Consider the following 55,567-nt stretch of genomic DNA (forward strand, 5'->3'; position numbering starts at 1 on the left):
CAAGGGTCTGCCCGGAGGGGGAGAAGCCCGCGGCACGGAGCTCGGAGTAGTGGGAGTGGAAGATGTGCCACCAGCGCTCCCGTGCGGACCGGAGTGCGGCAGACCGCCGTCGCGAGAGAGCAGGACACGCTCGTTCGGCCAGGCCGGGGCAACGACCTCCAGCTTCCAACCGTCTCCGCCGGCGGTGTGCAGTCCTCCTCCGAAAAGCCCGGCGACGCGCACCCTGCTTCCGGCGACCGGTCCCAGTCCAGGACACCGCAGAGCGGGATCCGCGTCGGGGCTGTCGTCCTCTGGGCCAGGGTCACGGTCCCGTGCGATCTTCTCCCCCGTGACGGCGTCGAAGAGACCGTGACCGTCGTGCGAGACGACCATTACCAAGTCTTCGCCGGTGTCGGGGTGCGAGGCGAATCCGATACCGAGAAGTCCGCCGACCGGGGCGTACGCGATGCGCCGCCAGGGCTCGGGGGCCTGTACCACCGGGGCGGCGAGGAGCCTTTGCTTCATCGCCTGCTGGTAGGCGGAGAGCCCCGACTCAGGGTTTGGCTGCTTGATCGGAGGTTCGTCCTTCGTCCACTTCGTCACGCAACCATGATCCATGCTGCGCCAGACTCATCAGGACGGATCAGGGCTCTGCCAACGCTGGTTGATGACCCATGTCAAGCCGCGTTCACAGGCCTCTCGTGCCCTGTTGTACTGCGACGTCCGCAATGCAGGAAATCGGCGCCGGATCGTCGAGGAAGATGGACACATGGTTGATCACTCTCGCGGGATGTCCTGCATGCCCCTCGTGGGCGAAGAGTGGGCGTATGCCCTTTGTGGTGGCCTGACGATCCCCGAAGACTTCACCTTCGGAAGCACCACTGTCGTCATCGGCGATGCCGGGACACTGATCATCGTGGAAGCCGGGGACAGCCTCGATAGGAGTTGCGTGTGGAACGCTGGCGAGGTCCGCCTCCTTGGTCCTGCGCCAACACCGGTCAGGAAACGGCTCGTGGATGAACCCTGGGAGCGGGGCACAGACGACCCGAAGTTGCCTGTTCATCTGACGGTGCGGATCTCGGAAGGCCTCCTGTATCTAGGCACCGGATCCGTGACTCGGGCGGGAACGGTACTCCGTCCGGGCTGCGACGAACACGTTCTCACCGACTGCCTCCTTCGGCTCCACTCGCCCTTGACCAGGTCCAGCCTGGACTTGGTCCGTCCGCTCCTTCCTCCGGAGGATCTCCCGGACCTGGAGTGGCTGAGACACGTGAACGGCAATCGAGCCAGTGCGCTCGAACAGTTCATCACCGGTTGGTATCCCGCGGCTCCTGAGACCGCAGGACCACCGTCGGTGGAGGCCTCCGCCCTGGATCTGCCAGACGGACTGCGGCACTTCTACCGGCTGGCGCAGCACCGCCCACGCTGCCTGGGAGTGCAGAACCGCGTCCTCCCCGTCACCAAGCTCAAGACCGATCCCAAGGGAGAGATGCTCGTCTTCGGCGAAGAGAACCAGGGAGGGTTCTTCTGGTCACTGCTGTGGACGCTCGACGGCCCCGAAGTCGATCCGACGGTCTGGTTCCGTGAGTACGACGAGCCTCCAATCGCCGAGCTGGAACCCCTCAGTGGCTTCCTCATCCAGTTCTCGCTCTTTGAGGCTTCCATGGGAGCCGACTACGTGGCACTGTCCTGTCGACTCACCGCGCAGCAGGTCGACCGACTGACCGTGGCACTTCTCCCCGTGCCTCTGCGGCCGTTCTGGCCCGGGGCCCCTACACGCTTCTACGTGGCTCCGGGACTCGTCCTGCATGTCTCGGACGAAGGAGGCGACGATGCCTTCAGCGTGTGGGCCGGCGCCACCCACCGCAGTGCTCTCGCTCCATTGGCCGAAGTGCCGGTCGAGTGGGACCGATTCGACGGCTGACATCACGACACCGCACTGTCGGCTTCGCCGCATGACACGGGCATGGGTCTGTGAACGCGGCCAATCACCCACGTCAAGCCGCGTTCGCAGACCTTTTGACGATGGCCCACTGACCTGGGGTCACTCAAAGTGCCTCGTCAGTGGGCGATTGCTGAATACGGGCGTCAGGCATCAGCGGCGTAGTAGGCGGCGTATCGGGCCGAGTGCCTTGCGGTGGTGAAATCCTCGAAGTCACCGGCCGCTTCGCAGCGGATCAGTCGTTGCAGTGCAGCTTCGGCTTGGGGGATGCGCCGACTCGACAGGTACGCCTTGGTCTTGGCCAGTCCGCTGCCGCACAGCAACTGAATGTCGATCGAGCAGTCGGTGTCCATGCTGGCGGTTTTGGCCTGCCAGATGAGTAGCACGTCTTCGAGGACCGAGGCGTTGAACAGCTGTACGCAGCACAGCTTCATCAACTCCGTGTCACCGTCTCCCTGCGCACGCTTCTCCAACTGGGTTTGTGCGATGAGCAGACCTCGCACTTCGTCGAGGTTCGCTCCGGCAGGGTGCAGGCCGTAGCGGAGCAGGCTCTCGTCTTCGTCCATCGCCATGCTTTCTGTGGGAGCGGAAAACACATTGTTCCAGGTCACGTCATGCCGATGTCCGTCGAATCGGACGCGCGGTCCGGTTCGGTCAGGCTTCGGCGCTGCTGGCGTGGCGTCTGTCCGTCCTGCGTGTCCACAGTGAGATGTCGCTGCTCGTCGCCACGGCGAGGGTCTGCCCGGAGGGCGAGAATCCAGCGGTACGGAGCTCGGAGTAGTTGGAGTGGAAGATGTGCCACCAGTGCTCCCCGTGCGGGCCGGAGTGCGGCAGACCGCCGTCGCGAGAGAGCAGGACACGCTCGTTCGGCCAGGCCGGGGCAAGGACCTCCAGCTTCCAGCCGTCTCCGCTGGTGGTGTGCAGTCCTCCGCCAAAAAGTCCGGCGATGCGCACCCTGCTTCCGGCGACCGGTCCCAACCCAGGACACCACATAGCGGGGTCCGCGGCGCGGCTGCTGTCCTTGGGGTCCGCGTCACGATCCCGCGCGCTCTTCTCGCCGGTGACGGCGTCGAAGAGACCGTGCCCGTCGTGGGAGACGACGACCACCAGATCGTGGCCGGTGTCGGGGTCCGTCGCGAAGCCGATCCCGAGCAGTCCGCCGACAGGGACGCCGTACTGGTACTCGAAGACGGGCCGCCAGGGGGCGGGCGCGGGCACCACCGGGGCCGCGAGAATCCGGTTCCGCAACGCCCGCTGGTAGTACGGGAGTTCGGGCTCATGATCGGACTGACCGACCGGGGGCGTCTCCTTCGTCCACTTCATCACGGGACCATGATCCTCGCCTCGAAAGGCCGGCCCCAAAAGTGCCCCTGGTCCACCGCACAGGCGCAGCCCGCGTCCACCGTGATCGGGATGGACGCCTGCCTTGCTTGGTGGGCTGTACCTTGTGCCCGGCGGACGGCTACCGCCAGCAGTATCTTGACCGCGACATCAACGACCATGACGGGACCGGCGTCTCCTGTCCGATCGGTGTCGTTCCGACCAAGGGGGAGTGTCGCCATGGGCCCTGATCTCCTGGCGGCTTTGTGGAAGGAACGGCATCCGTCAGGCCCTCCCGTCGCTCACACGTTCCGCACCAGGTACGCCGATCGCTGGGTGCGCTTTCACAGCCTTCCCGGCTCGAAGCGTTACCCGGAGTCCGAGGACGAGTACGCGATCGTGCTGGACCGGTACAACACGATCCTCGACGAGTTGTTCGCGGACACCGACGTGTTCGTGGTGACCATGGACTGGTCGAACACACCAACTGGGCCTGCGGGCTACCCGACTCCACGACCGATGCTGCACCCCGACGGCGTCCGCTGGTGGACCGAGTCAGACCAGGACGACCCCGACCCGGAGTTCCACACCCACACGCGTCTGTATGCCGACCAGCGCCGGTGGAACCGCGGATGCATTGACGAACTGTTGCGAGCCGTCGCGGACGAGGCGCTCGTCGAAGTCTTCGTTGCCGACACAGAACTGCGGCGCATCCACCATCCCTACGACGGCGGCGCAGACGTCATCCTTGCCACGCCCGCAGAGCGTGACGGTGTGCGTGACCAACACACGGCCTGGCTTTCCAGCCACCCAGCCGGCCTCTGAGAGCCGCGCGGGCCCCTTTCCCCGGCCGAACTGCGCAGGAGTCTGTGAACGCTGCTTGATGACCCACGTCATCCTGTCCCGCTTCCACGCGGCGGGGAACCTTCCTTCGCGGACGGCGGCCAGGCCGATTTCCGGGGAGTAGGCCTGATAGACGGTGATCGTGGATTCCGAGTGGACCGCACGGATCCCGCGTTGCGGTTCTTCCATGGCGTACAGCCTGAGGTCGGCCGGGTCGGGCGGCCACTGATTTTCGGCGGCTCGGTGGCCCTGCGGCTTGAAAGTCCTGTGGAGGGACCACTTCGATGGGGTTGTGAACAGAGCAGCGCTGGACGGTAACAGGAAGGTCGCCGGGCGGGTCTCACTCGGCGATGTTCTCGCGCAACTCGGCAGGCACAGGCCGGTCTTCCACTCAGAAGCAGATCTTCAGCACAGCTTCGCGCGGGCTCTGTGGGAACTCTCGCCGGATGTGCACTCCAGGCTTGAGGTGCCGCAGCGGTCGGAGGGCAAGGCCGAGTACCTGGACCTCCTGTGCATCGGCCCCTCGAGTCGCACCGCGATCGAGTTCAAGTACTTCACCCGGAGATGGACGGGCACGGTGGGTACTCCTGCCGAGGACTACGCCCTGAAAGGGCACGCCGCCACGGACCTCGCTCGTCTGCACTACGTGCGGGACATAGCCAGGCTGGAGCGCTTCTGCCGCCGGTCGGACCAGAACGGTCTTGCCGTCATGCTGACCAACGACGCCTCCCTGTGGACACCGCCCGGCGCCGGCCGCGGGCTGACTCGGGACAAGGACTTCAGAATCCATCAGGGGCGGGAACTTGCCGGCACGCTGCTGTGGGCCGAGGGTGCCTACGAGGCCAACACGTGCACGTTGAGGGGCGCATACCGCCTCCATTGGAAGCCGTACTCCGAACTGGACGGACTGGGCGGAGAGTTCAGGTATCTCGCCGTATCCGTCAGCCCGCCGTCGAACGCGACTGACGACGGTCCGTCGCATGTGTAGCGGCGACGACCTGAACTGCTGCGCCGGGCGTTCGCACTCACTACCGTCCTGGCATGACGTCGATTGACGAGTGGCCAGATTTTCCCGAAGGGCTCGACCCCGAAAGCGTGTCGTTTCGGGAAGCTCGGTGCACGTGGCATGGCAGGACGTGCGCAGAGCCACCCGTCAAGGTCGTGCGCACCCGAGATGGAGCGCGGTGGGCGGCATGCGAACGGGCTGTACGCAGTATCGCTGCCGAACAAGCCAGAAAGCCTGACCGGTGAGCCGCCGCAGTCTCGCGGTTGCGGATCATTCCGGAGCAGTCCAGACCGTACATACCCCGCCGTACTCGGATCAGCTCCAGGTGTCCCCTGAAGCCGAACTCACCGATACCGCGATCACCGCACACGGACACGGGTCATCGATCACTCACCCGCGGGAGCCGACGTAAGTCCCGTCGGGCAAGACGCTCCCCAGCGCGTCTCAAACGGGTCACTTAGCTTGACCCCCGTCCCGCCGATCCCGCAGTACCCCGCCGGGTTCTTTTCCAGATACTGCTGGTGGTATCCCTCTGCCGGATAGAGCGGGCGGGGCTGCGCCGGGAGGATTTCCGTTGTGATCGTGCCGTGGCCCGCGTCGGTGAGGACGCGTTGGTAGGCCTTGCGGGAGGCCTCGGCGGTCGTTGCCTGTTCGGGGGTGTGGGTATGGATCGCCGAGCGGTACTGGGTGCCCACGTCGTTGCCCTGGCGGAAGCCCTGGGTGGGGTCGTGGGACTCCCAGAAGGTCTTCAGAAGGCGTTCGTACGAGATGAGAGCGGGGTCGAAGACCACGCGGACCACCTCCGTGTGGCCGGTCAGGCCGGAGCAGACCTCCTCGTAGGTGGGGTGCTCGGTGTAACCGCCCTGGTAGCCGACCAGGGTGGTCCACACCCCGGCCGGAAGCCGCCAGAACGTGCGCTCGGCGCCCCAGAAGCAGCCCAGGCCGAAGTCGGCCACCTCCAGGCCCTCGGGGTAGGGGCCCAGGAGCGGGGTGCCGAGGACGGTGTGCCGGTCGGGGACCGTGAAGATCGGCTCCGGGCGGCCCTGGAGAGCCTGCTCGCGGGTGGGGAGCTGGGGCGTACGGCTGTACAGGAACATGCGGTCTCCAAACGCGGGCCCGGGGGTTCGCTGCCGTCAACATGCCGTGATCGGACGGCATTCCGCCCCCGCCCGTCAGTGCGGCAGCGTCGCCGGGCTGCCGCCGTTCGCCTCGTAGCCCGCCACCGCCAGCGCGCGGTAGACCGCGAACTCGGCCGCGGGGTCGGCGGACAGGGTCCAGGGGAGTGCCCCGACGTGCCCGTCGATGTGTATGAGCTGGTTCATCGCCTCGCCCCAGCGCTCGGCGCGCACGAGGAAGAAGACCAGCAGGTGCCGCACGTGCGCCAGCATCGGGTCGTCGGGCCGGGCCGAGTGGACCGCGTGCAGGGCGCCGTGGATGGCCTTGGTCACGACCTCGCTCTGGTAGAAGCCGCGAACCAGGTTCACCTCGGGCAGGTGCTCGAAGACCGCGAACAGCGGCATGGCGGCGAGCAGGGAACCCCGCGGGGCGCGGGCGGCCGCGGCCTCCGCGAAGGAGTACGCCAGCTCACGCGAGCCGTGCCACTTCTCGCACCAGTAGTGCAGGGCCGCCAGATGCGCACCCATGTGGGACGGGGCGCGGTCCAGGATCTTCAGCCACAGCTGGTCGAACTCCGGTTCCGAGTAGCCGAGCCCGCGGGCCACCGACAGCTCGACGATGTACGGCACCGGGTCGCCGGGGGCGAGCAGCGCCGCGTCCCCGCAGGCCGCCAGCGCCTCCTCCATGATGATCCGGAACTCGTCCGTGCCTGGGCTCGACGTCCGCCACGCCTGCTGCACCAGGAACTCGGCGTGCACGGCCGCACCGCCGGCGTCCTTCGGCTGTTCGGCCCGCCACACCCGCAGCCACTGCCCGCCCGGCACCTCGCCGACCCCGCCCGGCCGCTCCTTCAGCTCAAGGGACGCGGCGCCCGCGAAGGCCTGCACGCGCTGCCAGCGCAGCTCGCCCTCCGCTTCCGTGCCCGCGAGCAGCTGGGAGGCCGCCCGGTAGTCCTGCGTGCGCTGCACCAGGTCCAGCACGTCCAGCAGGTCGTGGTCGGGGCCGGGCATGCGGACGTCCAACTCCTCCTCGCGTACGAAGCCGTAGTCCGCGGGGTCCGCGGCGTCCGGGTGGCCGGCCGGGACCTGCTCGATCATGCCCCGCCTGCGCCGCATGACCGGGAGCAGCACGAAGCCCAGCATGGCGACCGCGATCAGGACCCAGAGAAGTTCCATGCCTCAAGCGTTCCAGACGCCTCGGACAATTGGCCAACCGGTCCGCGGACCTGTGGACAACCACCGCGACCGGGGCATCCGTCCGGCCGCGGCCTCCATCCCGCCGGGACCGCAGCACTGCACGCCGGCCTCCGTCCCGCCGACACCGCGACCTCCGTCCCGACGCCGCCCTGGCACCGCCTCCCCCGCATCCCTCACCGCGGGAAAACCCGCCCGTCCCGCCTCCCGAGCCTCGCCGTCCGGCACCTGTCCCGCGAGCGCACTACGCTCGGTGCCCATGAGCGACAGGCATATCAGTCAGCACTTCGAGACCCTCGCGATCCACGCGGGCAACACCGCCGACCCCCTCACCGGCGCCGTCGTCCCGCCGATCTACCAGGTCTCCACCTACAAGCAGGACGGCGTCGGCGGTCTGCGCGGCGGCTACGAGTACAGCCGCAGCGCCAATCCGACCAGGACCGCTCTGGAGGAGAACCTCGCGGCCCTCGAGGGTGGCCGCCGCGGTCTCGCGTTCGCGTCCGGACTGGCGGCCGAGGACTGCCTGTTGCGTACGCTGCTCAGCCCCGGCGACCACGTGGTCATCCCGAACGACGCGTACGGCGGCACGTTCCGCCTGTTCGCGAAGGTCGTCGCCCGCTGGGGCGTGGAGTGGTCGGTCGCGGACACCAGCGACCCCTCCGCCGTACGGGCCGCGATCACCCCGAAGACGAAGGCCGTGTGGGTGGAGACCCCCTCCAACCCGCTGCTCGGCGTCACCGACATCGCGGCCGTCGCCCAGGTCGCCCGGGACGCGGGCGCCAGGCTCGTCGTGGACAACACCTTCGCCACGCCGTACCTGCAGCAGCCGCTGGCGCTCGGCGCGGACGTCGTCGTGCACTCCCTGACCAAGTACATGGGCGGCCACTCGGACGTGGTCGGCGGCGCCCTGATCGTCTCCGACGAGACGCTCGGCGAGGAGCTCGCCTACCACCAGAACGCGATGGGCGCGGTCGCCGGGCCCTTCGACTCCTGGCTGGTGCTGCGCGGCACCAAGACGCTGTCCGTGCGTATGGACCGGCACAGCGAGAACGCCACCAAGGTCGCCGAGATGCTCACCCGGCACGCGCGCGTGACGCGTGTGCTCTACCCCGGGCTGGAGGACCACCCCGGTCACGAGGTCGCGGCCAAGCAGATGCGGGCCTTCGGCGGCATGGTGTCGTTCCGCGTCGAGGGCGGGGAGGAGGCGGCCGTGGAGGTCTGCAACCGCGCCAAGATCTTCACGCTCGGCGAGTCCCTGGGCGGCGTCGAGTCGCTGATCGAGCACCCGGGGCGGATGACGCACGCGTCGGCGGCCGGCTCGGCCCTGGAGGTGCCCGCCGACCTCGTGCGGCTCTCCGTGGGCATCGAGAACGTCGACGACCTCCTCGAGGACCTGCAGCAGGCGCTCGGCTGACCGCCCGTTCACCAGCCCGTGTAAGGGGGAGTCGTCTGCGACGGCGGCTCCACCCACGGGCGGGCCGTGAGCGCCCACACCACGAACGCCACGGTCGCGGCGCACAGCAGCAGCCACATCAGACGCCGGACGATCCTCCTGCGGCGCAGCATGCGGGCGCCGCGCCGCATGACGTCGTCGTACAGCTCCGGCGGCACGGGCGGCGGTTCCTGCTCCATGAGCCGGCGCGCGGTGGCCTCACGCTCGGGCCGGTTCACCCCGCACCTCCCCGTATCGGCGCCCGCCGCGTCGCCGCGCGTGTCCGCAGACGCCCGCGCCTCATGACGGCGCCACCTTGGCGCCGATCACCGGCGAGGGCCGCCCGCGCGCGGGATGCAGCAGGGAGGTCGTGGCGCGGTCGCAGATGGAGCGCACCCGGTCGACCGGGAGACCGAGCAGCGCCGCCGTCTGCTCCTCGGCGACCCCCTCGTACAGCCTGAGGACCAGGATCAGGCGCTCCTGGGGTGCCAGTCCGGCCAGGGCGCTGTCGGGGTGCGGGCGGCTCCGGCCGAAACCGCCGTACTGGTGCCACGCGGCACGCGCGAAGCGGGTGGCCAGATACTGGCGGGCGCGGTCGTACGGGTCCTCCCCGCGCAGCCGGTCCCAGCACGCGTACGTGTGCGCGAGGGCGTGTGTCAGCAGCCGCCGCGCCCGCGGGTTGTCCTCCGGCAGCTCCGCCGTGAGCAGTGTGGCGGCATGCAACAGCCGCCCTGCCGCGCCCGTGACGAACGCCTCGAACTCCCGGGCCCGGCGGGCTCCTTGGGACACCTGCCGTTGCCGCACCGCGCCTCCCACCCTGACGCGCCCCTGTGAGACCCGGGCCCGGCCGCGTACGGCATACGAAACCGTGTACGACGAGGGCCCCGATCTCATATGAGGCCAAGGGCGGCCTTTCGGTCAAGAGCCGCGCGCCGCGGATGCGCGCGAATGGGGCCGCGGGAAAACGCGAGAGGGGCCGCGCGGGGACACGAGAGGCACAGTCACGGCCGCTACGGCATCCTTGCGACTACGACGGCTGCGACGCCTCCGGCCCCGGTACCCCCTGTACGGCCATCCGGGTGGAGAGGGCGGTGTTGAAGCGCGTGAGGAGCGTGCAGAACGCCTCGCGCTCCTCCGGTGCCCAGTCGTGTGTCAGCTCGGCCATCAACTGACGCCTGGAGGACCGCACTTCCTCCAGCCGCGACTGCCCACGCGGGGACAGCTGGAGCACCACCGCGCGGCCGTCCTCGGGGTGCGAGGTGCGCTTGACGAGACCGGTGTCGACGAGCGGAGCCACCTGCCGGGTGACCGTCGAGGAGTCGATGCCCATGCTGGCCGCGAGCGCCTTGACGCCCATGGGGCCCTCGTCGTCGAGGCGGTTGAGCAGCAGGTATGCGGCGCGGTCCATGGAGTTGCGCACCTGCCCGACCCCACCGAGCCGGGTCTGTTCGGCACGGCGCGCGAAGACCGCCACCTCGTGCTGCAGCGTGTCGAGGAGACCGGTGTCACCGACGGTCGTCATGTCCATCGACATTTCAGGTGTTGTGGGCATGGCCGGAGGCTCGCTTCATGAAGGTGGTCTGTGAATGGGGGACAGAGTACGCGGCCGGGAGGCGGGCCGTACCGACGCTGCGCAAACCAGTCTCGGACGTTGGTCACACCGGTCGTGCGCGCCTGTGAACTGCGATGCTTGAGTCATGAGCTACAGCACGGCCGACTCCTTGCGGTCCGTCACCCTCGACGACGTCCGGGGCGCCCAGAAGATGCTGTCGGGCGTGGCGCGGATGACGGCGATGGAGGGCAGCAGGCACCTGTCCCGGCTGGTGGGCGCGCCGGTGCACCTGAAGTGCGAGAACCTCCAGCGGACGGGGTCGTTCAAGCTGCGCGGCGCGTACGTCCGCATCGCCGGCCTGCTGCCGGAGGAGCGGGCCGCCGGGGTCGTCGCGGCGAGCGCCGGCAACCACGCGCAGGGCGTGGCCCTCGCGTCCTCGCTGCTGGGGGTGCGGGCGACGGTGTTCATGCCGAAGGGTGCACCGCTGCCGAAGATCAGCGCGACGCGTGAGTACGGCGCCGAGGTGCGGCTGCACGGGCAGGTGGTGGACGAGACGCTGGCCGCCGCCCAGGCGTACGCGGCCGAGACGGGCGCGGTGTTCATCCACCCCTTCGACCACCCCGACATCATCGCGGGGCAGGGCACGGTCGGCCTGGAGATCCTGGAGCAGTGCCCGGAGGTACGGACGATCGTCGTCGGCATCGGCGGCGGAGGCCTGACGGCCGGTGTCGCGGTGGCGGTGAAGGCCCTGCGGCCCGACGTGCGGATCGTCGGTGTGCAGGCGGAGGGCGCGGCGGCGTATCCGCCCTCGCTCGCGGCCGGGCACCCGGTGTCGATAGAGCATCCGGCGACGATGGCCGACGGCATCAAGGTCGGGCGGCCCGGTGACGTGCCGTTCGGGATCATCGACGAGCTGGTGGACGAGGTGCGCACGGTCACCGAGGACGAGCTGGCCGCCGCGCTGCTGCTCTGCCTGGAGCGGGCCAAGATGGTCGTCGAGCCGGCCGGCGCGAGCCCGGTCGCGGCGCTGCTGGGCGATCCGCGCGCCTTCGAGGGCCCGGTCGTGGCGGTGCTCTCCGGCGGCAACGTCGACCCGGTGCTGCTGCAGCGCGTGCTGCGGCACGGCATGGCCGCGCAGGGCCGCTACCTGGCCGTACGGCTGCGGCTGACGGACCGGCCGGGGGCGCTCGCGACGATTCTCGGGGTGTTGTCAGTGGTCGACGCTAACGTCCTCGATGTGAGCCACGTACGGACCGACCCACGGCTCGGGCTCACGGAGGCGGAGGTCGAGCTGCACCTGGAGACGAAGGGGCCGGAGCACTGCGCCGAGGTCGGCCGCGCCCTCCGCGAGGCGGGCTACACGATCATCGACTGAGACGCGCGGATTCGCACAGCCACAAGAAAAACCCCAGTTCAGGGGCCCTTTGTCACTCGTTCGGGAAAATCCGTTGAGGGACGCGATACATCGCGTTATGGTGTGTCTCGTGACCGCTCGCCTGCCCGCCCCGGCATCCGTCGGGCGGGGCAAAGCGCACAAATCTAGGCTTTCCGAAGAATCCCCGACGACGTGGAGACTCATATGCCAGGCGCCATCTACGCCGAAGGTCTGGTGAAGACCTTCGGTGACGTAAAGGCTCTGGACGGCGTCGACCTCGATGTCCCCGAGGGCACCGTCCTTGGCCTGCTCGGGCCGAACGGCGCGGGCAAGACGACCACTGTCCGCTGTCTGACCACCCTTCTGCAACCGGATAGTGGCAGGGCCGTCGTCGCGGGCCTCGACGTGCTCAAGCATCCGAACGAGGTGCGCCGCTCGATCGGCCTGTCCGGCCAGTTCGCCGCGGTCGACGAGTACCTGACCGGCCGGGAGAACCTGCAGATGGTCGGGCAGCTCTACCAGATGAAGGCCAAGGCCGCGAAGGCCCGGGCCGAGGAGCTGCTGGCCCAGTTCGACCTCGCGGACGCCGCCGACCGCACCGCCAAGACCTATTCGGGAGGCATGCGCCGCCGGCTCGACCTCGCCGCCGCCCTGGTCGTCTCCCCGCCCGTGATGTTCATGGACGAGCCGACGACCGGCCTCGACCCGCGCAACCGCCAGATGCTGTGGGAGGTCATCAAACAGCTCGTCTCCGGCGGTACGACCCTGCTGCTGACCACGCAGTACCTGGAGGAGGCCGACCACCTCGCCCACGACATCGCCGTCGTCGACCACGGCCGCGTCATCGCCCGCGGCACCTCCGACCAGCTCAAGGCCCGCACCGGCGGCGAGCGCGTCGAGGTCGTGGTGCACGAACGCGAGCACATCCCCACCGCCCGCGAGGTCCTGGGCGGCTTCGGCAAGGGCGACGTCAGCGTCGAGGAGCACACCCGCAAGCTCACCGTTTCCGTCACCGGCGGCGCCAAGCTGCTGGCCGAGATCATCCGCGAACTGGACGTCCGCGGCATCGAGATGGACGACATCGGCCTGCGCCGCCCGACCCTCGACGACGTGTTCCTCTCCCTGACCGGCCATGTGGCCGAGGTGAAGGCGGAGGAGAACGGCGCGACGGCGGACGCCCCCGCCAAGGACCGCAAGCAGAAGAAGGAGGCCGCCAAGTGAGCGCCGTGACCGACGCCGTGCGGGTCGCGCCGACCGGGAACCCCGTCAGCCAGTCGTTCCGGGATTCGATGGTCGTCGCCAAGCGGAACCTGATCCGCATGTCCCGGATCCCCGAGATGATCATCTACGGGCTCATCCAGCCCATCATGTTCGTGGTGCTCTTCACCTACGTCTTCGGCGGCTCCATGCAGATCGGCGGCAGCACCAGCGCCACCGACTACAAGAACTTCCTCATGGCCGGCATCTTCGCGCAGACCGTCACGTTCGCCACCGCCAGCTCCGGCGCCGGCATCGCCGACGACATGCACAAGGGGCTCATCGACCGCTTCCGCTCCCTGCCCATGGCACGCGGCGCGGTGCTGACCGGGCGCACGCTCGCCGACCTCGTCCAGACCGCGCTGACCCTGGTCGTCCTCGCCGTGGTCGCGGTCCTGGTCGGCTGGCGGGTCGGGTCGAACGGCTCCACCAACGCCGCCAAGGTCCTGGCCGCCTTCGGCCTGCTGCTCCTGCTCGGCTACGCGTTCACCTGGATCGGCGCCCTGATCGGCATGTCGGTGCGCACCCCCGAGGCCGCGACCTCCAGCGGACTGATCTGGCTGTTCCCGGTGACGTTCATCTCCAACGCCTTCGTGGACACCAGCCACATGACCCCGTGGCTGCGCCACATCGCCGAGTGGAACCCGTTCAGCGCCACCGTGCAGGCCTGCCGGGTGCTCTTCGCCAACCCCGGCCAGTCGCAATCGGGCGCCTGGCCGATGCAGCACCCGGTGTGGGCCTCGCTGATCTACTCGGCACTGATCATCGTCGTCTTCCGGACCCTGGCGGTACGCAAGTACCGCTCGGCGACGGCGTGAGCGGCCCGCGCGACGACTGATCCCGCGGTACTGGTACGACGACGCCCCCGGCGCCATGAGGGCGCCGGGGGCGGGTCGAGGGCAGGGTGTGGGTGGCCGCGAGCGGCCCGTAGACCGCCGGGTCAGCCGTTGTAGGGCTCGGCCTTGAGGATCTTCACGGAGGCCTTCCTGCCGTTGGGCAGTTCGTACTCCGCGTCCTCGCCGACCTTGTGGCCGATCACGCCGGAGCCCAGCGGGGACTGCGGCGAGTAGGTCTCGATGTCGGCGCTCGCGTACTCGCGCGAGGCGAGCAGGAAGGTCAGCGTGTCGTCCTCGTCGCCGTCGAAGGCGATCGTCACGACCATGCCGGGCGCCACGGCACCGTCCGTCGACTCCGGCGCCTCACCGACCTTGGCGTTCTCCAGGAGCTGGGTCAGCTGGCGCACACGGAGCTCCTGCTTGCCCTGCTCTTCCTTGGCCGCGTGGTACCCGCCGTTCTCACGCAGGTCGCCCTCCTCGCGCGCGGCCGCGATCTTGGCGGCGATCTCCGTGCGCGCGGGACCAGACAGGTACTCCAGCTCGGCCTTGAGCTGGTTGTACGCCTCCTGGGTCAGCCAGGTGACGTTCTCGCTGGTCTGGGTCACAGGTGCTCCTCGTAGGTACTGGGAATACAAAGCATCGCCCTACCCAGAAGAATGTTCCTTCACGGAAGGGCGAAACCACGAGCCTAACAATTCAGTGGCCGAAGGGGGAGGACATAAGCCATCAGAATTACGTCGGCGCAGGTCAGCCCCAACGCATCCGGGTGATTCAGTCGGCGTGACAGCCCAGCAGCTCGGCCGTGGTGCCCGGAGCCGTCGTACGGAGCGTGACGACCTTGTCGATCCGGGTGGCGCCGCCGTCGAACCGGAAGTCGGCCCGGCCCACCTCGGAGCCGTCCGCCGCCTGGGAGCGGACCGTGCAGTAGCCGGAGGCGTCGGCGTCCTTGCGGACCTCCAGATGCACCGAGACGGAGCTCCGGTGCGGCTCGAACGTGATCACCTCGCCGCTGATCTTGTTCTGGCCGACGTAGTGGTAGGCGAAATAGCCGACCAGGATGAGCAGAAGGGTCCCGAGGACGGCACCGGCGATCTTGAGCTTGTGGTCGGCACGGGCGTCCGAGGAGCGGCCGTAGCGGCCCTCGGGCAGCTGAGTGCTCGCCGTACCCATGATCGTCCTCTCGGTGCGGGGCTCCCGGAGCCGGACCCCGGAATTATTCGCCCCCCGATTCGGTCACTATAGAAGCCGCCGATCGCACCCGAAGACACCGGGGGCGCCGACTTACGAGGATTGAGTCTTGACTGACCAGCTGCGACTGATGGCCGTGCACGCCCACCCCGACGACGAGTCGAGCAAGGGCGCGGCCACCATGGCGAAGTACGTGTCCGAGGGGGTGGACGTGCTGGTCGTGACCTGCACCGGTGGGGAGCGCGGTTCCATCCTCAATCCGAAGCTGCAGGGCGACAAGTACATCGAGGACCACATCCACGAGGTACGCAAGAAGGAGATGGACGAGGCCCGCGAGATCCTCGGCATCAGGCAGGAATGGCTCGGCTTCGTCGACTCCGGCCTCCCGGAGGGCGACCCGCTGCCGCCGCTGCCCGAGGGCTGCTTCGCCCTGGAGGACGTCGACAAGGCGGCGGGCGAGCTGGTGAAGCAGATCCGCTCCTTCCGTCCGCAGGTGATCACCACCTACGACGAGAACGGCGGCTACCCCCACCCCGACCACATCATGACCCACAAGATCTCGATGGTGGCGTTCGAGGGCGCGGCGGACACCGAGAAGTACCCGGAGGCCGAGTTCGGCCCGGCGTACCAGCCGCAGAAGCTGTACTACAACCAGGGCTTCAACCGCCCCCGCACCGAGGCGCTGCACAACGCGCTGCTGGAGCGCGGCCTGGAGTCGCCGTACGGGGACTGGCTCAAGCGCTGGAAGGAGTTCGAGCGCGTCGAGCGCACGCTGACCACGCACGTTCCGTGCGCCGACTTCTTCGAGATCCGTGACAAGGCCCTGATCGCGCACGCCACGCAGATCGACCCCGACGGCGGCTGGTTCAAGGTCCCCATGGAGATCCAGAAGGAGGTCTGGCCGACGGAGGAGTACGAGCTGGCGAAGTCGCTCGTGGACACCTCCCTCCCCGAGGACGACCTCTTCGCGGGCATCCGCGACAATGCCTGACATGAGCGCAAGCGTGAGCCTGGCAGTGACGCACCTCGTCCCCCTCGCCAAGGAGGTGGACGAGAACAAGGTCACCCCCGGCGTCCTCGGTTTCATCGTCTTCGCGGTGATGGCCCTGGCGGTGTGGGGGCTGATGAAGTCCATGAACAAGCACATGGGCAAGGTCAAGTTCGAGGACCCGGCGGACTCCGAGGAGAAGGCCTCCGCAAAGGCCTCCGGCAAGTCCTCCGAGAGCTGACCGCCCGGCGGTGACGGGGCTGACGCGCGACGCGGCGACGGCGCTGACGCCCGACGGCGGGGCTGACGGTCGTCAGTCCTGCCGCACGGCCACCGGCACCCCCATCACCTCCCGCGCGTGCCGGCTCGGCACCATGCCCAGGCGCCAGGCCTGCCAGCCCGTGTCCAGGTCCACGCCGCGTTCCAGAAGGAGCTGGTAGGCACCGACGTAGTCGTCCAGCTTCTCGTCCCGCAGAGGGTGTCTGGTGCGGGACAGCTGGGTGAGCTCCTCCTGGGCGACCGCGGTGCCGATCTCCACGCCGCCGGCAGCGGCGTAGGGCAGCAGGGTGCAGCGCAGGAAGCGGGCCCAGTCCTCGCCGCGCAGGTCGCCGTAGGACGTGAACAGGTCGATCGCCTCGTCGCACAGGGCAAGTGCCTGTGGGGTACGGGCGTTGCCCGCGTCCACGACCGCCAGTTCCAGGCAGGTCCAGGCCTCGCCGTGGGCGACGCCGATGCGCTGGAAGTCGGCGCGGGCGTCGACCAGGAGCTGTCTGGCGAAGCCGGAGTTGCGCAGCGAACCGGTCTGGGCGGCGCGCTGGTCGCGGGTGACCCGCGCCGAATGGTGGCGGGCGCAGGCCAGCCCGTAGACGTCCCGCATCCGGGAGAACATCGTGCGGGAGCGTTCCAGTTCGCGGACGGCCAGGTCGAGGTTGCCCGTCTCCTCCAGCGCCTGGCCCAGGTAGTAGATCGTCCAGGCCTCGCCGCGGGCGTCCTCGTTCTCGCGGTGGCGGGAGGCTGCCCGGCGCAGGCCGTCCACGGCCGGTGACGGGTCGCCGGCGACGAGACGGGCGCGGGCCAGCTGGGTCAGGGCCCAGGCCTCACCGCGGGCGTCGCGGGTGCGGCCGTAGCGGTCGAGGGCCGCGCGCAGCTCGGACTCCGCGCGCGGGAGGTCACCCATGCGCAGAGCGAGCTGGCCGAGCTGGAAGTGCGCCCAGGCCTCGCCGTGCACCGACTCGCCCTCGCGGTGCAGGACCAGGGAACGGGTGAGCAGGTCCAGGGACTCGGCCACCCCGCCGCGGTCGCGCTCCACCGCCGCCAGGGCGTGCATCGTCCAGGCGCGGTCCGTGGCCAGTTCGGGTGCGGACTGGAGGTTCAGGGCCTCGCGGAGCTTGGCCGCCGCCTCGGTCAGGTTGCCCTGGTGGTGCAGGGTGATGCCGAGGGAGCACAGGGCGCGGGCGGCGCCCGCGTCGTGATGCGCCTCCAGGTAGAGGTCGACCACGGACGACAGGGTCGTGCGCGCCTTGTCCAGCTCGCCGAGCTGACGGGCCGCGATGCCCGTGCGCCACTGCACCGAGCGGACCAGCAGACCCTGGTCGACGGCCTGGGCCAGTTCGCTGATCTCGCCCAGGCGGTAGAGGTCGCCGCGCAGCAGGCAGTAGTCGCACAGGGCGCCGAGCAGGTTGAGTACCGCCGCCTGGTTCACGCCCTCCGCGTGCCGCAGGGTCGAGGTGATGAAGCTCGACTCGTCGTCCAGCCAGCGCAGCGCCTCCTCCAGGGAGGTGAAGCCGTGCGGGCTGAAGCGGTCCGAGCGGGTCGACATGTTGCCGTCGACCAGACGCAGCACGGAGTCCGCGAGTTCGGCGTAGTTCGCGATCAGCCGTTCCTGCGCCGCCGTGCGCTCGGCGGGCTCCTCCTCGTCGAGCAGACGGGCCTGCGCGAAGGCCCGCACCAGGTCGTGCAGGCGGTAGCGGCTGCCGCGGACGTGGTCGATCAGGCCCGCGCGGGACAGGGCGGTCAGCCGGCGGGTCGCCTCGGTCTCGTCGGTGGCGAGGAGGGCGGCGGCGGCCGCGGCACCGAGGGAGGCGCGGCCGGCCAGGGCGAGGCGGCGCAGCAGCCGGCGGGCGGTGTCCGACTGGTCGGTGTAGCGCAGCCACAGGGCGCGCTCGGTCGGCTCGACCGGGCCGTACGCCCCGAGGTCCGTGGCCAGCGTGCGCGGGGAGCGCGGGCCCAGCGAGGAGCCGGCGATGCGCAGGGCCAGCGGCAGCCCGCCGCACAACTCCCGGATGCGCTCGGCGGACTGGGCGTCGTAGGGCTCGGTCCTTTCCTGTGCCGCGGCGTCCAGGAGTTCCTCGGCGCCCGCCGCGTCCAGGGCCTCGACCGGCAGGTCGTGCACCCACGCCTGGATGTCGGAGGGGAGGGCGAGGGGCTCGCGGGTGGTGACCAGGACCAGGCTGTCGGAGCGTTCGGGGACCAGCGCGCGGACCTGTTCGGGGTCGGAGGCGTCGTCCAGGACGATCGTGACCGCAAGGCCTTTGAGGTGCTGGTGGTACAGCTCGCTCAGCCGTTTGACCTGCTGGTCGGGGGAGGACCGCTCGCGGAACAGGAGCTGTTCGCGGGGTGCTCCGAGACGGTTGAGGAGATGGAGCAGGGCATCGCGGGTGGACAGCGGGGTCTCCTCCGGGCTGCCGCCGCGCAGGTCGACGACACAGGCGCCGCGGAAGTAGTCCTTGAGATCGTGCGTGGCGCGCACGGCGAGGGTCGTGCGACCGCTGCCGGGGGCTCCGTGCAGCACGACGACCGTCGGCCGGGTCTCCGTGCCGGCGCGGGAGGCCTGCACCCACTGCCGGATCCGGGCCATCTCCTGCCGTCGCCCCGCGAACGAGCCCTCGGGGGAGGGGAGCTGGCCGAACGACTGCTGCAGCACCGTCCGTCCGCGGGCCGCCGCGCTCTTGTCCGCGCCCTTCAGCCGCGGTCCGCTCTGCTTCGGTCCCGTCGAGGCGGCCAGCACCCGCTGCTGGTCGAGGAAGGGGCGGATGCCGCGCACCTCCAGCGCCGTCAGCCACTGCAGGCGCAGCTGCTCGGGGCCGCCCGGCTGGTTCGCGGCACCGGCGTGATGGTGTGCGTCGGGCAGATGGGAGCCGGCGACCTTGACGACCGTCGCCGCGGCGGCCACGACGCCCACGGTCGCACCCACCCCGACCGCCGTGCCGGTGTCGGTGCCGAAGGCCAGGTCGGCGGCGACGGCCGCGATCGCGGCAACGGCCGCCACCAGCAGGGGAGTTCCCGACCCCTCGTGCGCGTACCGCTGGGCGAAGGTGAGCCGTCCCGCGTCCGCCTCGTCCAGTGCGCGGGTATACGCCGCGTACTCCTCGGCGGCCGTCTCCGCCATCGCGTCCAGGGCTCCGCGCGCCCGCGACAGCAGTACGCCCCCGTCGGTGCGCCCGCCGGAACGCCGCACCTCCTCCTCCACGGCCCGAGCCAACAGCCGCTCGGCCTCCGCCCGATGGGCGTCCCGCATGTCGCTTCCCCCTCCGGCGGCAACTCCTGTGCCTACGAGTGTCCTTCGCGAGGGACGCGAGCGACAGAGGGCCGCGATCAACGGGGCGATCAAAGGAGCCCGAGGACCACTCAGGTCCGGGAGCGGCGGTCGGTGACCGCCAGGAACACGCAGACGCAGGCCGGCGCCGCCTCGCCGACCGCGCAGGCGAGGGCCTGGGTGAGGCCGGACCCCGCCTGCGCGGTTGTTATGTCGAACCAGGCGTCCAGGACGGCGACGGCCGCAGTGGCCGAGGCGGTGAGGCGGGCGGCGGGGCGGCCGCGCAGGCCCAGCAGAAGCGTCGCCGCGCAGCCCGCCGCCATCAGGACGTCCAGGCCGGTCCAGGCCGGCGACCAGTGCCGTACCTCCGTGTCGGCCGGCAGGGTCAGGCCGAGCACCACCGTCCACGGCACGAGCACCACGGTCGCCGCGCCCAGGAAGACCAGCGTCCACCTCTTCAGCGCCACGGCCACCGCGCCGACCGCGATGCCCAGGAGGAGCAGGGTCCACCCCGCCAGCTGCTTCTCGTACGACTGCTTCTTCACGCTCTTCCCCCGTCCGATCCGACGCCTGCACTCCCCAACGCCTCCACGCTAGACCGCAGAGAAAATTCTGCAAAGAAAATTCGGCGAACCTCAGGGACGGATCAGGGTTGCTCAGGGTTACCGTGGCCGCATGAGCGACCAGGCTGCCGGTGGCCGCATGAGCGACGGCACGACCGAGACGACCGACTCCGGGCGCACCGAGACGACCGACGCCCGGCACACCGGCATGACCGGCCTCGAACGCACGGCGCTGTACAAGTCCCTCGGCAACCCCCTGCGCCGCCGGATCCTCGACTACCTCGGCCGGCACGGCGAGGCGAACTCCACCGTGCTCGCCCGCGAGCTGGGCGAGAGCTCCGGGACGACCAGCTACCACCTGCGCAAACTCGCCGAGCAGCGGCTCGTCGAGGAGATCCCGGAGAAGTCGGGCGGCCGGGAGCGGTGGTGGCGGCTGCTGCCGTTCAGCCACACCACGCCCGACCCGGCGACCATGAGCCGGGAGGAGTTCGAGGCCGCCCGGCATCTCGCCCTGCTGAAGATCGACGTCGACACCCAGCTCTTCCGCCGCGCCCACGAGGAGTACCGCGGCCCGGACGGCTGGGCCCATGTGCAGCGCCACGGCACCTGGCTCACCAAGGACGAACTCCTGGCGTTCCTGCGCGAGTACCGCGCCCTGCTGGACCGATACGGCCACTCCCGCGAGACCGCCCCCGAGGGGGCGCGCCCAGTCAACATGCGTTTCTACGCCGTGGCCGAGCCCGTGGGAGAGTGGAGGAGTGAACCGACTGGCCCATGAGACGTCCCCGTACCTGCTCCAGCACGCCGACAACCCCGTCGACTGGTGGCCCTGGTCGGCCGAGGCCTTCGAGGAGGCCCGCAAGGCGAACAAGCCCGTTCTGCTGAGCGTCGGTTACTCCAGCTGCCACTGGTGCCACGTCATGGCCCACGAGTCCTTCGAGGACCGGGCCACCGCCGACTTCCTCAACGAGCACTTCGTCAGCGTCAAGGTCGACCGCGAGGAGCGCCCCGACGTCGACGCCGTCTACATGGAGGCCGTCCAGGCGGCCACCGGCCAGGGCGGCTGGCCCATGACCGTCTTTCTCACCCCGGACGCCGAACCGTTCTACTTCGGCACCTACTTCCCGCCCGCCCCCCGCCACGGCATGCCCTCCTTCCGGCAGGTCCTGGAGGGCGTGCGCGGCGCCTGGGCCGACCGGCGGGAGGAGGTCGCGGAGGTCGCCGGCAAGATCGTCCGGGACCTCGCCGGCAGGGAGATCTCCTACGGCGGCCCCGAGGCCCCCGGCGAGGAGGAGCTCGCGCAGGCCCTGCTCGGGCTCACCCGCGAGTACGACGCGCAGCGCGGCGGCTTCGGCGGAGCCCCCAAGTTCCCGCCGTCCATGGTGGCCGAGTTCCTGCTGCGCCACCATGCCCGCACCGGCTCCGAGGGCGCCCTGCAGATGGCCGCCGACACCTGCGAGCGCATGGCCCGCGGCGGGATCTACGACCAGCTCGGCGGCGGCTTCGCCCGCTACTCCGTCGACCGCGACTGGATCGTGCCGCACTTCGAGAAGATGCTCTACGACAACGCCCTGCTGTGCCGTGTCTACGCGCACCTGTGGCGGGCCACGGGCTCCGAGCTCGCCCGGCGGGTCGCGCTGGAGACGGCCGACTTCATGGTGCGCGAACTGCGCACCGAGCAGGGCGGGTTCGCCTCCGCGCTGGACGCCGACAGCGACGACGGGACCGGCAGGCACGTCGAGGGCGCGTACTACGCGTGGACGCCCGGGCAGCTGCGCGAGGTGCTGGGGGACGACGACGCCGAACTCGCCGCCCAGTACTTCGGGGTGACCGAGGAGGGCACCTTCGAGCACGGCCAGTCGGTGCTGCAACTGCCGCAGCAGGACGGTCTGTTCGACGCCGAAAGGATCGCCTCCGTCCGGGAGCGCCTGCTCGTCGCGCGCGCCGGGCGCCCCGCCCCCGGCCGGGACGACAAGGTCGTCGCCGCCTGGAACGGCCTCGCGATCGCCGCGCTCGCCGAGACCGGCGCCTACTTCGACCGCCCCGACCTCGTCGACGCGGCCGTGACGGCGGCCGACCTCCTTGTCCGGCTGCACCTCGACGAGCAGGCCCGGCTCTCCCGTACCAGCAAGGACGGCCAGGCCGGCGCCAACGCGGGCGTGCTGGAGGACTACGCCGACGTCGCCGAGGGCTTCCTGTCACTCGCGTCCGTCACCGGCGAGGGCGTCTGGCTGGAGTTCGCCGGCTTCCTGCTGGACCACGTCCTGGCCCGGTTCGCCGATCCCGAGTCGGGTTCGCTCTACGACACCGCCGCCGACGCCGAGCGGCTGATCCGCCGGCCGCAGGACCCGACCGACAACGCCGTGCCGTCCGGCTGGACGGCCGCCGCGGGAGCCCTGCTGAGCTATGCCGCCCACACCGGTTCCGAGCCCCATCGCACCGCCGCCGAGCGGGCTTTGGGGGTCGTGAAGGCGCTGGGCCCGCGAGTGCCGCGGTTCATCGGCTGGGGGCTCGCGGTCGCCGAGGCGCTGCTCGACGGGCCGCGGGAGGTCGCGATCGTCGGACCCGGCCTCGACGACGAGGGCACGCGGACCCTGCACCGTACGGCTCTCCTGGGGACCGCCCCCGGCGCGGTCGTGGCCGTGGGGACCCCGGACAGCGACGAGTTCCCCCTGCTCGCCGACCGGCCCCTGACCGACGGTCGGCCGACCGCGTACGTCTGCCGCAACTTCACCTGCGACGCACCCACCACCGACCCGGCCCGACTGCGCTCAGCCCTCAACGGCTGAGCGGTCCCTAGCTCGCGAAGTCCGCCAGGGCGCGTTCCACGATGGCGACCAGCTGCTCGTGGTGCGCGCCCTTCCAGTAGGCGCGTCCGCACTCGCGGCACTGGGCGAAGACGTCGTACGAGCGCTGGGTGCCGCCGTGGAGCTGGTCGGCGACCTCCTCCTTGGTGGCCTCCTTCAGCAGCCCGTTGCACGCGGTGCAGCGGGTCCAGGGCCGCAGTTCGGGGCGGAACCGGTCCAGGATGTCGCGGAGTTGGTCCTCGGGGCGGGTGCTGTAGACGTAGGCGCCGGCCCACAGTTCGCGGCGGCGCAGCAGGCCCCGGTCGCGGCTGAGCATGACCCGCTTCTCGGCGGCCGAGAGGGCGGCGAGCGCCGGGTCGCCGATGTCCGTCGACTCGTAGGCCGTGTCCACGCCGAGCAGGCGCAGCCGACGAGCGAGGGTGCCGAGGTGGACGTCGAGGAGGAAGCGCAGGGGAGCCCCGGGCACCCGCTGGGGGCGCTCGACGGTCCGTACCTCCACGCGGTCGCCGGCGGCGGGCACGTAGGACGTCGGGACCTCCCGGCCGTCGACCCGAAGGGTGCCGACCTCGGTGAGCGGGACGCCGGCCGACTCCACGGCGTGTCCCAGGGAGGAGACGCCGTCGGTGACGAGGGTCCGTCGCGGCCGGCGCTGGACGAACAGGGCCAGTTCGGGGGCGAACTCGACGTGGATCTCGGGACCGTTCACCCGGTCAGGATGTCATGCGCGGGATGGACGGGCTCATGGGTTTTCGGTGGGGAGACCGTGTTCCAGGACGTCCAGCGCGCGGTCCACGAGGTCGCGCAGGTCGTCCCTGAAGCCGTTCTCCGCCCAGCACATGTTGGCCTCCATCAACCCGCCGACCAGGGACATCGCGTAGACGCGGACCTCCAGGGAGTCGGCGGCCAGACCGGAGCGCTCCGCGATGGCCTCGCGGAGCAGACGTCCGGTCTGCGACATGGACTCGACCATCCGGGCACGGACCGCGGGGACCTGCGCCGACAGGTGCGCCCGGGTGCGCGCCACCTCGGGGTCCTCGGTCATCATCACGTCCATGGCCCGGTGCATCACGTACCGCACGGAGTCCATCCACGACTCGTCCGCGGGCCGCGCGCGCAGCTCCTCCAGCATCAACGGGTCGTACTCGTCCGTGAGGACGATGTCCTCCTTGGTGGGGAAGTACCGGAAGACGGTCGACGGCGACACCTCGGCGCGCTCGGCGATCTGCTCGATCGTCGTGGCGTCGTACCCCTGCTCCCCGATCAGCGCGTACGTCGCGGTACGGATCGCCTCGCGGGTCTTGATCTTCTTGCGTTCGCGCAGGCCGAGCCGGGGGCGGTCGGCGGGGGAGAGGGGGGAGCGTGCGGCCGTCATGGACGTCATTGTCCGGCATCCGTCACGGCGGTGGCCATCGGCGGGGCGTCCTGCGGCTCCTTCCCTGCGACGGGGGCGTTCGGCAGGAACGCGGCGGCCAGCAGCGCCGATACGAGGGCGGCGGCGCCGCACACCAGCAGGACCAGGCCCATGCCGTGCACGTAGGCGCCGTCCGCGGACGCGGCCAGCCGGGGCGCGTGCGCCTTGAGGGCGACGATGTGGGCCGCGACGACGGAGTCCCCGGCGGCGTCCGCGGCCCCGGCGGGCAGCCCGGTCACGTCCAGCCGGTCGCGGAAGGCGCCGGCGAGCAGGCTGCCGAGCAGGGCGATGCCGATGGCGCCACCGACCTGACGCAGGGTCATCAGCAGGCCCGAGCCGCTGCCCGCCCGGTCCCTGGGCAGTGTGGCGAGCGCCCCGGACATGGCCGGGACCAGCGCGAAGCCGAAGCCGACACCGGTGACGGACAGCCACAGGGCGGTGAAGCCGTAGCCGGAGTGGACGGTCGTACGGCTGCCGAGGAACGCGGCGAACGCCAGCACCACCAGGCCCGCGCTGACCGTGGCCCGCGCGCCGAACCGCTGGGCGGCGGCCGGCGCGCCCTTGGCGGCGACCGTGAGACCGCCGATTATCGGCAGCAGCCGGATGCCGGTGCCCAGGGCGTCGTTGCCGCGTACGGCCTGGAGGTACTGCGGCAGCACGAACAGCAGGCCGGACAGGACGAACATCACCAGGGTCGCGGCGACGGTGTTGAGCAGGAAGCCGCGGTGGCCGAGCAGCGTCATGTCCAGCATGGGGCGCGCGGAGCGGCGTTCGCGCAGCACCAGCGCGGTGAGCAGGGCGGCGGACGCGGCGAACAGGGCGAGGACCAGGGGGTCGCTCCAGCCGCGGTCGGGGGCTTCGATGATCGCGTAGACGAGGGCGCCGAGGCCGAGCGCGGTGCACGCCGTGGAGAGCGCGTCGACCCTCGGGGAGGCCGGGTCTCTGGTCTCGGGGAGCAGGAAGACGCAGGCGGCGATGCCGATCGCGGCCATCGGGACGTTGATCAGGAAGACCGAGCCCCACCAGTAGTGGTTCAGCAGCCAGCCGCCGATGATCGGGCCGAGCGGCAGGCCGAGCGCGGACGCGGTCGAGATGATGCTGACGGCCTTGGTGCGCTCGTCCGCGCCGAACAGCGAGGGCAGGACGGACAGCGCGAGCGGGGTGACGAGGGCCGCGCCGACGCCCATGACCGCCCGGGCGGCGACGACCCAGTTCACGTCCGCGGCCAGAGCGCCCACGAGCGAACCGGCGAGGAAGATCCCCAGCCCGGTGATCAGCATGCGCCGGCGGCCGAAGCGGTCGCCGAGAAGGCCCGCCGGGAGCATCAGGGCGGCGAAGACCACGATGTAGGAGTCCGCCATCCACTGCTGCTGGCCGGTGGTGGCGCCGAGGTCGGCGGCCATGGTCGGCAGCGCGACGTTGAGGATCGTCATGTCGAAGCCGAGCGTGAGCATGCTCGCGACCAGGGCCGCGAGGGCCCACCAGCGCCGAGGATCTGGAGTGACAGTAGCCATGAAATGAGAGTAGCTCTCAAAATATGGTGGCTGTCAATCGAAATCGGCATGCAAAAAGGGCCACGGCTCGGAAGCCGTGGCCCTGATGGGGTGCCGGGAGACGCTATGCGTGCTGGTAGGCCACCAGCGAGATGCCGATGTAGTGGACGACGAACGCTGCGAGCGTCAGGGAGTGGAACACCTCGTGGAAGCCGAACCAGCGCGGTGAGGGGTTCGGCCGCTTGAGGCCGTAGATGATGCCCCCGGCGCTGTAGAGGAGCCCGCCCACGATCACGAGGACCAGCACCGCGATGCCCCCGGTGCGCATGAAGTCGGGCAGGAAGAAGACCGCGGCCCAGCCCATCGCGATGTAGCAGGGGGTGTAGAGCCAGCGCGGGGCGCCCACCCAGAACACCCGGAAGGCGATGCCCGCGAGCGCTGCGCCCCAGATGCCCCACAGCAGCCACTGCCCCTTCGCCCCGTCCAGGAGCAGCATCGTCAGGGGGGTGTAGGTGCCCGCGATGATCAGGAAGATGTTGGCGTGATCGAGCCTGCGCAGGATGCCGTCCATGCGCGGGCTCCAGTTGCCGCGGTGGTACAGCGCGCTCACGCCGAACAGCAGGCAGGCCGTCAGGGCGTAGATGCCGCAGGCGATGCGGCCGCGGGGTGAGTCGGCGAGGGCGGTGAGTACCAGGCCCGCGATCAGGGCGGCGGGGAACATGCCGAGGTGCAGCCAGCCGCGCAGCTTCGGCTTGAGCGGTTCGGTGAGCTGCTGGGCGTGCTGCTTGATCTGGTGCGGCATCGAGTTCGCCTCGGGACGGCGGCCGGCGGCCGGCGTGTTCTTGGCGGCGTCGGGGACGGGCGCAGTCATGCCCTGCATCGTACCTACGGAACCGTAAGTTACGAATCAGTGGCGGCAGAGATGCGCCGAAGAGTGGCCATCATCTCATGACCGGTGGGCGTTCGTTTCATGGCCGGTGGGCGTGCGGTCGTCCGGCAAAAGAACCTTCAGGTGAACTCAACGTGCACGCAAAATCACGCGTGGAAACACGGTTGTGCGTGACGATCCCCACTCCGCTCACTTGTGAGGCCCTCTGGACATATGGGCACTCGACTCGGATCATCAAATGAGTGCGGTCGGCACCGGATGAGCGCTGAAGATCCAGTCATGCAGCATCCGGGTCGCAGCCCCCACGGGGCCTCCAAAATCACAAATCCCTCATTTAGGAGCAATCGTGGCGCGCGACATCGCGGCTCCCACCGTGATCCCCACCAACCACCAGGAACTGATCTCGTGGGTCAACGAGATCGCGGAACTGACCCAGCCGGACAACGTGGTCTGGTGCGACGGATCCGAGGCCGAGTACGAGCGCCTGTGCGAGGAGCTCGTCGCGAAGGGCACCTTCAAGAAGCTCGACCCGATCAAGCGCCCGAACTCCTACTACGCCGCCTCGGACCCGAGCGACGTCGCCCGCGTCGAGGACCGGACCTTCATCTGCTCCGAGAAGGAGGAGGACGCGGGTCCGACCAACCACTGGAAGGCGCCCGCGGAGATGCGGGAGATCTTCCAGGGGGAGAAGGGCGTCTTCCGCGGCTCGATGAAGGGCCGGACGATGTACGTCGTCCCGTTCTGCATGGGCCCGCTCGGCTCCGACCTCTCCGCGATCGGCGTCGAGATCACCGACTCCGCCTACGTCGCGGTCTCCATGCGCACGATGACCCGCATGGGACAGCCGGTCCTCGACGAGCTCGGTTCCGACGGGTTCTTCGTCAAGGCCGTGCACACCCTCGGCGCCCCGCTGGCCGAGGGCGAGACCGACGTGCCGTGGCCGTGCAACTCCACCAAGTACATCTCGCACTTCCCGGAGAGCCGCGAGATCTGGTCCTACGGCTCCGGCTACGGCGGCAACGCCCTGCTCGGCAAGAAGTGCTACGCCCTGCGCATCGCCTCCGTGATGGCGCGCGACGAGGGCTGGCTGGCCGAGCACATGCTGATCCTCAAGCTCACCCCGCCGACCGGCGAGTCCAAGTACGTGGCGGCGGCCTTCCCGTCGGCCTGCGGCAAGACCAACCTCGCCATGCTGGAGCCCACGATCTCCGGCTGGACGGTCGAGACGATCGGCGACGACATCGCCTGGATGCGGTTCGGCGAGGACGGCCGGCTCTACGCGATCAACCCGGAGGCCGGCTTCTTCGGCGTCGCGCCCGGCACGGGTGAGCACACCAACGCCAACGCGATGAAGACGCTGTGGGGCAACTCGGTCTTCACCAACGTGGCCCTCACCGACGACAACGACATCTGGTGGGAGGGCATGACGGAGGAGACTCCGGCCCACCTCACGGACTGGAAGGGCAACGACTGGACGCCGGAGTCCGACACCCCGGCCGCCCACCCCAACGCCCGCTTCACCGTGCCCGCCTCGCAGTGCCCGATCATCGCGCCGGAGTGGGAGGACCCCAAGGGCGTGCCGATCTCGGCGATCCTCTTCGGCGGTCGTCGCGCCTCCGCGGTGCCGCTGGTGACGGAGTCCTTCGACTGGAACCACGGCGTCTTCCTCGGCGCCAACGTCGCCTCCGAGAAGACCGCGGCCGCCGAGGGCAAGGTCGGCGAGCTTCGCCGCGACCCGTTCGCCATGCTGCCGTTCTGCGGCTACAACATGGGCGACTACATGGGTCACTGGATCGACGTGGCCAAGGGCAAGGACCAGTCCAAGCTGCCGAAGATCTACTACGTCAACTGGTTCCGCAAGAACGACGAGGGCAAGTTCGTCTGGCCGGGCTTCGGCGAGAACAGCCGCGTCCTGAAGTGGATCGTGGAGCGGCTGGACGGCAAGGCCGAGGGCGTGGAGACGCCGATCGGCGTCCTGCCCGCCAAGGGCGCCCTCGACACCAAGGGCCTCGAACTGTCCGAGTCCGACCTGGACTTCCTGCTCACCGTCGACAAGGAGGTGTGGCGGGAGGAGGCGTCGCTGGTTCCCGAGCACCTCAACACGTTCGGCGACCACACGCCGAAGGAGCTGTGGGACGAGTACCGGGCGCTGGTGCAGCGCCTCGGGTGACGCCCGCTCCCTGAAAGACTCCGCGGCCGGCTGGGATGTGCCCTGACCAGTGATCGTCACGGCCGGCTGCGGTGCTGTACGGCGAGGCCGCGCACAATGGCGTGTGTGGCTCGGGCCCGTCCTTCTGCTTCCCGTCCGCCCCGACGGGAGGAAGGGGGCGGGCCTTCGCCGTTTTCGTCTGCGGGCCGTCTGTGGCTGGTCGCGCCCACGCGGCGGAGCCGCATGTCGATACAGCCCCGCGCCCCTGTGGGGCGCGTTACTTTTCCCCGGCGCACCCGATGAACGGGGGGTGACATACCTGCCCCGGCCCTGCAACGCGCCCCAAAGGAGCGCGGGGAACTGCGCGACACGCCACGACGATCCCCCACCCGCCGACGAGCAGGCGCCCTACGGCGACAAGGCACCCCCGCTCAAGCCAACGCAGTGCATGGCGCCCGGTCCGCGCGCCGCTGCGGGTGCACGCGGACCGGGGCCGTCAGAGGGAGCCCCGCAGGGAAGGGGGCTCAGGTGGACGCCAGCTCGCGCGGCTCCAGCGCGGCCGCGTGGACGTCCATCTGTTCGGCGGCGAGGATCGCCGCCGCCGTGTCGGCGCGGGAGGCCGCCACGACCAGGGCGCGGCCCGCGAGGGCGTGGGCCCGCTCGTGCAGGGCGGTGACGTCGGCGTCGGACGGCGCCGACGTCATGCGGACCGGCGTCACCCCGCCCCGCAGCCGGGCCACCTGCCGGGCGAGTCGCTCCGCGGCCTCGTCGAGGCCGGGGGCCACCGCCCGCAGCTCGTCCGTGACGGTCAGCAGTGCCGCGAGATGTCCGGCGAGCTGGATGTCCAGCTCCTCCTCGCGGGAACGGTGGGGGAAGTCGGAGGTCGTGCCGGCCATCGTGCTGTGGACCGACTTGGTGCGGATCGGTTCGTACATGGATGGCCTCCTGTGCTGTCAGGAAGCCATCCTAGCTTAGATTCCGTCTAAAGTTGAGTGAACTGCAAAGATCGGGGGCGGCAGAGGTTTACGGCTGGCCGTAGCCGTCCAGGAAGCGTCCGATCCGGCCCATCGCGTCCCGCAGGTCCGTGACCGCCGGCAGGGTCACGACCCGGAAGTGATCGTGCTCGGGCCAGTTGAACCCGGTCCCCTGCACGACCATGATCTTCTCGCTGCGCAGCAGGTCCAGCACCATCCGGCGGTCGTCCTTGATCTTGAACACCTTGGGGTCGAGCCGCGGGAACAGGTACAGGGCGCCCTTCGGCCGTACGCAGCTCACCCCCGGGATCTGCGTGAGCAGCTCGTACGCGGTGTCCATCTGTTCCTTCAGGCGCCCGCCCGGCAGTACCAGGTCGTCGATGGACTGACGGCCGCTGAGCGCGGCGACCACGCCGTGCTGGCCGGGCATGTTCGCGCACAGCCGCATGTTCGCGAGGATCGTCAGGCCCTCGATGTAGGAGTCGGCGTGGGCGCGCGGCCCGGAGATCGACATCCAGCCGACCCGGTACCCGGCCACCCGGTAGGCCTTGGACATGCCGTTGAAGGTCAGGGTCAGCAGGTCGGGGGCGACCGCCGCGGTCGGGGTGTGCGTGGCGCCGTCGTAGAGGATCTTGTCGTAGATCTCGTCGGAGCAGACCAGCAGGTTGTTGCGGCGGGCGATGTCGGTGAGCCCCTTGATGACCGCCTCGTCGTAGACGGCCCCGGTCGGGTTGTTGGGGTTGATGATGACGATCGCCTTGGTGCGGTCGGTGACCTTGCGCTCGACGTCGGCGAGGTCGGGCATCCAGTCGGACTGCTCGTCGCAGCGGTAGTGCACGGCCGTGCCGCCCGACAGCGACACGGCGGCGGTCCACAGCGGATAGTCGGGCGCGGGTACGAGGACCTCGTCCCCGTCGTCCAGCAGGCCCTGCATCGCCATCACGATCAGCTCGGAGACGCCGTTGCCGATGAAGACGTGCTCCACGTCGGTCTCGATGCCGAGGGTCTGGTTGTGCATGACGACCGCCCGGCGGGCGGCCAGCAGGCCCTTCGCGTCGCCGTAGCCGTGCGCGGAGGAGACGTTCCTGAGGACGTCCTCCAGGATCTCCGGCGGGCACTCGAAGCCGAACGCCGCCGGATTGCCCGTGTTCAGCTTGAGGATGCGGTGCCCGGCCGCCTCCAGCCGCATCGCCTCCTCGAGCACCGGGCCGCGGATCTCGTAACAGACGTTGGCGAGCTTCGTCGACTGGATCACCTGCATGTCAGGGAGCTTACGGCCCGGTAACGCCTTTTGGACCGTGTTTTCCGACACGTGAGACGTGTGGTTTGTGCTGTTATCGCCGGTAGCTGTCTCGCCGGCCCCACCCCTCTCTACAATGCGCGGCCATGTCGAGGCCAGCCGAGTACGAGAACGGGGCGCACGAGTCGAACATCGGCTTGCACCCGGTGAGCGGTGGTGTGCAGGACCCGCCGAGCGTGTACCACCCGCAGGAGCAGCCTGCGCCCTCCTACGAGGAGTACAACGACCCGGCTGCCGCGCACGGCTGGCAGAACGCCTACGACGAGACGGCCCAGTTGCCCGCCGTGGTGCCGGACGCCGACCGCCCCCAGCGGCGTGCCGCCCCCGGCCACCGCGCCCGGCGCAGGCCGAGCCGGTGGAGTTCGCCGCGCGTCGCGGTCGCGGGGGCGGTCGGGGCCGTGTCGGTGGCGGCCGTGATCGCCGGGTTCTCCTTCTCGGGGACGTCCTCGGGCGGGACCGGGGGGAAGGGGGCGCACACGGGACCGACGGCCACCGACCTTCCCGCACCCACCGGCCAGGAGGAGTCGGCCGCGAGCGGTGACGCACAGGAGTCCTCCGGCGGCGCGTCGGCGTCCGCCGAGCCCTCGACGGACGCCACGACACCCGGAAGCGGGTCCCCGACCCCGAGTTCGACGGACACCGCGGCGACCTCCTCGCAGCCCTCCGCCCCCGCCACCACGTCCGGCTCGGCCCCCGCCGAGACGACCTACGCGCCCGGCAACTCCGGCAACAACCCCGGCCACGGCAAACGGCCCCGATAGTCGGCCGGTGGCGCAAAGCGATCGCCCGCTCGGGTCCTGAATCGACTCCTTGCCCCGGCATGCCGGTCCCCTCACAATGCCCATGACAAATATGCGGGCGGCCGGAAGATCTCCGGTCGCCCAAGTCGCAAGAGGGGACCCCCACATGAAGAAACCTCTCGGCGCCGTCGTCACCGCCCTGGTACTCGCCGGGGCCGGCGCGGCACCCGCGGTCGCGGCGCCCGTCAAGGACACGGCGGCACCCGCCCTTCAGGCCGTCAACTTCGCCGGCACCGTCTCGCTCAGCAACTGCTCCGGCTCGGTCATCCGCTTCCCCAACTCCGCGGACACCGACCCGGCGCTGGTCATGACCAACGGCCACTGCCTGGAGACCGGTTTCCCGTCGCCCGGCGAGGTCATCACCGGTCAGTCCTCCAGCCGCAGCTTCGGACTGCTGAACTCCTCCGGCAGCAGGATCGGCACGCTGCGGGCCAACCAGGTCGTCTACTCGACGATGACCGACACGGACGTCACCATCTACCGGCTGACGACCACGTACTCCGCGATCAGGAGCTCGTACGGCATCAGCCCGCTGACCGTCCAGGACACGCACCCCACGGCCGGCACCGCCATCACGGTCGTCTCCGGTTACTGGAAGCGGACCTACGCCTGCAACATCGACGGCTTCGTCTACCGCCTCAAGGAGGGCGACTGGACCTGGAAGGACTCGGTCCGCTACACCTCCGCCTGCCAGACCATCGGCGGCACCTCCGGCTCGCCGGTGATCGACAACGCCACCGGCAAGGTCGTCGCCGTCAACAACACCGGCAACGAGGACGGCGAGCGCTGCACGGACAACAACCCGTGCGAGGTCGACGCCAGCGGCAACGTCACCGTCCGCCAGGGCATCAACTACGCCGAGGAGACGTACCAGATCCCCGCCTGCTTCACCACAGGCAACAAGCTGAACCTGAGCGCGAGCGGCTGCACGCTGCCCAAGCCGTAGCTCAGCCGCGGGTGGCGTTCCGTCGTACGGGACTGCGACGGACCGCCCGCCCCGCCAGCACGTCCGTCCGCCGCCCGTCCTCGATCACGAAGCGGCCGTCGACGAAGACGTACGGAATGCCCGTCGGCAGCGTCCGCGGATTCTCGTACGTCGCCCCCGCCGCCACCGTCCGCGGGTCGAACAGGACGAGGTCGGCACGGTACCCCTCGCGGACCAGGCCCCGGTCCTCGAGCCGCAGCCGCGCCGCCGGGCGCGAGGTGAGGTGGGCGACGCACTCCTCCAGTGACAGCACGCCCAACTCCCGCACGTAGTGGCCGAGATAGCGGGGGAAGGTGCCGTAGGCGCGCGGATGGGGCTTGGTGCCCTGCAGGATGCCGTCCGAGCCGCCGGTGTGCACCGGGTGCCGCATGATCGTGCGCACGTTCTCCTCGTGGCCGACGTGCTGGAGGATCGTCGAGCCCAGCCGGTCCCGCAGCAGCAGGTGCCGGGCGGTCGCCCACGGGCTCTCGCCCCGCAGGTCGGCCGACTCCCGCACGCTGCGGCCGACGAAGCCGGCCAGCCCGGGGTCGCTCACCCCGGAGATCTCTATCGTGTCCCACTCGATGGGCACGCCGTGACAGCCGTCCGAACCCACGGCCTCCATGTGGTGCCGGATGCGCTCGGCCGTGTCGTCGTCCGCCAGGCGCTTGAGGACCGCCTCCGGACCGCCCTCGCTCGCCCAGCTCGGCAGCATGGCCGCCAGGGTCGTGCAGCCGGGGGTGTAAGGGTAGGTGTCCAGCGTGATGTCCGTGCCGGACGCCAACGCGTCGTCCAGCAGCCGCAGCAGCTCCGGCGCCCGGCCCTTGTTCACGCCGAAGTTCATGGTGGCGTGGGCGAGATGCAGGGAGCAGCCGGCCTCCCGGGTCAGGTCCACCATCTCCGCGTACGCCTCCAGGGCGCCCGCCCCGTACGAGCGGTGGTGGGGGCAGTAGTAGCCGTCGTAGGACGCCACCACCCGGCACAGCTCGGTCAGTTCGGCGTCCTTGGCGTACATGCCGGGCGTGTAGGTCAGCCCCGAGGACATGCCGACCGCGCCCTGCTCCATGCCCTCGGCGACCAACTGCCGCATCCGGTCCAGCTCGCCGGGCGTCGCCTCGCGGTCCTCCCAGCCGACGGCGAGCATCCGCACGGTCCCCTGAGGGATCAGATAGGCCGCGTTGACGGCGATGCCCCGGTCGAGGCGGTCCAGGTACTCGCCGACCGAACGCCAGTCGAAGTCGATGTCGTCGCCGTGGCCGTTCCAGCCGGTGATCGTGCGGCGCACCTCGGCCAGGGTGCGGTCGTCGACCGGCGCGTACGACAGCCCGTCCTGGCCCAGTACTTCGAGCGTGACCCCTTGCGCGGCCTTCGCGCTGTGGTCGGGGTCGCGCAGCAGGGCGAGGTCGCTGTGGGCGTGCATGTCGATGAAGCCGGGGGACAGCACGAGTCCCTCGGCGTCGAGTTCCCGTTGGGCCTCGGGCCGCTGGCAGCCGGCCGCCGCGGCCTCCTTCACGATCGAGACGATCCTGCCGCCGTCGATCACCACGTCGGCGCGGTACGACGGCTCACCGCTGCCGTCCACGACGTCCGCGTCCCGGATGACGAGCTCTTCCATGGCGGGCTCCCTCTAGAAGAACGTACGGATGTAGTCGACGACCGTGCCGTCCGCCTCGGCCAGTGGGATCAGCTGCCACTTGTCGAAGGACGTGCACGGATGGGACAGCCCCATCCCCACCCAGTCTCCGACCTCCAGGTCCGCTTCGTCGGTGGTCCGCAGCCACGCGTGCTGGTCGGAGAGGGCCGTCACCGAGACGCCGGTGGCCGGGCGCTCGGCGCCGTCCCGGCGTACGACCTGGGCGAACGGCAGGTCGAGGTCGTGGGCCGCGTCCCGCTTACCGGCGTTGACGAAGGCCTGCTCGGCGGACGGGCGGGAGACGACCTGCGCCCACAGGCGGAACGCCGGCTCCAGGGCGCCCTCCTCCGGGACCCGGTTGAACGGCGTGAGCCTGCGGTAGTGGCCGTCGTCGTGCGAGACGTAGGCGCCGGAGCGCAGCAACTTCAGTACGGGCGCCGACAGAGCGGGGATCTCCGCGAAGACGTCGGCCACCGCGTCGAACCAGGCGCTGCCGCCCGCACTGACGACGATCTCGTCGAGCCCCGCGAACCGCCCCGCCTCGTCGAAGGCGACGGCCAGCGCGACCAGCCGCCGCAGCCAGGCGCGCACCCGCTTCGGATCGGCCCGCGGCACCTCGCCCTCGTACCCGGCGACCCCGACGAGCCGGAGTGTGCGGGTGCCGGCGACCGCGTCCGCGACGGCCGCGCACTCGGCCTCCGTACGCACGCCCGTCCGGGCGCCCTCGCCGGCGGCGAGCTCGACGACGACGTCGAGGGGGCGTCGCGCCCCGGCGAGAGCCGCGTCCATCAGCTCGACACCGCGCACGGAGTCGACGTAGCAGACGAGACGGAAACCGGGGTCGGCGTCCAGCTCGGCGGAGATCCACCGCAGGGCGGCCGGGTCGACTAGCTCGTTGGCGAGGAAGACCCGCTTAAAGCCGAACTCCCGCGCCACGCGCACCTGGTGGGGTACGGCGAGGGTGATGCCCCACGCCCCGCGGTCGATCTGCTGCCGGAACAACCGGGGCGCCATGGAGGTCTTGCCGTGCGGGGCGAACGCCAGGCCGTGCCGGGCGGCGTACGTCTCCATGAGCGCCAGGTTGTGCTCCAGGTGCTCGGCGGACAGTGCGAGCACGGGGGTGGTGAAACCGCCGGTGAACAGGTTGCGGCGCTGGGCGGCGAGCTCACCGATCGTCAGGCCGTCGGCGTCCGGCGGGAGGCCCTTGAAGCGGTGGTCGACGCGTTCCTCCGCGAGGCGGGCGAGCGCTTCGGAGCCGGTGTCGCGGGCCATACAGCCTCCCTGATCAGGTGCGTTGCAGTAGCTGCAATGCTCATTGCGTATGTCGCTTACTGCTGTCTAACATCTCGGCCAACGCGGGGTCAACGAAAAGCCGTCACCCGCATCTCACCTGGGAGCTAAGACGATCGTGACCACCGACGGACCCCGCAACGCCCCCGACGTCGTGGACGTCGTCGCGCTCGGCGAGTCCATGGTCACCTTCCTGCCCAGCCGTCCGGGCCGCCTCGCCGACGTGCCGTCGTTCGAGCGCGGGATCGGCGGGGCGGAGTCGAACGTGGCCTGCGGACTGGCCGCCGCCGGCCACGCCGTGAGGTGGGTCAGCCGGGTCGGCGCGGACGGCTTCGGGGACCACCTCGTCGAGACGATCGGGGGGTTCGGCGTCGACGTCTCCTCGGTGGGACGGGACCCCTCGCGCCCCACGGGGGTGTACTTCCGTACGGCCGGGGACCGGTCGACGGACGCACACGAGGTCGCCTACTACCGGGCCGGGTCGGCCGCCTCGGCGATGTCCGCGGACACGGTGGACCTGGCGGCGGTACGGGCGGGACGCGTGCTGCACCTTTCGGGGATCACGGCCGCGCTGTCGCCCGGGTGCCTGGAACTGGTACGTGCGCTGACCGCTGCCGCGCCGGGCCGGCCCCTCGTCTCCTTCGACGTCAACCACCGGGCGGGGCTGTGGCAGGACGCCGACGGCCCCCGGGTGCTGCTGGACCTGGCGCGGAGAGCCGACATCGTCTTCGTCGGCGAGGACGAGGCGGAGGAGGCGTGGGGGATCACGGGCGGACCGTCGGAGATCCGGGCGGTGCTGTCAGAACCGGGAGTGCTGGTGGTGAAGCAGGGGGCGAAGGGGGCCACCGTTTTCGTGTCGGCCGCGGGCCATGGCGGGCCGGTGGCGCAGTTCCCCGCGCCCCTGAAGGGGCGCTCCACGGACACCTTCGTCCCCGCTCTCGCCGTGGACGTCGTGGCCACCACCGGTGCCGGTGACGCCTTCGCGGCCGGATTCCTCTCCTCGACACTCCGGGGCCTGCCCCTCCGTGACCGTCTGCGGCACGGTCACCTCTGGGCCGCGGCCGCCCTCACCGTCCCCGGCGACCTGGCGACACCCCCCGCCCGCGCACACGCCGACCACCTCGCCGCCCTCGACGACGACACCTGGGAGACACTTCGACTCGGCCCCGGCTGGACGCAAGCCGGCAAGGCCCCGGAGGAGGTACGCACCCCATGAGCCAGACCGTCGACCGAGCGCTCAGCATCCTGCCGCTGCTCGCCGAGGGCCCCGCCGACCTCGGGCAGGTCGCCGACCGCCTCGGCGTGCACAAGTCCACGGCCCTGCGGCTCCTGCGCACGCTCCACGAACACGGCATGGTCTACCGCCAGTCCGACCAGCGCTACCGCCTCGGCGCCCGCCTCATCGCCCTCGCCCAGGAGGCGATGGAGAACCTCGACATCCGCGAGATCGCCCACCCCCACCTCGTACGCCTCAACGAACAGTGCGGGCACACCGTCCACCTCGCCGTGTACGAGGAGGACGAGGTGCTCTACATCGACAAGGTGGAGAGCCGCTACCCGGTGCGGATGTACTCGCGGATCGGCAAGCCCGTCGCCATCACCGTCGCGGCCGTCGCCAAGCTCCTCCTCGCCGACCTCCCCGAGGCCGAGCGCCGGGCCCTGGCCGACAAGCTCGACTACCCCATGTACACGTCCCGTTCCACCCCCAACCCCACCGCCTTCCTGAGGGAGTTGGAGAAGGTGCGCGAACAGGGCTGGGCCACCGACCTCGGCGGCCACGAGGAGTCCATCAACTGCGTCGCGGCCCCCGTCCGCGGCGCCGACGGCCGGGTCGTCGCCGCGATGTCGGTGTCCGCGCCGAACGTCGTCGTCACCGCCGACGAACTCCTCACCCTGCTCCCGCTGGTGCGCCGCACGGCCGACGCGATCAGCGGCGAGTACTCGGGCAGAACCACTGCAAAGGACCCCGTATGACGGACAAGACCGCCCTCACCCCCAGCACCCACACCACCCCGCCCGCCAAGTTCTCCCACGGCGTGCGCAAGGGCAACATCCTCCAGGTCGCGGGCCAGGTCGGCTTCCTGCCCGCCGAGGAGGGCAAGCCGCCCACGCCCGCCGGCCCCACCCTGCGCGAGCAGACCCTGCAGACCCTCGCCAACGTCAAGGCGATCCTTCAGGAGGGCGGCGCGAGCTGGGACGACGTGATGATGATCCGCGTCTACCTCACCGACGTCGACCACTTCGCCGAGATGAACGGCATCTACAACGCCTACTTCGAGGAGCAGGGCCTCACCCAGCCGCCCGCCGCGCGCACGACGGTCTACGTCGGACTGCCCGCCGGCCTCCTCATCGAGATCGACGCGCTCGCCGTCCTCGGCTGACGCTCCCTCACCTCCCGCACGCCACACACGGCATGGCACCTCACGGGGTGCCGTGCCGCGATCCCCCCTGCCCGAAAGCCGTATGCACTTACCCAGAGGACCCCCGAATGCCCCCTTCGCTCGCCGCGGCCACCCCCGCGACCCCGCCCCACACCGGCGGTCTGCTCCTCCTCCTCGACGGCACGGCCGGTCTTCTCACGGTCGCCGCCATCGGTATCGCCCTGCTCCTCTTCCTCATCATCAAGGTCAGACTTCAGCCGTTCGTGGCGCTGCTGGCCGTCTCCATAGCCGTCGGCCTGCTCGCCGGCCTGTCGGTCACCGAACTATTCGGCACGGTCCAGCGGTCGGACGCCGTGTCCACGATCGAGTCCGGCATGGGCGGCATCCTCGGGCACGTCGCGATCATCATCGGCCTCGGCACGATGCTCGGCGCGATCCTGGAGGTCAGCGGCGGAGCGGAGGTGCTCGCCTCCCGGCTGCTGAACCTGTTCGGCGAGCAGCGGGCCCCGCTCGCCATGGGCCTCACCGGCCTGATCTTCGGCATCCCCGTCTTCTTCGACGTCGGCATCTTCGTCCTCGCGCCGATCGTGTACGCGGCGGCCAAGCGCGGCGGCAGGTCGATCCTGCTCTACTGCCTGCCCCTGCTCGCCGGCCTGTCGATGACCCACGCCTTCCTGCCCCCGCACCCCGGCCCGGTGGCCGCGGCCGGCCTGCTCCACGTGGACCTCGGCCGGGTCATCCTCATGGGCATCGTCTGCGGCATCCCCGCCGTGCTCGCCGCGTGGGCGTACTCGGCGTGGATCGGCAACCGCGTCTTCGTGGCCGTACCGCAGGACATGGTGGAGGCGGCCGCCGAGGCCCGGCAGGCCGTGGTCGAGGAACAGCGCGCGTCGGGGGTCGAGCCCACGGAGAAGCCGGTGCCGCTCGGGACGGTGCTGGGCATCATCGGCACCCCGCTGATCCTCATCCTGGCCGCGACCTTCTCCTCGATCGCCCTCGACCCCTCCACGGGCCGCTCGGTCATCGAGTTCTTCGGCCACCCCTTCGTCGCCCTGACCATCGCCCTGCTCCTCGCCTACTACCTGCTCGGCATCCGCCGCGGCTGGTCCCGCAGGTCCCTCGAGACCGTCTCCACCGCCTCGCTCAAGCCGGTCGGCAACATCCTCCTGGTCGTCGGCGCGGGCGGGGTCTTCGGAGCGGTCCTCAAGGCCAGCGGGGTCGCCCAGGCCCTCTCCGACACCTTCAACGACGTCGGCCTGCCCGTGATCGTCCTGTCCTACCTGATCTCGGTGGTCCTGCGGGTGGCCCAGGGCTCGGCCACGGTCGCCATCGTCACGACGGCCGGCATCGTCGCCCCGCTCCTCGCCGAGGGCCACCACTCCCAGAACTTCGTCGCCCTGGTCATCATGGCCATCTCGGCGGGCTCCATCTTCGCCTCGCACGTCAACGACGGCGGCTTCTGGATGGTGGCGAAGTACTTCGGCATCAGCGAGCGGGACACCCTGAAGTCCTGGACGGTCCTGGAATCGGTGCTGTCGGTGGCGGGGTTCGCGGTGGCCGCTGCGGTCAGTGTCTTCGTGTGAGCCGCATGTAGGCGTCTGATAACGAAGTTGGGGCTGGCTGTGTCCGGCACAGGATCGTCGACCATACTGCCCGCTGTGGAGCAGCGCATAGGTTCGAGCAGCCAGCCCCTGAAGGGCGAGCCCGTCACGGGTGCCGGATTCGACCCGGCCTTCATCCCCGGGCTCACCTCGCCCGCGACCGAGGAGCCGGAGGACACCGGGCCCGAGGACGCCGAGGCCGAGGCCGCGGAGACGGCGGAGGCGGAGGCCGTCGCCGGGACCGGGGCCGAGGACGCCGTCGAGGAGCCCGCGACCGACGACGACGGGGAAGAGGCCCCCGAGGGACCCGTCTTCGAGGCCTCCGACCGCCGCGCCAGAATCGTCGCCGACCACAAGGGCGTACGCCTTTCCCTCGACGACCAGCAGTGCGAGTTCCGCTGGGACGAGATCGGCGCCGTCGAGACGGAGTCGCCCCGCTTCGGCAAGCGGTTCACCATCACGGTTCACACCCCTGAGCGCCGCTGGTACCCGATCGAGATCGAGGCACCGGCCAGGTCGCGCTTCAGCGAGTGGGAGACCCAGCTCGACGCCGTCCTCGACGCCTACTTCGAGGACGGGGACGACAACGGGGCCGACGCCGAGGACACCGACTGACGGTCGCGGGAAACCGCCCCCGGCGTGAACCGTTCCGCCCAGCTCGGCACATGCGGGGCGGACGGCTGTGGTCGGCGACAGCCGCTCCGCTCGGTCCGGCCGCCCGGGGGTTCGCCCGGCCCCCGGGCGGCCGTCACCTGACCGGCTCGGCCGACGGCCCCGCGGCCTAAGGGGCTACCGCCACCATTTCGCGCTCAGGGCGATCGTCCGCAGCTGCCGGACCGTCAGGGCGGGGGTGGTGCGGGTCGCGGCGTCGTGCGGGGCACCGGAGTTGAGCTCGCTGATCACGACCCTCCTGCCGTCGCTTCGCAGGGTGTCGACGGTCCACATCACCGCACCCGCGCCGCCCTTCTCACTGGGCCCCTGGTGCACGGCGACCCGCGTGCCGTCGGGCAGCTTCTCGGAGCCGGAGCCGAACAGGTCGTCGGCGACGTCCGACATGTCGTCCTGGACGTTGACCTGGACGAGGAACCTGCCCTTGCCGTCGTCGACGACGAGATAGCCGAAGCCGGTGTCGTCGCCGCTGTCCTCCGACATCGTGAACCTCCCCTTCGGCAGCAGCCCGCGGAGCGTCGGGGCGACGGCCACGGCGCGCCGGGTGGCGCTGGGCGTGGGATCGCCTGCGGGCCGGCCGGGGTCCTCGGGCATCGCGTCGACGGCGTCCCGCCAGACGCGGGCCGCCGCGAGCCGCCTCAACTCCGATGCGGACAGCGGCGGTTCGGGCCGGGTGATCGGCGCGTCCTTCTCGGCCGCCGCGTTCCACTCGCTGATGCCGACCTGCTGGCCCTCGGGTGTGACCAGCTCGGCGCTCCACAGCTTGGTGTCCACCCGGCGGTCCGGATACTCGTACCCCTGCATGACCATCACCACCGAGCCGTCCGGCAGCCGGGTCGTGCCGCAGGCGTCGTAGTGCATGAACACCTTGCCCGGACACTCGGTGCGCTGCCGTGCCTCGTCGCTGCCCGGCCGCACCCGCCCGAGGCTCACGCCGATCGCCGCCGCGCCCTTGCCGTCGTCGTACACGGCGCTCACGTACGGCCCCGGCTCCTCGTCCGTGCCGCGGGCCTCAGCCTTGCTGAACGTCCCCTCGGGCAGCAGCTTCTCCAGGGCGCGGATCAGCGCGTCGCCGGAGACGGGAGCGGGAGCGGGGGTGGGGGTCGCGGTGGTGGAGTGGCCGGAGGTCCCCACGGAGGCCTCGTCCCGCGGTGCCGACCCGTTGCCGCCCGGCAGCACCAGCGCCCCGCCGAGGCCGACGAGAGCCAGGGAGGCGGCCCCGCCCACGACGGCGGCCCGCCGCCTGAGCAGCCGGCGCCGCCCGCGCACCGCCCCCGCGGCCACGAGCGCGGCCCGGTCGGCGTCGAACCCGGCGCCGGCGCGGCGCAGGTCGGCCGAGAGCTGTTCCTCGAAGGGGTCGCTGTGCTGTTCGACGTCGGGCATGACGGACCACCGTTTCGCGAAGTGAGGTGTGACGGTCAGGGGCGTGCGTACTCGCCGAGCTCCTCGCCCAGCAGCCCGCGCAGCCGTCCCAGCGCACGGACACAGCGGGTGCGCACGGCGGCCGAACTGACGTGCATGGCGTCGGCGGTCTCCTCGATGGAGCGGTCCTCCCAGTAGCGCAGGACGACCACCGCCCGGTCCTTCGCGGGCAGTCGGGAGAGCGCCTCCAGCAGGGTCAGCCGCAGCGGCGTGTCCCCGGTGCCGTCGTGCGCCCGGTCGGGCAGCACGTCGGTGGCACGCTCGCTGCTGCTGCGCCGGCGCTGGTGGGCGAGGAACGTACGCGCGAGAACGGTCTGCGCGTACCCGGCGGGGTTGCCGACCCGTGACACGCGTCCCCAGCTGACGTACAGCCGGCCGAGGGTCTCCTGCACCAGGTCCTCGGCGAGATGCGTGTCACCGGCGGTGAGCAGACAGGCGGAACGGTAGAGATGCCCGGCACGCGCCGCCGCGAACTCGGCGTACTCGTCCGCGCGTGCCTGTCTCATGCCCGTTCCCCCTGTCCGTCACCGTTCTCACTTCATTGATGCGGTGGCCCCGGGGAAATGTTTCACCCTTCCTTCGCTACGGCAGCGCGTGCACGTGCGCGCCCACCGAGCCGGACCACGAACCACCCGCCGAGGCGTCCCAGTTCGTCGACCAGGTCATCGCCCCCCGCAGATCGGGGTACGTCTTCGACGGCTTGAAGGAACCGCAGTTGGTGCCCTTGGCCAGACAGTCCAGGGCGTTGTTCACCACGGTCGGCGACACGTAGCCGCTGCCCGCCGCGCTCGTGGAGGCCGGCAGGCCGAGGCCGACCTGGGACGGGGCGAGGCCGCCCTCCAGTTGGATGCAGGCCAGGGCGGTGAGGAAGTCCACCGACCCCTGCGAGTACACCTTGCCGTCGCAGCCCAGCATCGAACCGCTGTTGTAGTACTGCATGTTGACGACCGTCAGGATGTCCTTGATGTTCAGCGCCGTCTGGAAGTAGGAACCGGACGTCGACTGCATGTCGATGGTCTGCGGGGCCATGGTGATGACCAGGGACGAGCCCGCCTTCGCCGACAGGGCCCGCAGCGCCTGGGACATGTAGGTGGCGTTGAGGCCGTTCTCCAGGTCGATGTCGACGCCGTCGAAGCCGTAGGTCTGCATCAGCGAGTACACCGAGTTCGCGAAGTTCGTCGCGGACGTCGAGTCGCTCACCGACACCGTGCCGTTCTGGCCGCCGACCGAGACGATGACCTTCTTGCCGGCGGCCTGCTTGGCCTTGATGTCCGCCTTGAACTGGTCGACGGTGTAGCCGCCGAGCCCCGCCGAGTCGAGGTTGAAGGTCACCGCGCCCGGTGTCGTCGTCGCGTCCGCGAACGCCACCGCGATGATGTCGTACTGGGAGGAGACGTCGGAGATCTTCTGGACCTTGGCCCCGTTGTTGAAGTTCTGCCAGTAGCCGGTGACCGCGTGCTTGGGCAGCGTGCCGCCGCCTCCGCCGCCCCCGCCGGAGCCGGCCGTCGTCCCGGTGACCGCCCCGGACTTCGCCGACTCACCGGCCGAGTTCGTCGCCGTGACCTGGAAGGAGTAGGAGGTGGCGGCGGCGAGGCCGGTCACGGTCGCCGACGTCCCCGTCACCGCCGTGACCTTGGTGCCGTCCATGTAGACGTTGTAGCCGGTCGCGCCGGACACGGTGTTCCAGGCCAGCGACACCGACGAGGACGTCGTACCGGAGACCGTGAGGCCGCCCGGAGCGGCCGGGACCGTCGGGCCGCCGCCGCTGCCCCCACCGCCGCCGTCGGGGCCGTAGACCGAGACGTCGTCGGCGTAGTAGGCGGCCTGCCCGTACCAGCCGTGGGTGTAGACCGTCACGGACGTCGTCGAGGACCCGGTGGTGAAGCTCGTCGACAGCTGCTTCCAGGAGGACGAGTCCGGGGTCCAGGCGGAGACGTCGGTGGTGCCGGTGCCGGTGACGCCGAGGAAGGCGTACCCGCCCTGCACCCAGGCGCTCAGGCTGTACGTGGAGCCCGGCCGGACGGCCACCGTCTGGCTGCACTGGGCGCTGTCCTGCGCGGCCGGTGTCGCCTTCAGGGCGGCCGAGCCGCTGTGGACGGGGGAGGAGACCGTCGTCCCGCTGCTCGCGGAACAGGTCCAGTTGCCCAGACCCGACTCGAAGCCGGCGTTCTGGGCGTTGTTGACGTCCGCGGCGGACGCCTGGCCCGTGCCCAGGAAGGTGAGGGCGAGGGCGGCGGTGACGGCTCCTGACCAGAACCGTGCTGATCGTCTCTGTGGGGACATGACAATAAGTTGGTCCAGACCAATACGCCTGTCAAGAGGTCCAGACCAAATGTGGTGGTCGGGGGGCGAGGCCGGATGGGGATCGGCAAGATGCACAAGGTGCCCCGTTTTGGCGCAACTTGTGAGGCGGCAGTTCCACATCAGCTGCACAAACGCTGTTCTCCGGTCACAAGCCCGTGGTTACAGTGCTGACGTAGTCACGCAGTGAAGTCATTTCGGTGCACCGGAGTAATCCCGGTGCGCCGACGGCGCAACACGGGGAGCTGCGCGTGCCAACAGCCGTTGCCGTGACCAGTGCCGACATGGCGCTGCCGCCGCAGGACGAACGGACCTTGCCCGCCGTCGTCCTGCGGGACCTGGACCGCCAGCCTCTCGACCAGGCGCTGGCGGCCGTACAGGCCCTGATCGACCAGTACGGGCATCTCGTCGTCGTGTGCTCGAAGGCCGCCCCCGCCGGGGTGGAGCAGCGGCTGTGGACGATCCGCTCCCTGCTGGAGAGCGACCGGATCGCCCTGTTCCGGCCCGATCTGCCCCCGCTCGGACTCGCGGTCCTGGCCCGCCAGTTGCGCCAGCTCGCCTCCTGCGACCTCAGTCCGGGCGTCCTCGCCTCCGCCGGCCGCCTGCTGACCCACTACATCCACGCGGGCGCGCTGCTCGGCTCCGTCGCCCGGCTGGACCGTGTACCCGTCGGCCTGAAGTCGCACGCCAAGTCCTGGGTGCCGGGCAGTCAGTTCGCCGTACTGGCCCATCCCGAGCCGCACCTGGTCAAGCTCGGGCCCGGGGCGGCCGCCCTTCCCGGACCGGAGTTCGGCACCCGGATGCTGGTCGGCAAGGGGCAGTTGCAGTCGGACTGGGTCACCGCCACGCTGGCCAAGCAGTGGAACGCCCAGGGGCTGCGGGAGATCCCGGCGCCCGCCGAGTCCGCGACCTGGTGGGGCACGAACAGGCTGGTCGAGTTCGCCGCCTATCTGCCCGACCTCTCGGTCCTCTACCAACTGGTCACGTCCGTCCGGCAGGGCGTCTGCCACTGGTGCGGCATCGACGTGATCGGCGACCGCTGCGTGTTCTGCTCCGCCACCCCGCCACCGCCCCCGGACGGCCCCAGGCAGCTTCCCGCCGGGAGAGGCTCCTGAAGCCGCGGGCCACAGCTCCGCGTACCGCTCGCACACCCCCCATCCGCTCGACCGATGTCCCCCAATGAGGTTGTACGGTTCATGAACTCCCGTCAGCGCCGCGGCGTGCTCCTGCTGGTCCTGTCGATCGTCTGCGCCCTCGGCGCGTTCGTCGGCGTCCTGTCCGTCATCGGCGACGTGAAGTCCAAGGTCGGGCCCGAGGTCACGGCGTACCAGGTCAAGGCCAAGATAGATCCGTACACCCAGCTGAGCCCGGACCAGTTCGAGAAGATCTCGATGCCCAAGCGCTGGCTGTCGGACAACGCGGTCACCCATATCGGCGACATCCGGGGCAAGATCGCCGTCACCACGCTGAAGCCGGGCTCCCTGCTCCAGACCGACATGATCGTGGACCAGCCGGCTCTGCAGCCCGGGCAGCAGGAGGTCGCCATCATGATCGACGCGGCGACCGGGGTGGCGGGCAAGATCACGCCCGGTTCCACCGTCAACGTCTACGCCACCTTCGCGGGCCAGCGCCAGGGCGACCCCGCCGAGTCCAAGATCATCGTAACGAACGCGAAGGTGCTGGACGTCGGCGCGATCAAAGCGCTCGACCCCTCGGAGGCCGGCAAGAACCAGCCCACCGACACCGTCCCCATCACCTTCGCCCTCTCCACCCTGGACGCGCAGCGCATCACCTACGCCGAGTCGTTCGCCCAGCGGGTCCGGCTCGCGCTGGTCGCACCGGGCGGCGGCACGACGGTCCCGGACAAGGACCGCACGTACGAACTCGCGAAGGACAAGTGAGCCCGCATGCCCACCAGGATCCTCCCGGCCGTCGGTGACGCGGACGCGGTCCGTTCCCTCACGACCCTGCTCAGCCAGCTCCCGGACGCCGAACCGGTCGCCCCGGTCGTCGACTCCACCCAGCTCGTCGACACCCTCGCCCGCCTGGCCGCCGAGTCGGTCGACGAGCTCCCCGAGGTCGTCGTGGTCCACGAGCGCATCGGCCCGGTCCCGGCCCTGGAACTCATCCGAGAGGTGGCGCTGCGCTTCCCGGCGGTCGGGGTCATCCTCGTCACCACGGACGCGAGCCCCGGCCTCTTCCAGGCCGCCATGGACTACGGCGCGCGCGGCCTGGTGGCCCTCCCGCTGAGCTACGAGGAGCTGGCGAGCCGCGTGCAGGCCGTCGCCCAGTGGTCGGTGGGCGTACGGCGTCACCTGGGCGCCGGAGGCGACGTGTTCACCGGCGTCGGCGGGACCGTCGTGACGGTGAGCGGGTCCAAGGGCGGGGTGGGGGCGACCCTCACCGCCATCCAGCTCGCCCTGGCCGCACAGGCCTCGGGGCGTGCCGCGGCCCTCGTGGACATGGACCTGCAGACCGGCGACGTCGCCTCCTACCTGGACGTCCAGTTCCGGCGTTCGGTGGTCGACCTGGCCGCGATCAACGACATCTCCCCGCGGGTCCTGGCGGACGCCGTCTTCCGGCACGACACGGGCCTGTCACTGCTGCTCGCGCCGGGGGAGGGCGAGCGCGGCGAGGAGATGACGGACCGCGCGGCCCGGCAGATCGTCAGCGCCCTCAGGTCCCGCTACGAGGTCGTGGTGGTCGACTGCGGGGCCCAGTTGAGCGGGGCCGGCGCCGCGGCCGTGGAGATGGCCGACCAGGCGCTGCTGGTCACCACGCCGGACGTGGTCGCGGTGCGGGGCGCCAAGCGGACGGTGCGGATGTGGGACCGGCTGCAGATCCGCAAGGCGGAGGAGACGACGGTCGTCGTCAACCGGCACTCGCGGGCCGCCGAGATCCAGCCGCCGCTGATCCAGAAGATCACCGGCACCGCGGTCGCCGCCACCGCGATCCCGGCCAACTTCAAGGAACTGCAGTCCGCGGTGGACGCCGGCCGCATCCACGAACTGGACAACAAGGGCGCGGTCAAGCAGGCCCTTTGGGGTCTCGCCGGGGAGCTGGGCCTGATGAGGGCGATGGAGGGGGCGCACCGCGGCGGGGGTCGGTTCCGCGGGGACCGGGGGTCGGTGAGTTTCCGGCGGCGCAGGGAGCTGGGGCCATGAGGAGGCGGCGCGGCGACCGGGGGCAGGTGACCGTCGAGTTCCTCGGCATGACACCGCTGATCATCCTGACCCTGGTGCTGGTGTGGCAGTTCGTGCTGGTGGGGTACGCCTACTCGCTCGCGGGGAATGCTGCCGACGAGGGCGTACGGGCGGCGACCGCCGCACCTCGGGGGGCGCGGGCCGGTGCCTGCGAACAGGCGGCGCTCGAGCACCTGTCGGGACCGTGGAGGGGAGCGGCCAAGGTGGAGTGCGGCGGCACCGGCTTCGTGACCGCGGACGTGGCGATCGAGGTCCCGGTCCTCTTCCCGGGGTCGGTCTCCTTCCCCTTCACCGTGCACGGACACGCGGGCGCGGTGGAGGAGGTGAAGGAGTGACATGTCGTACCACCGCAGACGTCGTGACGCCGGCCAAGTGGCCATCGAGTACCTGGGGTTCCTTCCCGTCCTGCTTCTCGTCGCGCTCGCCGGGGTGCAGTTGGGGCTGATCGCGTACGCCGCCCAGCAGGCGGGCACGGCGGCCCGGGCGGGGGCACGCGCGGCCTCCCTCCAGCAGGCGGCGGGCGCGGCCTGCGCGCAGGCCGTCAACCTGGACGCCACCTGCGAGTCGGCGGACCTGGGCACGGAGGTGCGGGTCACCTCGCACGTGACCATCCCCGTCCTCTTCCCCGGACTGGGCCGCTACGAAGCCAGCAAGACCGCCGTCATGCCGCTCGACCACTGAGACACCCGGGCACAGCGAGGAGCACCGACCCATGAGCCTGCGGGCACGCATCAACTCCCCCGAGGAGAACGGCCACCGGGGCGAGGACGCGCACCTGGTCGCCTCCTACCGGGCCAAGCTCCTGGAGGAGATCGACCTCGCGGAGATGTCCTCGCTGGCCGCGGCCGAGCGCCGGGCCCGCCTGGAACGCGTCCTCGGGCACATCATCAGCCGCGAGGGCCCGGTGCTGTCGACGGTCGAACGCTCCCAGCTGATACGCCGGGTGGTCGACGAGGCACTCGGCCTCGGCATCCTCGAACCCCTCCTCGAAGACGCGTCGATCACCGAGATCATGGTCAACGGCCCCGACGCGATCTTCGTCGAACGCGGCGGCCGCGTCGAGCAGCTGCCACTCCGGTTCGCCTCCCACGACCAGCTGATGCAGACGATCGAGCGGATCGTGTCGACGGTCAACCGGCGCGTGGACGAGTCCAACCCGATGGTCGACGCCCGGCTGCCGTCCGGCGAGCGCGTCAACGTCATCATCCCGCCGCTGTCGCTCACCGGCGCCACGCTCACCATCCGCCGCTTCCCGCGCTCCTTCACCCTCCAGGAGATGGTGGGCTTCGGCTCCCTCGACGAGCACATCCTGTTCCTGCTCGCGGGCCTGGTCCGGGCCAAGTTCAACGTCATCGTCTCCGGCGCCACCGGCACCGGAAAGACGACCCTGCTCAACGCCCTCTCCGGCCTGATTCCGGAGGGCGAGCGCATCATCACCATCGAGGACTCCGCCGAACTCCAGCTCCAGCAGTCGCACGTGATCCGCCTGGAGTCCCGCCCGCCGAACGTCGAGGGCAAGGGCCAGATCACCATCCGCGACCTGGTCCGCAACTCCCTGCGCATGCGCCCCGACCGCATCGTCGTCGGCGAGGTCCGCGGCGGCGAGTCCCTCGACATGCTCCAGGCCATGTCGACCGGTCACGACGGCTCCCTCGCCACCGTCCACGCCAACAGCGCCGAGGACGCCCTGATGCGTCTGCAGACCCTGGCGTCCATGTCCGACGTCGAGGTCCCCTTCGTCGCCCTGCACGACCAGATCAACAGCGCCGTCGACGTCATCATCCAGCTCACCCGCTTCGCCGACGGCGCCCGCCGCGTCACCGAGGTCGCCCTGCTCGACAGCCACGGCGGGGAGCCCTACCGGCTGGCCACCGTGGCCCGCTTCAACGCCCAGCCCATGGCCCCCGACGGCCGGATATACGGCGCCTTCGAGCACTACCCCCTCACCCGCCGCAGCGCGGACCGCCTCTACATGGCGAACCAGGCCGTCCCCCAGGCCTTCGGCGTCGCCCAGACCGCAGACCAGCTAGCCACCCGAGAAGCCAGGTAGGTGCCGCCCCCCATGGATCTGCAAGACCTCGTCGCCCTCACCACCGGCATCACGCTGCTGACCTGCGTCCTGGCCGTCATGGGCCTGCACGCGTACGCCACGGGACGCGCCGAGCGCGCCGCGCTCGTCGAACGGCTCTCGCACACCGGCCAGATACCGGTCACCGGCCGCGCCCGCCGCTTCCGCACCCTCGACCGCCGGCTGCGGCGCACCGGGCTCGGCCGGAAACTGGAGCTGAAGCTCGCCGCGACCGGCCTCGACATCACCCCGGGCGAGTTCTTCGTCTACATGCTCGCCGCGGTCGCCGCGCTGTGGCTCATCGGCCAGGCCTCCCTCGCCCCCTTCTTCGGCCCGCTCGCCGGCCTGCTCGGCGTCTGGGCGGCCTGGCAGTTCCTCAACTGGCAACGGCAGAAACGCATCGAGAAGTTCATCAACCAACTCCCCGAACTGGCACGCATCCTGGCGAACGCCACGCAGGCGGGGCTCGCGCTGCGCACGGCGATCAGCATGGCGGCCGAGGAGCTGGAGGCACCGGCCGGCGAGGAGCTGGAGAAGGTCGCCAACCAGCTGGCGATCGGCCAGTCCCTCGACGAGGCGCTGGGGGACCTCGCCGACCGGCTGCCCTCCCGCGAACTGGTCGTCCTCGTCACGACCCTGGTGCTGTCCAACCGGGCGGGCGGACAGGTCGTCGGAGCGCTGCGCAACCTCACCGAGACGCTGGAGGAGCGCAAGGAGACCCGGCGCGAGATCCGCACCCAGCTCTCCCAGGTCAATATGACGGCGTACGCCGTACCCGTGATGGGCATCGGCTCCCTGTTCCTCATGAACGGGGTCAAGGACGGCGCCCTGGACCGCATGACCGGCTCGCCCGTCGGCCAGGCGTGCGTGATCATCGCCTTCGCCATGTACGCCGTCGGGTTCGTGCTCATCCGGCGCATGTCGCGGATCGACGTCTGAGACAAGGGGGGTATGTGACATGGCACTGCTGCTCGCGCTCGTGATGGGCCTCGGCGTCTGGGGCGTCTTCGCCGGCATCCGCATGTACCGGGCGGAGGCGAAACTCCCCGGCGACCTGCTCCTCGCCCTGGAGGTCGGCGCCACCCGCACCGGCGCGGTCGACTCCCTCATCGACCGCCTCGGCATGCGCTACGCCCCCGCGGTCCTGCGCTTGATGGGCCCCGGGCTGGTCGCCAAGTACCGCCGCAAGATCGACCTCGCGGGCAACCCCGGCGGCCTGACCATCGACCGGTACGCGGCCCGGCGCGCGGTGTACGGCTTCCTCGGCGCCGTCGGCTTCCTGGTGTTCCTGCTGCGTGGCCAGTACCTCGTCGCGCTGCTGCTGCTCGCGTTCGGCGCGTTCTGGACCGAGGTCGGCATCTGGGTGGCGATCCGCCACCGCAAGGACGTCATCGAGCGCACCCTCCCGGACTTCCTGGACGTGCTGGCCGTCGTGGTGAGCGCGGGCCTCGGCTTCCGGCAGGCCCTGGACCGGGTGGCCATCCGCTACGAGGGCCCCTGGGCCGACGAACTGCGCATCACCCTGCGCCAGATGGACCTCGGCATGAGCCGCCGCCAGGCCTTCGCGGAACTGCGGCGCAGGAACGACTCCGAGCAGGTCGCCATGTTCGTGACGGCGTTGCAGCAGGGCGAGGAACTGGGCGCCCCGATCGTGGAGACCCTCGTCTCGCTGGCCAAGCACATGCGCCGCACGGACGCCCAGAACGCCCGCCGCAAGGCAGCGCGGGCCGTCCCGCGGGCCACGCTGATGATCACCACCTTCATGGTCCCGGCGACACTGCTCCTGCTCGGCGCGGGACTGCTGCTCGGCTCCGGCACCGACTTCGGCACGCTCACGGGCAAGTAGGCAGGGGAGGGCGATGAGCATGGCGACGACGAAGGAACGCGGCGGGCCGCTGACATGGCGCCGCCCGAGAACAGCGCGGATCACCACGCCGCCGACGGACGCGGTTCTGACGGACCACGCGCGTACCGGAGCGCCCGACGTCCCGGTGACCCCGGAACCCCCCGCTCTCCCCATCCAGGTCAACGCCCTGCAGGCCATGTGCCGTCAGGTCTTCGCCTTCCGCCTGGCGATGATCGCCCTGGCCGCCCCGGCGGCCCTCGTCAACGCCGCCCCCGGCATGCCCGTCCGCCTGGTCGGCGCCGCCGTCGTGGTCACCTTCATGGGCTCCTACGTCCTCTACCGGGACTGGGAGCGCTTCGGCCCCCTGCTCCTGCGCCACCCCACCCTGCTGGCGGTCGACACCCTCCTCGGCTCCCTGCTGCTGATCTCGGCGGGCCCGGACACCACACTCGCGTACGTCAGCGTCTGCACCCCGCTGCTGGCGGGGATCGTCTACAGCTGGCGGGGAGCGGCGTGCTTCGCGTCCCTGCAGTCCCTCATCCTCCTGCTGGTCTACGCGACCCGGCACGACCTGCACGCCGCCCTCGCCGAGTCCCTGCTCCTGCCCGGCCTGTGCGTCATCGCCGGCGCGGTCGGCTCGTCGCTGCGGGGCCTGATGCTCCGCTTCGGGACGGCCACCCAGGCCCTGACCAAGGTCCAGGCCCGTCTCGCCGTCACCGAGGCGGTCAGCGCCGAACGCGCCCGCCTGGCACGGGAGATGCACGACTCGGTGGCCAAGACCCTGCACGGCGTGGCCCTCGCCGCGGACGGCCTCGCGGCCTCGGCGGGCCGGGACGGCACCGATCCGGCCCGGCTGAGGCAACAGGCGGAACTGGTCGCCCGCTCCGCACGCCGCGCCGCCGCCGAGACCCGCGAACTCCTCACCGACCTGCGGCGGGTGAACGACCCCGACCACGGCACCGACGTATTGGCCGAACTCGCCTCCCGTACCCGGGACTTCGCCGCCCGCACCGGCCTGTCCGCCGCCTGCCGCCCGACCGGCGACGACACCGTGCCCCCGGTCCCGCCCGCCGTCGCCCGCCAACTCCTCACCATCGCCGACGAGGCCATGGAGAACGCCCACCGCCACGCGGCCCCGTCCCGGATCGACGTGAGCGGCGGCGTGCACGAGGGCCTGCTGTGCATCAGCGTGTACGACGACGGCGGCGGCCTGCCTCCCGGCACCACACTCGAACAGCTGCGCCGCGCGGGCCACTTCGGCCTGGTCGGCATGGCGGAGCGAGCGGCGTCGGTGGGCGCCCGGATCAGTGTCGGCCGGGGAGACCACGCGCAGGGCACCGAGGTCCGCCTGGAGCTGCCGCTCACGGCCCTGACCGCACAGACCGCATGAGCGTCACACCGTTCCCCCACGCCGACGAGAGGAGGCCGTCGATGCCGGACCTTCCCGACCTGCCCGCGGCCCAGCCGCCCCCGCCCCTGAGGGTGGTGGTCGCCGACGACAACCTGGTCGTCCGCGCGGGCCTGACCGCCCTGCTCTCCGGGCGCGAGGACATCACGGTCGCCGCCGAGGCGGCCGACGGCCGCGAGGCCTACGAGGCGGCCCGCCGCCACCGCCCCGACGTCGTCCTCCTGGACGTCCGCATGCCCGGCATGGACGGCCTGTCCGTGCTGCCCTACCTGGTGCCGATCGCACCGGTGCTGATGCTCACGTACAGCAGTGAGTCGGAGATCGTCCAGGAGGCCCTGCGCCGTGGGGCGGCCGGCTACCTGGTCCACGGCGAGTTCACGGCCGACCGGTTGGTCGCGGCGATACGGGACGTCAGGGAGGGACGAGCGCACTTCACGGCGACGGCGGCCGACGTACTGCGAAGTGCGATTGCACATTCCCCTTCCCCTGCAACTGTCAAGTCTCCACTAGTTTCTTCACAAGCACTTTCGCAAGTGCAACCAGATGTGGGACAGTCGGGGTCACGGTCCCGGCTGAGTACGAGGGAGGCGGAGATCATGGACCTCATCGCGTCCGGTATGAACAACCAGCAGATCGCCGCCACTTGTTTCATCAGCGAGAAGACCGTCAAGAACCACATCAACCGCATCTTCGCCAAACTCCACAGCACCAACCGCTCCGAGGCCACGGCCACGTGGCTCGGCACGCGAGAGACGGGGTGAGGCGCCATGCGGGATCACGGGCGGGTTTGGGCCCGGGATTGGGTCCTGGGACCCTCGGGACGGCGAGGGACGGCATCGTACGGTTCCGGGATCGGAAGCGAACCCGGAGGGGAGCACCATGAGCAGCTGGATCAACACCACCGTCGCGTACCTGCAGGCTCGCACCGCCCGCAACGACAAGGGCCAGACGGCCGTGGAGTACCTGGGCATCATCGCGGTGGTCGTGGCGATCGTGCTGGCGATCACGGGTACGGACATCGGCAACGCGATTTACACGGCGATCGTGGACAAGATCACCGAGGTTACCGGCGGTTGATGTGGCTCCGTAGGTACGGCGGCGCGACCGATACCGGGCAGGCCTTCCCCATCTACATCACGGTGGTGGCGGGTCTGCTCCTTCTTGCGTTCGCCTACGTTGCGGTCGGCCAGGCCGCGGTGAATCGGAACGGTGCCCAAACGGCGGCCGATGCGGCAGCGCTCGCGGCGGCCCAGCACACGAGGGACGAACTCGCGGGCCAGTGGGTGACGGACGTACTCGATCCGACCAAGTGGCAGGACCTCTTCGACGGCAACCTGCCGGACGAACAGGCATGTGCGCGCGCCGCGCAACTCGCCGAGCAGAACGACGCGGTATTGAGCGGTGCGATGTGTCAGCGACCGGAACTCCTCACCTACACCGTCGAGGTCAGGACCAACAAGCCCGTCGGGGACTCCATCGTCCCCGGTGTTGCGGACAAGCGCTCCAGGGCATCCGCGACCGCCGTCATCGACCCGCTGTGCTCGTTCGTTCCTCCGGCCGCTGACGCCGGAGGCGACACGCTGCCGCAGCTCACCTGCAAGGACAAGGACTGGAAGCTGGATCCGAAGGACCTCACCGATCTGCCGGAGCCCAAGGACCTGTTCGACGTCCACCTGGCCGAGTGACAAGCGAACGACGAGACAAGGGAAACGCAGTCATGAGCATTCGGTTCACCACGAAGGCCCGCAGGGGGATGGTCGCGTTGACCGTCGCGGCCGGACTGGCCCTCGGTGTGGCCGGCTGCGGCAGTGGTGGCGACGACAACAAGCCCGAAGCGTCGGCGTCCGCCTCCAGGACCGGTGGATCCGGCCCGAGTGCTCAGCAGGGCGAGTCCGAGCAGCCGTTGGCGGAGCTGAAGGGCTCGGACGGACTGCTCCTCCAGATCACCTCCGCTCAGCGCGACTCCGGTGGCTTCGTCACGGTGAGCGGCAACCTGAAGAACGACGGCGCCCAGCGCGTCACGGTGCCCGCCGCCGTCAGAGGCAACGAGACGGAGATCATCCGCAACGGCATGTCGCTCGGCGGGGCCACCCTGGTCGACAGCAAGGGGAAGAAGCGGTACTACGTGCTGCGTGACACAGACGGCCGCCCCCTGACGACGACGGGTTTCGCCTCGCTCAAGGCCGGCGAATCCCTCGCCGTCTTCATGCAGTTCCCCGCCCCACCCGCCGGCACCACCGAGGTGACCTTCCAGCTGCCGACCTTCTCCAGCGCCCCGATCGAGATCTCCGGGTGAGGCCCCAAGTGACCACCCCCCGCCTCCCCCTGCTCCTGACGGCCGCCACTCTCATGGTCGCGACCAACCTCGTCGGAGCCGTGACGGCGCATGCCGACGGGAGTCCCAGCGTGCCGCCGGGCACCGAGCCCTCCGCCTCCGCGCCGGTCGAGGTCGACCCGAACGACCCCGATCTCAAGCTCCCCGAGGGTGCCACCCTCGCCGCCGCCAAGGTTCTGGACATCAAGTCGGTCGTGGAGGACGAGAACGGCGACGAACGCCGCTCGGACACCAACACGTCCGTGACGTTCGCGCTGCAGGCGGAGGTCCTGTTCAGCAAGGACAGCGCCAAGCTGAACGGCGAGGCCAAGTCCCGTATCGCGACGATCGCCGACGAGATCAGGAAGCAGAACGCGACGCACGTCCGCGTCTTCGGCTTCACCGACGACCTCGGCAGCTACGCCCACGGCCTCGTCCTGTCGAGACAGCGCGCGAACGCCGTGCAGGACGTCCTCGCCCAGGAACTCAACGACCCCGGCATCACCTTCGAGGTCCGCG

At 70.5% G+C, this 55,567-nt stretch carries 55 protein-coding genes and 2 pseudogenes (2 of these 57 cut by a window edge); 33 read left to right on the forward strand and 24 right to left on the reverse strand.

What is annotated here, in order from left to right; genetic code table 11:
* Positions 1–582: pseudogene (locus tag FBY22_RS44640) on the reverse strand (hypothetical protein); it reaches 68 nt to the left of the window's first position.
* A gap of 196 nt (positions 583–778) precedes the next feature.
* On the opposite strand from FBY22_RS44640, the gene FBY22_RS01910 reads away from it, so the two are divergent.
* The gene (locus FBY22_RS01910) at positions 779–1,903 is read left to right on the forward strand and encodes a hypothetical protein (protein WP_142142150.1); all 1,125 of its coding nucleotides are present in this window, start codon (positions 779–781) and stop codon (positions 1,901–1,903) included.
* 164 nt (positions 1,904–2,067) lie between these two features.
* Here the strand turns inward: FBY22_RS01910 and FBY22_RS01915 are convergent, their stop codons facing one another.
* Together FBY22_RS01915 and FBY22_RS01920 are read right to left on the reverse strand one after the other, a co-directional pair.
* On the reverse strand, positions 2,068–2,532 hold the full coding sequence (locus tag FBY22_RS01915) for a hypothetical protein (protein WP_260844693.1): 465 nt from the start codon (positions 2,530–2,532) through the stop codon (positions 2,068–2,070).
* Positions 2,533–2,575: 43 nt separating this feature from the next.
* A complete protein-coding gene (locus tag FBY22_RS01920) occupies positions 2,576–3,247 on the reverse strand; it encodes a hypothetical protein (RefSeq protein WP_142142152.1) in 672 nt (223 codons plus the stop codon).
* Positions 3,248–3,481: 234 nt separating this feature from the next.
* On the opposite strand from FBY22_RS01920, the gene FBY22_RS01925 reads away from it, so the two are divergent.
* Positions 3,482–4,066, forward strand: a complete 585-nt coding sequence (locus tag FBY22_RS01925; RefSeq protein ID WP_260844694.1) for a hypothetical protein — start codon at positions 3,482–3,484, stop codon at positions 4,064–4,066.
* 60 nt (positions 4,067–4,126) lie between these two features.
* On the opposite strand, the pseudogene FBY22_RS01930 reads toward FBY22_RS01925, so the two are convergent.
* Positions 4,127–4,273: pseudogene (locus tag FBY22_RS01930) on the reverse strand (DUF4291 family protein); the annotation flags it as partial.
* A 67-nt stretch (positions 4,274–4,340) separates the two neighbouring features.
* On the opposite strand from FBY22_RS01930, the gene FBY22_RS01935 reads away from it, so the two are divergent.
* Positions 4,341–5,072 (forward strand): hypothetical protein, encoded by a 732-nt coding sequence (locus tag FBY22_RS01935; protein ID WP_260844695.1) that lies wholly within the window; start codon positions 4,341–4,343, stop codon positions 5,070–5,072.
* Between the two features lie 404 nt (positions 5,073–5,476).
* On the opposite strand, the gene msrA is transcribed toward FBY22_RS01935, so the two are convergent.
* Both msrA and FBY22_RS01945 read right to left on the reverse strand, forming a co-directional pair.
* Positions 5,477–6,187, reverse strand: coding sequence for a peptide-methionine (S)-S-oxide reductase MsrA (gene msrA, locus FBY22_RS01940; RefSeq protein ID WP_142142153.1), 711 nt, complete (start codon positions 6,185–6,187; stop codon positions 5,477–5,479).
* A gap of 75 nt (positions 6,188–6,262) precedes the next feature.
* Positions 6,263–7,381 (reverse strand): hypothetical protein, encoded by a 1,119-nt coding sequence (locus FBY22_RS01945; RefSeq protein WP_142142154.1) that lies wholly within the window; start codon positions 7,379–7,381, stop codon positions 6,263–6,265.
* 277 nt (positions 7,382–7,658) lie between these two features.
* Here FBY22_RS01945 and FBY22_RS01950 point away from each other — a divergent pair, with 277 nt between their 5' ends.
* Positions 7,659–8,813, forward strand: a complete 1,155-nt coding sequence (locus FBY22_RS01950) for a cystathionine gamma-synthase (protein WP_142142155.1) — start codon at positions 7,659–7,661, stop codon at positions 8,811–8,813.
* A gap of 8 nt (positions 8,814–8,821) precedes the next feature.
* On the opposite strand, the gene FBY22_RS01955 is transcribed toward FBY22_RS01950, so the two are convergent.
* The 3 genes from FBY22_RS01955 to FBY22_RS01965 form a co-directional block, all read right to left on the reverse strand.
* On the reverse strand, positions 8,822–9,070 hold the full coding sequence (locus tag FBY22_RS01955; RefSeq protein WP_142142156.1) for a hypothetical protein: 249 nt from the start codon (positions 9,068–9,070) through the stop codon (positions 8,822–8,824).
* Positions 9,071–9,131: 61 nt separating this feature from the next.
* A complete protein-coding gene (locus FBY22_RS01960) occupies positions 9,132–9,635 on the reverse strand; it encodes a sigma factor-like helix-turn-helix DNA-binding protein (RefSeq protein ID WP_142142157.1) in 504 nt (167 codons plus the stop codon).
* 223 nt (positions 9,636–9,858) lie between these two features.
* On the reverse strand, positions 9,859–10,365 hold the full coding sequence (locus FBY22_RS01965; protein ID WP_174267180.1) for a MarR family winged helix-turn-helix transcriptional regulator: 507 nt from the start codon (positions 10,363–10,365) through the stop codon (positions 9,859–9,861).
* 163 nt (positions 10,366–10,528) lie between these two features.
* On the opposite strand from FBY22_RS01965, the gene ilvA reads away from it, so the two are divergent.
* The 3 genes from ilvA to FBY22_RS01980 all read left to right on the forward strand — a co-directional run bounded on the left by ilvA (position 10,529) and on the right by FBY22_RS01980 (position 13,833).
* A complete protein-coding gene (gene ilvA / locus FBY22_RS01970) occupies positions 10,529–11,758 on the forward strand; it encodes a threonine ammonia-lyase (protein ID WP_142142158.1) in 1,230 nt (409 codons plus the stop codon).
* Positions 11,759–11,962: 204 nt separating this feature from the next.
* Positions 11,963–12,979 carry an ATP-binding cassette domain-containing protein gene (locus FBY22_RS01975; RefSeq protein ID WP_142142159.1) on the forward strand — a complete coding sequence of 339 codons (1,017 nt, stop codon included), beginning with the start codon at positions 11,963–11,965 and terminating at the stop codon, positions 12,977–12,979.
* Positions 12,976–13,833, forward strand: a complete 858-nt coding sequence (locus FBY22_RS01980) for an ABC transporter permease (RefSeq protein ID WP_142142160.1) — start codon at positions 12,976–12,978, stop codon at positions 13,831–13,833. The genes FBY22_RS01975 and FBY22_RS01980 overlap by 4 nt, the downstream gene beginning before the upstream one ends.
* Before the next feature lie 122 nt (positions 13,834–13,955).
* Here FBY22_RS01980 and greA read toward each other — a convergent pair whose 3' ends face one another.
* Positions 13,956–14,456 (reverse strand): transcription elongation factor GreA, encoded by a 501-nt coding sequence (gene greA / locus FBY22_RS01985; RefSeq protein WP_142142161.1) that lies wholly within the window; start codon positions 14,454–14,456, stop codon positions 13,956–13,958.
* A gap of 166 nt (positions 14,457–14,622) precedes the next feature.
* The gene (locus FBY22_RS01990; protein ID WP_142142162.1) at positions 14,623–15,021 is read right to left on the reverse strand and encodes a DUF4307 domain-containing protein; all 399 of its coding nucleotides are present in this window, start codon (positions 15,019–15,021) and stop codon (positions 14,623–14,625) included.
* Positions 15,022–15,148: 127 nt separating this feature from the next.
* Between FBY22_RS01990 and mca the strand changes: the two genes are divergently transcribed.
* Together mca and FBY22_RS02000 are read left to right on the forward strand one after the other, a co-directional pair.
* Positions 15,149–16,030 (forward strand): mycothiol conjugate amidase Mca, encoded by an 882-nt coding sequence (gene mca, locus FBY22_RS01995; protein ID WP_142142163.1) that lies wholly within the window; start codon positions 15,149–15,151, stop codon positions 16,028–16,030.
* Positions 16,023–16,268 (forward strand): hypothetical protein, encoded by a 246-nt coding sequence (locus tag FBY22_RS02000; protein ID WP_142142164.1) that lies wholly within the window; start codon positions 16,023–16,025, stop codon positions 16,266–16,268. Before mca ends, FBY22_RS02000 begins: the two co-directional genes overlap by 8 nt.
* 72 nt (positions 16,269–16,340) lie before the next feature.
* Here FBY22_RS02000 and FBY22_RS02005 read toward each other — a convergent pair whose 3' ends face one another.
* The gene (locus FBY22_RS02005; protein WP_142142165.1) at positions 16,341–19,544 is read right to left on the reverse strand and encodes a tetratricopeptide repeat protein; all 3,204 of its coding nucleotides are present in this window, start codon (positions 19,542–19,544) and stop codon (positions 16,341–16,343) included.
* Positions 19,545–19,654: 110 nt separating this feature from the next.
* Positions 19,655–20,107, reverse strand: a complete 453-nt coding sequence (locus FBY22_RS02010; RefSeq protein ID WP_142142166.1) for a hypothetical protein — start codon at positions 20,105–20,107, stop codon at positions 19,655–19,657.
* A gap of 130 nt (positions 20,108–20,237) precedes the next feature.
* Between FBY22_RS02010 and FBY22_RS44645 the strand changes: the two genes are divergently transcribed.
* The gene (locus FBY22_RS44645) at positions 20,238–20,903 is read left to right on the forward strand and encodes a helix-turn-helix transcriptional regulator (RefSeq protein ID WP_142142167.1); all 666 of its coding nucleotides are present in this window, start codon (positions 20,238–20,240) and stop codon (positions 20,901–20,903) included.
* Positions 20,884–22,914: a thioredoxin domain-containing protein gene (locus FBY22_RS02020; protein WP_260844696.1), complete on the forward strand. Its 2,031-nt coding sequence runs from the start codon at positions 20,884–20,886 to the stop codon at positions 22,912–22,914. The genes FBY22_RS44645 and FBY22_RS02020 overlap by 20 nt, the downstream gene beginning before the upstream one ends.
* A gap of 7 nt (positions 22,915–22,921) precedes the next feature.
* Here the strand turns inward: FBY22_RS02020 and FBY22_RS02025 are convergent, their stop codons facing one another.
* From FBY22_RS02025 to FBY22_RS02040, 4 genes are all read right to left on the reverse strand, one after another.
* Positions 22,922–23,638 (reverse strand): Mut7-C RNAse domain-containing protein, encoded by a 717-nt coding sequence (locus tag FBY22_RS02025; RefSeq protein WP_142142169.1) that lies wholly within the window; start codon positions 23,636–23,638, stop codon positions 22,922–22,924.
* A gap of 33 nt (positions 23,639–23,671) precedes the next feature.
* Entirely contained in the window at positions 23,672–24,313 is a 642-nt protein-coding gene (locus tag FBY22_RS02030; RefSeq protein ID WP_174267065.1) for a TetR/AcrR family transcriptional regulator, read from the reverse strand.
* Positions 24,310–25,857 (reverse strand): MFS transporter, encoded by a 1,548-nt coding sequence (locus tag FBY22_RS02035; RefSeq protein ID WP_142142171.1) that lies wholly within the window; start codon positions 25,855–25,857, stop codon positions 24,310–24,312. The genes FBY22_RS02030 and FBY22_RS02035 overlap by 4 nt, the downstream gene beginning before the upstream one ends.
* Before the next feature lie 103 nt (positions 25,858–25,960).
* Positions 25,961–26,707 (reverse strand): hemolysin III family protein, encoded by a 747-nt coding sequence (locus FBY22_RS02040; RefSeq protein ID WP_142142172.1) that lies wholly within the window; start codon positions 26,705–26,707, stop codon positions 25,961–25,963.
* 364 nt (positions 26,708–27,071) lie between these two features.
* On the opposite strand from FBY22_RS02040, the gene FBY22_RS02045 reads away from it, so the two are divergent.
* The gene (locus FBY22_RS02045) at positions 27,072–28,895 is read left to right on the forward strand and encodes a phosphoenolpyruvate carboxykinase (GTP) (protein WP_142142173.1); all 1,824 of its coding nucleotides are present in this window, start codon (positions 27,072–27,074) and stop codon (positions 28,893–28,895) included.
* 503 nt (positions 28,896–29,398) lie between these two features.
* Here FBY22_RS02045 and FBY22_RS02050 read toward each other — a convergent pair.
* Both FBY22_RS02050 and FBY22_RS02055 read right to left on the reverse strand, forming a co-directional pair.
* Positions 29,399–29,809 carry a hypothetical protein gene (locus tag FBY22_RS02050; RefSeq protein ID WP_142142174.1) on the reverse strand — a complete coding sequence of 137 codons (411 nt, stop codon included), beginning with the start codon at positions 29,807–29,809 and terminating at the stop codon, positions 29,399–29,401.
* A gap of 88 nt (positions 29,810–29,897) precedes the next feature.
* Positions 29,898–31,109 carry a pyridoxal phosphate-dependent aminotransferase gene (locus tag FBY22_RS02055; RefSeq protein WP_142142175.1) on the reverse strand — a complete coding sequence of 404 codons (1,212 nt, stop codon included), beginning with the start codon at positions 31,107–31,109 and terminating at the stop codon, positions 29,898–29,900.
* Positions 31,110–31,234: 125 nt separating this feature from the next.
* Here FBY22_RS02055 and FBY22_RS02060 point away from each other — a divergent pair, with 125 nt between their 5' ends.
* On the forward strand, positions 31,235–31,909 hold the full coding sequence (locus FBY22_RS02060; protein WP_142142176.1) for a hypothetical protein: 675 nt from the start codon (positions 31,235–31,237) through the stop codon (positions 31,907–31,909).
* Positions 31,910–32,054: 145 nt separating this feature from the next.
* Positions 32,055–32,894 carry a serine protease gene (locus FBY22_RS02065; RefSeq protein WP_142142177.1) on the forward strand — a complete coding sequence of 280 codons (840 nt, stop codon included), beginning with the start codon at positions 32,055–32,057 and terminating at the stop codon, positions 32,892–32,894.
* 1 nt (position 32,895) lies between these two features.
* On the opposite strand, the gene FBY22_RS02070 is transcribed toward FBY22_RS02065, so the two are convergent.
* Together FBY22_RS02070 and FBY22_RS02075 are read right to left on the reverse strand one after the other, a co-directional pair.
* Complete coding sequence (locus FBY22_RS02070) at positions 32,896–34,527, reverse strand: amidohydrolase family protein (RefSeq protein ID WP_142142178.1); 1,632 nt, start codon at positions 34,525–34,527, stop codon at positions 32,896–32,898.
* Between the two features lie 12 nt (positions 34,528–34,539).
* Positions 34,540–35,817, reverse strand: coding sequence for an amino acid deaminase (locus FBY22_RS02075; RefSeq protein ID WP_142142179.1), 1,278 nt, complete (start codon positions 35,815–35,817; stop codon positions 34,540–34,542).
* 136 nt (positions 35,818–35,953) lie between these two features.
* Between FBY22_RS02075 and FBY22_RS02080 the strand changes: the two genes are divergently transcribed.
* From FBY22_RS02080 to FBY22_RS02100, 5 genes are all read left to right on the forward strand, one after another.
* Positions 35,954–37,051: a sugar kinase gene (locus FBY22_RS02080; RefSeq protein WP_142142180.1), complete on the forward strand. Its 1,098-nt coding sequence runs from the start codon at positions 35,954–35,956 to the stop codon at positions 37,049–37,051.
* The gene (locus FBY22_RS02085; protein ID WP_142142181.1) at positions 37,048–37,809 is read left to right on the forward strand and encodes an IclR family transcriptional regulator; all 762 of its coding nucleotides are present in this window, start codon (positions 37,048–37,050) and stop codon (positions 37,807–37,809) included. Before FBY22_RS02080 ends, FBY22_RS02085 begins: the two co-directional genes overlap by 4 nt.
* Positions 37,806–38,216, forward strand: a complete 411-nt coding sequence (locus FBY22_RS02090; RefSeq protein WP_142142182.1) for a RidA family protein — start codon at positions 37,806–37,808, stop codon at positions 38,214–38,216. The genes FBY22_RS02085 and FBY22_RS02090 overlap by 4 nt, the downstream gene beginning before the upstream one ends.
* 107 nt (positions 38,217–38,323) lie before the next feature.
* Positions 38,324–39,799 carry a GntP family permease gene (locus tag FBY22_RS02095; protein WP_142142183.1) on the forward strand — a complete coding sequence of 492 codons (1,476 nt, stop codon included), beginning with the start codon at positions 38,324–38,326 and terminating at the stop codon, positions 39,797–39,799.
* A gap of 75 nt (positions 39,800–39,874) precedes the next feature.
* Positions 39,875–40,432 carry a hypothetical protein gene (locus tag FBY22_RS02100; RefSeq protein WP_142142184.1) on the forward strand — a complete coding sequence of 186 codons (558 nt, stop codon included), beginning with the start codon at positions 39,875–39,877 and terminating at the stop codon, positions 40,430–40,432.
* Between the two features lie 174 nt (positions 40,433–40,606).
* On the opposite strand, the gene FBY22_RS02105 is transcribed toward FBY22_RS02100, so the two are convergent.
* The 3 genes from FBY22_RS02105 to FBY22_RS02115 all read right to left on the reverse strand — a co-directional run bounded on the left by FBY22_RS02105 (position 40,607) and on the right by FBY22_RS02115 (position 44,191).
* Positions 40,607–41,869 (reverse strand): hypothetical protein, encoded by a 1,263-nt coding sequence (locus FBY22_RS02105; protein WP_142142185.1) that lies wholly within the window; start codon positions 41,867–41,869, stop codon positions 40,607–40,609.
* A 35-nt stretch (positions 41,870–41,904) separates the two neighbouring features.
* Positions 41,905–42,414 carry a SigE family RNA polymerase sigma factor gene (locus FBY22_RS02110; protein WP_142142186.1) on the reverse strand — a complete coding sequence of 170 codons (510 nt, stop codon included), beginning with the start codon at positions 42,412–42,414 and terminating at the stop codon, positions 41,905–41,907.
* Between the two features lie 76 nt (positions 42,415–42,490).
* Complete coding sequence (locus tag FBY22_RS02115; protein ID WP_142142187.1) at positions 42,491–44,191, reverse strand: chitinase; 1,701 nt, start codon at positions 44,189–44,191, stop codon at positions 42,491–42,493.
* 302 nt (positions 44,192–44,493) lie between these two features.
* Between FBY22_RS02115 and FBY22_RS02125 the strand changes: the two genes are divergently transcribed.
* The 14 genes from FBY22_RS02125 to FBY22_RS02190 all read left to right on the forward strand — a co-directional run.
* A complete protein-coding gene (locus FBY22_RS02125; RefSeq protein WP_142147296.1) occupies positions 44,494–45,324 on the forward strand; it encodes a hypothetical protein in 831 nt (276 codons plus the stop codon).
* An 81-nt stretch (positions 45,325–45,405) separates the two neighbouring features.
* Positions 45,406–46,110, forward strand: coding sequence for a Flp pilus assembly protein CpaB (cpaB, locus tag FBY22_RS02130; protein ID WP_142142188.1), 705 nt, complete (start codon positions 45,406–45,408; stop codon positions 46,108–46,110).
* Positions 46,111–46,116: 6 nt separating this feature from the next.
* Positions 46,117–47,373, forward strand: coding sequence for an AAA family ATPase (locus tag FBY22_RS02135; RefSeq protein WP_142142189.1), 1,257 nt, complete (start codon positions 46,117–46,119; stop codon positions 47,371–47,373).
* Positions 47,370–47,747, forward strand: coding sequence for a TadE/TadG family type IV pilus assembly protein (locus FBY22_RS02140; RefSeq protein WP_142142190.1), 378 nt, complete (start codon positions 47,370–47,372; stop codon positions 47,745–47,747). The genes FBY22_RS02135 and FBY22_RS02140 overlap by 4 nt, the downstream gene beginning before the upstream one ends.
* A gap of 1 nt (position 47,748) precedes the next feature.
* Positions 47,749–48,093 carry a TadE/TadG family type IV pilus assembly protein gene (locus FBY22_RS02145; protein WP_142142191.1) on the forward strand — a complete coding sequence of 115 codons (345 nt, stop codon included), beginning with the start codon at positions 47,749–47,751 and terminating at the stop codon, positions 48,091–48,093.
* A gap of 31 nt (positions 48,094–48,124) precedes the next feature.
* Positions 48,125–49,462 carry a CpaF family protein gene (locus FBY22_RS02150; RefSeq protein WP_142142192.1) on the forward strand — a complete coding sequence of 446 codons (1,338 nt, stop codon included), beginning with the start codon at positions 48,125–48,127 and terminating at the stop codon, positions 49,460–49,462.
* A gap of 12 nt (positions 49,463–49,474) precedes the next feature.
* The gene (locus tag FBY22_RS02155) at positions 49,475–50,419 is read left to right on the forward strand and encodes a type II secretion system F family protein (protein ID WP_142142193.1); all 945 of its coding nucleotides are present in this window, start codon (positions 49,475–49,477) and stop codon (positions 50,417–50,419) included.
* Positions 50,420–50,438: 19 nt separating this feature from the next.
* Positions 50,439–51,326 carry a DUF5936 domain-containing protein gene (locus FBY22_RS02160; protein WP_142142194.1) on the forward strand — a complete coding sequence of 296 codons (888 nt, stop codon included), beginning with the start codon at positions 50,439–50,441 and terminating at the stop codon, positions 51,324–51,326.
* Positions 51,327–51,345: 19 nt separating this feature from the next.
* Positions 51,346–52,716 carry a sensor histidine kinase gene (locus FBY22_RS02165; RefSeq protein ID WP_142142195.1) on the forward strand — a complete coding sequence of 457 codons (1,371 nt, stop codon included), beginning with the start codon at positions 51,346–51,348 and terminating at the stop codon, positions 52,714–52,716.
* Between the two features lie 41 nt (positions 52,717–52,757).
* Positions 52,758–53,495 carry a response regulator transcription factor gene (locus FBY22_RS02170; protein WP_142142196.1) on the forward strand — a complete coding sequence of 246 codons (738 nt, stop codon included), beginning with the start codon at positions 52,758–52,760 and terminating at the stop codon, positions 53,493–53,495.
* A 118-nt stretch (positions 53,496–53,613) separates the two neighbouring features.
* Positions 53,614–53,811: a Flp family type IVb pilin gene (locus FBY22_RS02175; protein ID WP_142142197.1), complete on the forward strand. Its 198-nt coding sequence runs from the start codon at positions 53,614–53,616 to the stop codon at positions 53,809–53,811.
* On the forward strand, positions 53,811–54,419 hold the full coding sequence (locus tag FBY22_RS02180) for a pilus assembly protein TadG-related protein (RefSeq protein ID WP_142142198.1): 609 nt from the start codon (positions 53,811–53,813) through the stop codon (positions 54,417–54,419). Before FBY22_RS02175 ends, FBY22_RS02180 begins: the two co-directional genes overlap by 1 nt.
* A gap of 32 nt (positions 54,420–54,451) precedes the next feature.
* Positions 54,452–55,030 carry a hypothetical protein gene (locus FBY22_RS02185; protein ID WP_142142199.1) on the forward strand — a complete coding sequence of 193 codons (579 nt, stop codon included), beginning with the start codon at positions 54,452–54,454 and terminating at the stop codon, positions 55,028–55,030.
* A 53-nt stretch (positions 55,031–55,083) separates the two neighbouring features.
* Positions 55,084–55,567: the 5' portion of an OmpA family protein gene (locus FBY22_RS02190; protein ID WP_142147297.1), read on the forward strand. Its footprint extends 98 nt past the window's final position; the window shows 484 of its 582 coding nt (coding positions 1–484); it begins with the start codon at positions 55,084–55,086; its stop codon lies off the right edge, out of view.

It is taken from the genome of Streptomyces sp. SLBN-31, from assembly GCF_006715395.1.
Taxonomy (GTDB): Bacteria; Actinomycetota; Actinomycetes; order Streptomycetales; family Streptomycetaceae; genus Streptomyces.

Excerpts from the sequence above, each read along its gene's own strand:
- FBY22_RS02005 (WP_142142165.1), bottom strand. The coding sequence starts at position 19,544 with ATGCGGGACGCCCATCGGGCGGAGGCCGAGCGGCTGTTGGCTCGGGCC.
- FBY22_RS01925 (WP_260844694.1), top strand. The coding sequence starts at position 3,482 with ATGGGCCCTGATCTCCTGGCGGCTTTGTGGAAGGAACGGCATCCGTCA.
- FBY22_RS02050 (WP_142142174.1), bottom strand. The coding sequence starts at position 29,809 with ATGTACGAACCGATCCGCACCAAGTCGGTCCACAGCACGATGGCCGGC.
- FBY22_RS02155 (WP_142142193.1), top strand. The coding sequence starts at position 49,475 with ATGGATCTGCAAGACCTCGTCGCCCTCACCACCGGCATCACGCTGCTG.
- FBY22_RS02090 (WP_142142182.1), top strand. The coding sequence starts at position 37,806 with ATGACGGACAAGACCGCCCTCACCCCCAGCACCCACACCACCCCGCCC.
- FBY22_RS02165 (WP_142142195.1), top strand. The coding sequence starts at position 51,346 with ATGGCGACGACGAAGGAACGCGGCGGGCCGCTGACATGGCGCCGCCCG.
- FBY22_RS02115 (WP_142142187.1), bottom strand. The coding sequence starts at position 44,191 with ATGTCCCCACAGAGACGATCAGCACGGTTCTGGTCAGGAGCCGTCACC.
- FBY22_RS02185 (WP_142142199.1), top strand. The coding sequence starts at position 54,452 with ATGAGCATTCGGTTCACCACGAAGGCCCGCAGGGGGATGGTCGCGTTG.
- FBY22_RS02095 (WP_142142183.1), top strand. The coding sequence starts at position 38,324 with ATGCCCCCTTCGCTCGCCGCGGCCACCCCCGCGACCCCGCCCCACACC.
- FBY22_RS02150 (WP_142142192.1), top strand. The coding sequence starts at position 48,125 with ATGAGCCTGCGGGCACGCATCAACTCCCCCGAGGAGAACGGCCACCGG.
- FBY22_RS02075 (WP_142142179.1), bottom strand. The coding sequence starts at position 35,817 with ATGGCCCGCGACACCGGCTCCGAAGCGCTCGCCCGCCTCGCGGAGGAA.
- FBY22_RS02160 (WP_142142194.1), top strand. The coding sequence starts at position 50,439 with ATGGCACTGCTGCTCGCGCTCGTGATGGGCCTCGGCGTCTGGGGCGTC.
- FBY22_RS02035 (WP_142142171.1), bottom strand. The coding sequence starts at position 25,857 with ATGGCTACTGTCACTCCAGATCCTCGGCGCTGGTGGGCCCTCGCGGCC.
- FBY22_RS01990 (WP_142142162.1), bottom strand. The coding sequence starts at position 15,021 with ATGGGTACGGCGAGCACTCAGCTGCCCGAGGGCCGCTACGGCCGCTCC.
- FBY22_RS02145 (WP_142142191.1), top strand. The coding sequence starts at position 47,749 with ATGTCGTACCACCGCAGACGTCGTGACGCCGGCCAAGTGGCCATCGAG.
- FBY22_RS02070 (WP_142142178.1), bottom strand. The coding sequence starts at position 34,527 with ATGGAAGAGCTCGTCATCCGGGACGCGGACGTCGTGGACGGCAGCGGT.
- FBY22_RS02180 (WP_142142198.1), top strand. The coding sequence starts at position 53,811 with ATGTGGCTCCGTAGGTACGGCGGCGCGACCGATACCGGGCAGGCCTTC.
- FBY22_RS02030 (WP_174267065.1), bottom strand. The coding sequence starts at position 24,313 with ATGACGTCCATGACGGCCGCACGCTCCCCCCTCTCCCCCGCCGACCGC.
- FBY22_RS02135 (WP_142142189.1), top strand. The coding sequence starts at position 46,117 with ATGCCCACCAGGATCCTCCCGGCCGTCGGTGACGCGGACGCGGTCCGT.
- FBY22_RS02055 (WP_142142175.1), bottom strand. The coding sequence starts at position 31,109 with ATGCAGGTGATCCAGTCGACGAAGCTCGCCAACGTCTGTTACGAGATC.
- FBY22_RS44645 (WP_142142167.1), top strand. The coding sequence starts at position 20,238 with ATGAGCGACCAGGCTGCCGGTGGCCGCATGAGCGACGGCACGACCGAG.
- FBY22_RS01945 (WP_142142154.1), bottom strand. The coding sequence starts at position 7,381 with ATGGAACTTCTCTGGGTCCTGATCGCGGTCGCCATGCTGGGCTTCGTG.
- FBY22_RS01910 (WP_142142150.1), top strand. The coding sequence starts at position 779 with ATGCCCCTCGTGGGCGAAGAGTGGGCGTATGCCCTTTGTGGTGGCCTG.
- FBY22_RS02060 (WP_142142176.1), top strand. The coding sequence starts at position 31,235 with ATGTCGAGGCCAGCCGAGTACGAGAACGGGGCGCACGAGTCGAACATC.
- ilvA (WP_142142158.1), top strand. The coding sequence starts at position 10,529 with ATGAGCTACAGCACGGCCGACTCCTTGCGGTCCGTCACCCTCGACGAC.
- FBY22_RS01950 (WP_142142155.1), top strand. The coding sequence starts at position 7,659 with ATGAGCGACAGGCATATCAGTCAGCACTTCGAGACCCTCGCGATCCAC.
- FBY22_RS01965 (WP_174267180.1), bottom strand. The coding sequence starts at position 10,365 with ATGTCGATGGACATGACGACCGTCGGTGACACCGGTCTCCTCGACACG.
- FBY22_RS02105 (WP_142142185.1), bottom strand. The coding sequence starts at position 41,869 with ATGCCCGACGTCGAACAGCACAGCGACCCCTTCGAGGAACAGCTCTCG.
- FBY22_RS02170 (WP_142142196.1), top strand. The coding sequence starts at position 52,758 with ATGCCGGACCTTCCCGACCTGCCCGCGGCCCAGCCGCCCCCGCCCCTG.
- FBY22_RS02175 (WP_142142197.1), top strand. The coding sequence starts at position 53,614 with ATGAGCAGCTGGATCAACACCACCGTCGCGTACCTGCAGGCTCGCACC.
- FBY22_RS01975 (WP_142142159.1), top strand. The coding sequence starts at position 11,963 with ATGCCAGGCGCCATCTACGCCGAAGGTCTGGTGAAGACCTTCGGTGAC.
- msrA (WP_142142153.1), bottom strand. The coding sequence starts at position 6,187 with ATGTTCCTGTACAGCCGTACGCCCCAGCTCCCCACCCGCGAGCAGGCT.
- FBY22_RS02000 (WP_142142164.1), top strand. The coding sequence starts at position 16,023 with ATGCCTGACATGAGCGCAAGCGTGAGCCTGGCAGTGACGCACCTCGTC.
- FBY22_RS02140 (WP_142142190.1), top strand. The coding sequence starts at position 47,370 with ATGAGGAGGCGGCGCGGCGACCGGGGGCAGGTGACCGTCGAGTTCCTC.
- FBY22_RS02110 (WP_142142186.1), bottom strand. The coding sequence starts at position 42,414 with ATGAGACAGGCACGCGCGGACGAGTACGCCGAGTTCGCGGCGGCGCGT.
- FBY22_RS02065 (WP_142142177.1), top strand. The coding sequence starts at position 32,055 with ATGAAGAAACCTCTCGGCGCCGTCGTCACCGCCCTGGTACTCGCCGGG.
- FBY22_RS02085 (WP_142142181.1), top strand. The coding sequence starts at position 37,048 with ATGAGCCAGACCGTCGACCGAGCGCTCAGCATCCTGCCGCTGCTCGCC.
- FBY22_RS02125 (WP_142147296.1), top strand. The coding sequence starts at position 44,494 with ATGGCGCTGCCGCCGCAGGACGAACGGACCTTGCCCGCCGTCGTCCTG.
- cpaB (WP_142142188.1), top strand. The coding sequence starts at position 45,406 with ATGAACTCCCGTCAGCGCCGCGGCGTGCTCCTGCTGGTCCTGTCGATC.
- FBY22_RS02040 (WP_142142172.1), bottom strand. The coding sequence starts at position 26,707 with ATGACTGCGCCCGTCCCCGACGCCGCCAAGAACACGCCGGCCGCCGGC.